Origin of the sequence: Klebsiella terrigena (assembly GCF_012029655.1) — a bacterium.
Lineage (GTDB): Bacteria > Pseudomonadota > Gammaproteobacteria > Enterobacterales > Enterobacteriaceae > Klebsiella > Klebsiella terrigena.
Window position 1 is genome coordinate 1,478,010 of sequence record NZ_CP050508.1, and the last position, 57,423, is coordinate 1,535,432.

General features: G+C 54.7%; 54 protein-coding genes, 1 tRNA gene and 1 pseudogene (1 of these 56 cut by a window edge). 48 read left to right on the plus strand and 8 right to left on the minus strand.

The window, feature by feature from the left end; all coding sequences use genetic code 11:
- From HCK03_RS07040 to yiaA, 23 genes and pseudogenes are all read left to right on the plus strand, one after another.
- Positions 1 to 73, plus strand: the 3' portion of a protein-coding gene (locus HCK03_RS07040) for a carbohydrate porin (RefSeq protein ID WP_115192160.1). The gene continues 1,316 nt to the left of window position 1, outside the view; the window shows 73 of its 1,389 coding nt (coding positions 1,317–1,389); its start codon lies off the left edge, out of view; it ends in the stop codon at positions 71 to 73.
- Positions 74 to 755: 682 nt separating this feature from the next.
- Complete coding sequence (locus HCK03_RS07045) at positions 756 to 1,127, plus strand: type VI secretion system contractile sheath small subunit (RefSeq protein WP_167691318.1); 372 nt, start codon at positions 756 to 758, stop codon at positions 1,125 to 1,127.
- A gap of 2 nt (positions 1,128 to 1,129) precedes the next feature.
- Positions 1,130 to 2,467, plus strand: coding sequence for a type VI secretion system baseplate subunit TssK (gene tssK, locus HCK03_RS07050; protein ID WP_167691319.1), 1,338 nt, complete (start codon positions 1,130 to 1,132; stop codon positions 2,465 to 2,467).
- A complete protein-coding gene (tssL, locus tag HCK03_RS07055; protein ID WP_167691320.1) occupies positions 2,464 to 3,117 on the plus strand; it encodes a type VI secretion system protein TssL, short form in 654 nt (217 codons plus the stop codon). Before tssK ends, tssL begins: the two co-directional genes overlap by 4 nt.
- 3 nt (positions 3,118 to 3,120) lie before the next feature.
- The gene (locus tag HCK03_RS07060) at positions 3,121 to 4,848 is read left to right on the plus strand and encodes an OmpA family protein (protein ID WP_206110936.1); all 1,728 of its coding nucleotides are present in this window, start codon (positions 3,121 to 3,123) and stop codon (positions 4,846 to 4,848) included.
- A 177-nt stretch (positions 4,849 to 5,025) separates the two neighbouring features.
- Positions 5,026 to 5,431 (plus strand): annotated as a pseudogene (locus HCK03_RS07065) (type VI secretion system ATPase TssH); the annotation flags it as partial.
- Positions 5,432 to 5,537: 106 nt separating this feature from the next.
- Complete coding sequence (locus HCK03_RS07070) at positions 5,538 to 6,179, plus strand: hypothetical protein (RefSeq protein WP_135184179.1); 642 nt, start codon at positions 5,538 to 5,540, stop codon at positions 6,177 to 6,179.
- Positions 6,176 to 6,388: a hypothetical protein gene (locus tag HCK03_RS07075; protein WP_148250269.1), complete on the plus strand. Its 213-nt coding sequence runs from the start codon at positions 6,176 to 6,178 to the stop codon at positions 6,386 to 6,388. Before HCK03_RS07070 ends, HCK03_RS07075 begins: the two co-directional genes overlap by 4 nt.
- A gap of 187 nt (positions 6,389 to 6,575) precedes the next feature.
- Positions 6,576 to 9,110, plus strand: coding sequence for a type VI secretion system Vgr family protein (locus tag HCK03_RS07080; protein WP_167691321.1), 2,535 nt, complete (start codon positions 6,576 to 6,578; stop codon positions 9,108 to 9,110).
- The gene (locus HCK03_RS07085) at positions 9,107 to 10,984 is read left to right on the plus strand and encodes a lipase family protein (RefSeq protein ID WP_167691322.1); all 1,878 of its coding nucleotides are present in this window, start codon (positions 9,107 to 9,109) and stop codon (positions 10,982 to 10,984) included. The genes HCK03_RS07080 and HCK03_RS07085 overlap by 4 nt, the downstream gene beginning before the upstream one ends.
- Positions 10,981 to 11,727: a hypothetical protein gene (locus HCK03_RS07090; RefSeq protein ID WP_167691323.1), complete on the plus strand. Its 747-nt coding sequence runs from the start codon at positions 10,981 to 10,983 to the stop codon at positions 11,725 to 11,727. Before HCK03_RS07085 ends, HCK03_RS07090 begins: the two co-directional genes overlap by 4 nt.
- Before the next feature lie 246 nt (positions 11,728 to 11,973).
- Entirely contained in the window at positions 11,974 to 12,720 is a 747-nt protein-coding gene (locus tag HCK03_RS07095; protein ID WP_167691324.1) for a hypothetical protein, read from the plus strand.
- Positions 12,721 to 12,867: 147 nt separating this feature from the next.
- Positions 12,868 to 13,362, plus strand: a complete 495-nt coding sequence (locus HCK03_RS07100; protein ID WP_167691325.1) for a hypothetical protein — start codon at positions 12,868 to 12,870, stop codon at positions 13,360 to 13,362.
- Positions 13,363 to 13,388: 26 nt separating this feature from the next.
- Positions 13,389 to 13,622, plus strand: a complete 234-nt coding sequence (locus HCK03_RS07105; protein ID WP_167691326.1) for a hypothetical protein — start codon at positions 13,389 to 13,391, stop codon at positions 13,620 to 13,622.
- Between the two features lie 35 nt (positions 13,623 to 13,657).
- Positions 13,658 to 13,924, plus strand: coding sequence for a PAAR domain-containing protein (locus HCK03_RS07110; RefSeq protein WP_135184181.1), 267 nt, complete (start codon positions 13,658 to 13,660; stop codon positions 13,922 to 13,924).
- 3 nt (positions 13,925 to 13,927) lie between these two features.
- Positions 13,928 to 15,082 carry a hypothetical protein gene (locus HCK03_RS07115; RefSeq protein ID WP_135184182.1) on the plus strand — a complete coding sequence of 385 codons (1,155 nt, stop codon included), beginning with the start codon at positions 13,928 to 13,930 and terminating at the stop codon, positions 15,080 to 15,082.
- Entirely contained in the window at positions 15,069 to 18,488 is a 3,420-nt protein-coding gene (locus tag HCK03_RS07120; RefSeq protein WP_167691327.1) for an ImcF-related family protein, read from the plus strand. Before HCK03_RS07115 ends, HCK03_RS07120 begins: the two co-directional genes overlap by 14 nt.
- Positions 18,489 to 18,610: 122 nt before the next feature.
- Complete coding sequence (locus tag HCK03_RS26585) at positions 18,611 to 18,763, plus strand: hypothetical protein (RefSeq protein ID WP_167691328.1); 153 nt, start codon at positions 18,611 to 18,613, stop codon at positions 18,761 to 18,763.
- A 215-nt stretch (positions 18,764 to 18,978) separates the two neighbouring features.
- On the plus strand, positions 18,979 to 20,742 hold the full coding sequence (gene tssF / locus HCK03_RS07130) for a type VI secretion system baseplate subunit TssF (RefSeq protein WP_148250261.1): 1,764 nt from the start codon (positions 18,979 to 18,981) through the stop codon (positions 20,740 to 20,742).
- A complete protein-coding gene (tssG, locus tag HCK03_RS07135) occupies positions 20,697 to 21,800 on the plus strand; it encodes a type VI secretion system baseplate subunit TssG (RefSeq protein ID WP_167691329.1) in 1,104 nt (367 codons plus the stop codon). Before tssF ends, tssG begins: the two co-directional genes overlap by 46 nt.
- Positions 21,781 to 22,317 carry a type VI secretion system lipoprotein TssJ gene (gene tssJ / locus HCK03_RS07140; protein WP_206110937.1) on the plus strand — a complete coding sequence of 179 codons (537 nt, stop codon included), beginning with the start codon at positions 21,781 to 21,783 and terminating at the stop codon, positions 22,315 to 22,317. Before tssG ends, tssJ begins: the two co-directional genes overlap by 20 nt.
- Before the next feature lie 338 nt (positions 22,318 to 22,655).
- Positions 22,656 to 22,922 carry a hypothetical protein gene (locus tag HCK03_RS07145; RefSeq protein WP_167691331.1) on the plus strand — a complete coding sequence of 89 codons (267 nt, stop codon included), beginning with the start codon at positions 22,656 to 22,658 and terminating at the stop codon, positions 22,920 to 22,922.
- 149 nt (positions 22,923 to 23,071) lie between these two features.
- The gene (gene yiaA, locus HCK03_RS07150; protein WP_135184186.1) at positions 23,072 to 23,521 is read left to right on the plus strand and encodes an inner membrane protein YiaA; all 450 of its coding nucleotides are present in this window, start codon (positions 23,072 to 23,074) and stop codon (positions 23,519 to 23,521) included.
- A 306-nt stretch (positions 23,522 to 23,827) separates the two neighbouring features.
- Here the strand turns inward: yiaA and HCK03_RS07155 are convergent.
- Together HCK03_RS07155 and HCK03_RS07160 are read right to left on the minus strand one after the other, a co-directional pair.
- Positions 23,828 to 23,902 (minus strand) — tRNA-Arg (locus HCK03_RS07155).
- A gap of 74 nt (positions 23,903 to 23,976) precedes the next feature.
- A complete protein-coding gene (locus HCK03_RS07160) occupies positions 23,977 to 24,885 on the minus strand; it encodes a formate/nitrite transporter family protein (protein WP_167691332.1) in 909 nt (302 codons plus the stop codon).
- 270 nt (positions 24,886 to 25,155) lie between these two features.
- Between HCK03_RS07160 and mlaA the strand changes: the two genes are divergently transcribed.
- Positions 25,156 to 25,917 carry a phospholipid-binding lipoprotein MlaA gene (mlaA, locus tag HCK03_RS07165; RefSeq protein WP_041146618.1) on the plus strand — a complete coding sequence of 254 codons (762 nt, stop codon included), beginning with the start codon at positions 25,156 to 25,158 and terminating at the stop codon, positions 25,915 to 25,917.
- A gap of 61 nt (positions 25,918 to 25,978) precedes the next feature.
- Here the strand turns inward: mlaA and fadL are convergent, their stop codons facing one another.
- On the minus strand, positions 25,979 to 27,319 hold the full coding sequence (gene fadL / locus HCK03_RS07170) for a long-chain fatty acid transporter FadL (protein ID WP_167691333.1): 1,341 nt from the start codon (positions 27,317 to 27,319) through the stop codon (positions 25,979 to 25,981).
- A 91-nt stretch (positions 27,320 to 27,410) separates the two neighbouring features.
- Positions 27,411 to 27,584, minus strand: a complete 174-nt coding sequence (locus HCK03_RS07175) for a hypothetical protein (RefSeq protein WP_167691334.1) — start codon at positions 27,582 to 27,584, stop codon at positions 27,411 to 27,413.
- Between the two features lie 107 nt (positions 27,585 to 27,691).
- Between HCK03_RS07175 and HCK03_RS07180 the strand changes: the two genes are divergently transcribed.
- From HCK03_RS07180 to sixA, 4 genes are all read left to right on the plus strand, one after another.
- Positions 27,692 to 27,976: a YfcZ/YiiS family protein gene (locus tag HCK03_RS07180; protein WP_041146616.1), complete on the plus strand. Its 285-nt coding sequence runs from the start codon at positions 27,692 to 27,694 to the stop codon at positions 27,974 to 27,976.
- Between the two features lie 157 nt (positions 27,977 to 28,133).
- Positions 28,134 to 29,444 carry an acetyl-CoA C-acyltransferase FadI gene (fadI, locus tag HCK03_RS07185; protein WP_115192166.1) on the plus strand — a complete coding sequence of 437 codons (1,311 nt, stop codon included), beginning with the start codon at positions 28,134 to 28,136 and terminating at the stop codon, positions 29,442 to 29,444.
- A complete protein-coding gene (fadJ, locus tag HCK03_RS07190; RefSeq protein ID WP_167691335.1) occupies positions 29,444 to 31,588 on the plus strand; it encodes a fatty acid oxidation complex subunit alpha FadJ in 2,145 nt (714 codons plus the stop codon). The genes fadI and fadJ overlap by 1 nt, the downstream gene beginning before the upstream one ends.
- 209 nt (positions 31,589 to 31,797) lie before the next feature.
- Positions 31,798 to 32,283: a phosphohistidine phosphatase SixA gene (sixA, locus tag HCK03_RS07195; protein ID WP_045856130.1), complete on the plus strand. Its 486-nt coding sequence runs from the start codon at positions 31,798 to 31,800 to the stop codon at positions 32,281 to 32,283.
- Between the two features lie 21 nt (positions 32,284 to 32,304).
- Here sixA and smrB read toward each other — a convergent pair whose 3' ends face one another.
- Positions 32,305 to 32,856, minus strand: a complete 552-nt coding sequence (gene smrB, locus HCK03_RS07200; RefSeq protein WP_045856128.1) for an endonuclease SmrB — start codon at positions 32,854 to 32,856, stop codon at positions 32,305 to 32,307.
- Positions 32,857 to 33,022: 166 nt separating this feature from the next.
- Between smrB and prmB the strand changes: the two genes are divergently transcribed.
- From prmB to HCK03_RS07230, 6 genes are read left to right on the plus strand one after another with little or no spacing between them, the layout of a single operon-like run.
- Complete coding sequence (gene prmB / locus HCK03_RS07205) at positions 33,023 to 33,955, plus strand: 50S ribosomal protein L3 N(5)-glutamine methyltransferase (protein WP_041146611.1); 933 nt, start codon at positions 33,023 to 33,025, stop codon at positions 33,953 to 33,955.
- Between the two features lie 36 nt (positions 33,956 to 33,991).
- Positions 33,992 to 35,077 carry a chorismate synthase gene (gene aroC / locus HCK03_RS07210; protein ID WP_115192168.1) on the plus strand — a complete coding sequence of 362 codons (1,086 nt, stop codon included), beginning with the start codon at positions 33,992 to 33,994 and terminating at the stop codon, positions 35,075 to 35,077.
- A gap of 3 nt (positions 35,078 to 35,080) precedes the next feature.
- Entirely contained in the window at positions 35,081 to 35,905 is an 825-nt protein-coding gene (gene mepA, locus HCK03_RS07215; protein WP_135184189.1) for a penicillin-insensitive murein endopeptidase, read from the plus strand.
- On the plus strand, positions 35,905 to 36,714 hold the full coding sequence (locus HCK03_RS07220) for a sulfite exporter TauE/SafE family protein (protein WP_115192170.1): 810 nt from the start codon (positions 35,905 to 35,907) through the stop codon (positions 36,712 to 36,714). Before mepA ends, HCK03_RS07220 begins: the two co-directional genes overlap by 1 nt.
- The gene (locus HCK03_RS07225; protein ID WP_041146607.1) at positions 36,714 to 37,262 is read left to right on the plus strand and encodes an elongation factor P hydroxylase; all 549 of its coding nucleotides are present in this window, start codon (positions 36,714 to 36,716) and stop codon (positions 37,260 to 37,262) included. The genes HCK03_RS07220 and HCK03_RS07225 overlap by 1 nt, the downstream gene beginning before the upstream one ends.
- Positions 37,263 to 37,293: 31 nt before the next feature.
- On the plus strand, positions 37,294 to 37,569 hold the full coding sequence (locus HCK03_RS07230) for a YfcL family protein (RefSeq protein ID WP_041146606.1): 276 nt from the start codon (positions 37,294 to 37,296) through the stop codon (positions 37,567 to 37,569).
- A gap of 81 nt (positions 37,570 to 37,650) precedes the next feature.
- On the opposite strand, the gene mnmC is transcribed toward HCK03_RS07230, so the two are convergent.
- Positions 37,651 to 39,639, minus strand: coding sequence for a bifunctional tRNA (5-methylaminomethyl-2-thiouridine)(34)-methyltransferase MnmC2/FAD-dependent 5-carboxymethylaminomethyl-2-thiouridine(34) oxidoreductase MnmC1 (gene mnmC, locus HCK03_RS07235; RefSeq protein ID WP_167691336.1), 1,989 nt, complete (start codon positions 39,637 to 39,639; stop codon positions 37,651 to 37,653).
- A gap of 158 nt (positions 39,640 to 39,797) precedes the next feature.
- Between mnmC and fabB the strand changes: the two genes are divergently transcribed.
- Both fabB and HCK03_RS07245 read left to right on the plus strand, forming a co-directional pair.
- A complete protein-coding gene (fabB, locus tag HCK03_RS07240) occupies positions 39,798 to 41,015 on the plus strand; it encodes a beta-ketoacyl-ACP synthase I (RefSeq protein ID WP_041146604.1) in 1,218 nt (405 codons plus the stop codon).
- Positions 41,016 to 41,126: 111 nt separating this feature from the next.
- The gene (locus HCK03_RS07245) at positions 41,127 to 42,302 is read left to right on the plus strand and encodes an MFS transporter (protein ID WP_135184191.1); all 1,176 of its coding nucleotides are present in this window, start codon (positions 41,127 to 41,129) and stop codon (positions 42,300 to 42,302) included.
- A gap of 2 nt (positions 42,303 to 42,304) precedes the next feature.
- Here the strand turns inward: HCK03_RS07245 and HCK03_RS07250 are convergent, their stop codons facing one another.
- Positions 42,305 to 43,039: a GntR family transcriptional regulator gene (locus tag HCK03_RS07250; protein ID WP_167691337.1), complete on the minus strand. Its 735-nt coding sequence runs from the start codon at positions 43,037 to 43,039 to the stop codon at positions 42,305 to 42,307.
- Positions 43,040 to 43,236: 197 nt separating this feature from the next.
- Here HCK03_RS07250 and HCK03_RS07255 point away from each other — a divergent pair, with 197 nt between their 5' ends.
- From HCK03_RS07255 to HCK03_RS07265, 3 genes are all read left to right on the plus strand, one after another.
- A complete protein-coding gene (locus HCK03_RS07255) occupies positions 43,237 to 43,551 on the plus strand; it encodes a PTS sugar transporter subunit IIB (protein ID WP_076945813.1) in 315 nt (104 codons plus the stop codon).
- A gap of 114 nt (positions 43,552 to 43,665) precedes the next feature.
- The gene (locus HCK03_RS07260; protein ID WP_123551777.1) at positions 43,666 to 44,988 is read left to right on the plus strand and encodes a PTS sugar transporter subunit IIC; all 1,323 of its coding nucleotides are present in this window, start codon (positions 43,666 to 43,668) and stop codon (positions 44,986 to 44,988) included.
- A 74-nt stretch (positions 44,989 to 45,062) separates the two neighbouring features.
- A complete protein-coding gene (locus tag HCK03_RS07265) occupies positions 45,063 to 46,736 on the plus strand; it encodes a carbohydrate porin (RefSeq protein WP_167691338.1) in 1,674 nt (557 codons plus the stop codon).
- 94 nt (positions 46,737 to 46,830) lie between these two features.
- Here the strand turns inward: HCK03_RS07265 and flk are convergent, their stop codons facing one another.
- The gene (gene flk, locus HCK03_RS07270) at positions 46,831 to 47,814 is read right to left on the minus strand and encodes a flagella biosynthesis regulator Flk (RefSeq protein ID WP_123551775.1); all 984 of its coding nucleotides are present in this window, start codon (positions 47,812 to 47,814) and stop codon (positions 46,831 to 46,833) included.
- A gap of 109 nt (positions 47,815 to 47,923) precedes the next feature.
- Between flk and pdxB the strand changes: the two genes are divergently transcribed.
- From pdxB to purF, 9 genes are all read left to right on the plus strand, one after another.
- A complete protein-coding gene (gene pdxB / locus HCK03_RS07275) occupies positions 47,924 to 49,060 on the plus strand; it encodes a 4-phosphoerythronate dehydrogenase PdxB (RefSeq protein WP_167691339.1) in 1,137 nt (378 codons plus the stop codon).
- A 62-nt stretch (positions 49,061 to 49,122) separates the two neighbouring features.
- A complete protein-coding gene (locus tag HCK03_RS07280) occupies positions 49,123 to 50,136 on the plus strand; it encodes an aspartate-semialdehyde dehydrogenase (RefSeq protein WP_143717326.1) in 1,014 nt (337 codons plus the stop codon).
- Entirely contained in the window at positions 50,136 to 50,948 is an 813-nt protein-coding gene (truA, locus tag HCK03_RS07285) for a tRNA pseudouridine(38-40) synthase TruA (RefSeq protein ID WP_041146599.1), read from the plus strand. The genes HCK03_RS07280 and truA overlap by 1 nt, the downstream gene beginning before the upstream one ends.
- 147 nt (positions 50,949 to 51,095) lie before the next feature.
- Entirely contained in the window at positions 51,096 to 51,755 is a 660-nt protein-coding gene (locus HCK03_RS07290; protein WP_041146598.1) for a DedA family protein, read from the plus strand.
- Between the two features lie 200 nt (positions 51,756 to 51,955).
- Positions 51,956 to 52,870, plus strand: coding sequence for an acetyl-CoA carboxylase, carboxyltransferase subunit beta (gene accD, locus HCK03_RS07295; protein WP_041146597.1), 915 nt, complete (start codon positions 51,956 to 51,958; stop codon positions 52,868 to 52,870).
- A 131-nt stretch (positions 52,871 to 53,001) separates the two neighbouring features.
- Positions 53,002 to 54,270 (plus strand): bifunctional tetrahydrofolate synthase/dihydrofolate synthase, encoded by a 1,269-nt coding sequence (folC, locus tag HCK03_RS07300; RefSeq protein ID WP_132512372.1) that lies wholly within the window; start codon positions 53,002 to 53,004, stop codon positions 54,268 to 54,270.
- A complete protein-coding gene (dedD, locus tag HCK03_RS07305) occupies positions 54,260 to 54,967 on the plus strand; it encodes a cell division protein DedD (RefSeq protein WP_143966659.1) in 708 nt (235 codons plus the stop codon). Before folC ends, dedD begins: the two co-directional genes overlap by 11 nt.
- 313 nt (positions 54,968 to 55,280) lie before the next feature.
- Positions 55,281 to 55,769 (plus strand): colicin V production protein, encoded by a 489-nt coding sequence (gene cvpA, locus HCK03_RS07310; RefSeq protein WP_041147709.1) that lies wholly within the window; start codon positions 55,281 to 55,283, stop codon positions 55,767 to 55,769.
- A 33-nt stretch (positions 55,770 to 55,802) separates the two neighbouring features.
- A complete protein-coding gene (purF, locus tag HCK03_RS07315) occupies positions 55,803 to 57,320 on the plus strand; it encodes an amidophosphoribosyltransferase (protein WP_041146594.1) in 1,518 nt (505 codons plus the stop codon).
- Positions 57,321 to 57,423: the final 103 nt, after the last annotated feature.

Consider the following 57,423-nt stretch of genomic DNA (forward strand, 5'->3'; position numbering starts at 1 on the left):
TAAGGTCAACGGCACCAGCAGCGATCAGCTGGACTCGCTGAACGTCGGCGGCATGTTCGAGGCGTGGTTCTAAGTTAGTTTGAGTGCCTTGTGTCAGGAGCGGAGTGGAGTAGTTGCTTACGGCTGAGTGGCCTGCAGGGATGAGAATTCCTGTCGGTCACTACCGCCTGCCGGAAGAGGAATGAGACTTCCTGAATAATGTGCGAGTTTGCATAAAACCTCGGGAAGTTCTGCCGCTGTAAGGGCTGTAAGGGCTGTAAGGGCTGTAAGGGCTGTAAGGGCTGTAAGGGCTGTAAGGAAGGGGTAACCACCAGAGCGATCGACTTTAATACGATGGTAGTTACACAAACTTACTGACAGGTTCTGCGATCATAGTTTTGAGGGGTCAAATCCATTTGTTGCAAGTTTTATATTCCCCTTTAATATTTCACTCCGTATATATTTATCCTTGTTATTAATTGGTGATTTTGTTTTTCAAACGTTGATTTACATCAACCCAGGAGCTTATTTTAAACAATGCTCTGACGGCATTGCCTTCTTCGATATAAATGATTGTTTATTTTGGATGGCGATAGTTTGTTTTCCTGTCGCCCCAGTGCAACTCATTATTAATAATTAGACGAAAAATCCTGGTTATTTTATTGTTTTGGCTTGAGTGTATTTATCTTTGATCTTTTAATCATCATTATTCTATTATCGCCTCTAAGGAATCGAAACGTGAAAACGTGCATCGTGATAAGCAGAGGGATGATTAGATGACTGAAAGTTTCCAAAATGGGTTGCCTAATTCGCGTGTTAATATAAGGTTTTATTTTTCAACGTGCAGGACGATCAAGAAAATAGAGTTGCCACTGAGGTTAATGGTTGCGGCTGATTTAAGTAACGGTCTGTTGACTGCGGCATTATCAGTGTATGAAAAAGGCAATGTTAATAACAATAACTTCAACGCTATTCTTTCCGAATATTCCCAAAAAGGGAATCTTACCGTTAAGAATAGCCTTGCTGATGACGGTAGCGAAAACAACATCGGTCTGACATTTTGCACTTCCCGGTGGAAGGCATGGGCGTCCACCCATTACAGGGTCGACGGATGCCGTAATCCAGGTCATAAGGCCAGGGGAAATTAGCGATGAAAATTTATCGTCCCCTTTGGGAGGACGGGGCCGCTCTGGCTCCCCAACAGTTTCAGCAGCAGGCCCGCTGGAGTGCGCACGTTACCGACATAGTGGCCCGGATGGGAATCTCTCATCCCTGGGGAGTGATTGCCGCAGAATTTGATGATACCGCGCTGGCACTCTCACGCCTGAACGCTACCTGCCTGGTGGTGCGCTTTCAGGACGGTACCCTGGTTGATACAGGCCTGGCTGACAATCTTCCTCCGGTCTGTGATTTATCCTCTGCGGCCGGCAGTGAGGCTGTTGAGGTAGTTGCCGCCTTGCCGCTGCTGAGCGCCAGCGGCGGTAACCTGGATAACGGACAGGACAGTGAGCGGCCTCGTCGCTGGAAAGCCGAGCGCGTGGTGGTCCAGGAGCTCGCGGGGTACGAGAATGGGGAGCTCGCCATTTTGCGTAATGCGATGACCCTGCGTCTGTCCAGCCAGGAAAACACAGCATACCTGACCTGTCCGGTGGCCCGCCTGGTGCGTAATGCTCAGGGACTGTGGAGCCGTGACCCATCCTTTATTCCACCGATGCTCTCCGTTTCAGCCAGCCCGCCGTTGACGACAGAAATAAGGAACTTACTGGTTCGACTGCAGGCCCGCCGTTGCCGCCTGATGGGCATGCGTCGTGAGAGCAATGAGCGGATGGCCGATTTTGCGGTGGCGGATGTTTCCCTGTTCTGGTTGCTCAATGCCCTGAACAGTGCAGAGCCAGTGCTGACTGAACTGCTGCAGACCCCAGCTCGTCATCCTGAGATGCTCTACCGTGAGCTGACCCGTCTTGCCGGAAGTCTGCTGACCTTCTCGCTTGAACACGATGCCGGAGATATTCCGGCTTATCAGCATGATGTACCTGAACGCGTGTTTCCACCGTTGCTGGCGCTGATAGATAAGCTTCTGGAAGCGAGCCTGCCTTCGCGGGTGGTGAGTATCCACCTGGATCATGACGACCAGATCTGGAAAGGTGCCCTGCACGATGCGCGCCTGCGCGAAGGGGCCGATTTCTACCTCTCCGTACGCTCCCCGATGCCGAACTATGAACTTCAGACAAAATTCCCGCAGCTGTGCAAAGCGGGCAGCTTTGATGACGTTTCGGATGTGGTGAATGTGGCCCTGAGTGGAGTGGTGATGAAGCCGCTGACGCACGTTCCCGCGGCGATCCCTCTGCGTCTGGAGAACCAGTACTTCTCCCTGGATCTAAGTTCTGACGCGGCGCGGAGCATGCTTGAGATAGGAAGCTGCACCTTCTACACCCCGCGCTCGCTGGGTGAAGTGAATCTTGAACTCTTTGCGGTGCTGCGCACATGAATAAACCCGAACTTAGCCAGATAGAACGCATTTTCTACCCGGGCTGGCTGATGGCCAGCCAACTGCGGGGTGGTCAGGAAGTTCATGATGGGGAAAGGCTCTATCGCCGGGCCTGCCGTCTGGTTCAGGAGGCTCGTAGCGCGCTGACGGACGCAGGTTATAGTTCCCTCAGCCGTGACCATATGGTGTATGCCCTGTGTGCATTGCTTGATGAGAGCGTGATGAACAGGGGAACCATTGATGATGGTTACGTGACCTGGCATCGTGACCCGCTTCAGGCTCATTTCTTTGGCACGCTGAATGCTGGCGAAGAGCTGTGGGAACAGATCCGCAACCTGCTGAAAGAAACCGCCCCGGACGTGGCAGTACTGACCTGTATGTATCGGACCCTGCAGCTGGGGTTTGTCGGTCAGTACCGCGCCCAGGATAATGAGCGTCGTGAGGACGTTGTTCGTGCGCTCGGTGAACGGGTACCGACATTCTTACTGGCCGAGGACGCACCCATTGTTGCCAGGGTGCCACGTCTGCGCAACGGTCGCCGCTGGTACTGGTTAACCTGGATTGTTGCCGCTGTTGCCCTGGTTGCACTCTGGTTCTTCCTCTCGTCTTCTCTTACCGACCTGGTTAGCCAGATCGTCAGGCCGGGGTAGACGATGCGGGATGCGTACCGAAGTTTGTTAATTGCACTGGGTGCCGTACTGGCACTGTGGCTCATTCTGGGATTCTGGCCGCTTTCCTCGGGCAGCCGGGTGGCGCTCAGCCTGTTGGTCGTTCTGGTATCCGGAGCGATGTTCTGGCATCAGCGTAGGGCCTCACAGGCGCGGGTAACCGCGATCGAAGGAGTTGTGGATGAAAACCTGCCGCCGGAAGATTTTCAGGGGGCGGTTATTCTCGTCTGCGGTGACAACGCGCCACTTTTTGTGGCCGGGTCCCGTCATCGGGAAACCCGTCAGGGCTGGTATCTGTGGGTGAAGGATGCGGAACAACTGCCTCTATTCGTCCGGCACCTTAGCCTGGTGCGCCCAGCCGTGGTATCCCAAGTCTCCGTAATGCTCGCGGTGGTGCCTGAGCATCACACATCCCGTGATGATTTTACCCAGTGCCTGCGGGGCTGGCAGCGTGCCGTCGTACAGTGCTGCGCGGCATTTGGCGCGATCCCGCCACTGTGGATCGTGACCTGGATATCACCACCTGCAGCCTGCCCGGACGCAGAGCCCGTCTGGTTTACCACAGTAAGCCAGCGGAGCGGTATTCAGGTGTATCAGCCCGATCAGGGCAATGTGTCACTGACGGAGTGGGCCCGGGAGACTGGGTCAGACGGGCGTCTTTCGCGTCTGAGTCAGGGCCTGTGGCTGGACAGCCTGCTTACCTGGCAGAACAGCGCGGTGAATGGCCTGCTGTCGGTTCGGCGGGGTGAGTTACCGATGATGAAGCCCTATGTTCAGGGGATGTGCATGGTGCCGCTGAAGGGGGTCGCGAACAATCTCTGGCAACAGCATATTACATCAGTGACTGCGCTGCCGCCGGAGGCGGCTGCTATCGCTGAGCCACTGCCTTTGCCTGAACTGCTGCTGTCGGCGTTGCCCCGCAGAATGGTCTTCTGGCGTTCTGCCGCATTATTGGGGGGGATTTTCCTTACTCTGGCGATGCTGGCGTCCTGGATGAACAACCAGCGTCTCATTCGTAACGTTGGCGATCATCTTGCGTTGTATCACCAGCTGAAGGGCCAGCCTGTAGCTCCCAAGCTGCGGGCGCAGCAGCGCCTTAGGGCCGATGGCGCATTGCTGGACGACTGGCAGCGTCGTGGAGAGCCCCTGCGTTATCGGCTTGGTCTGTATCAGGGGCTGCGCCTGGTCCCGCCTGTTGAGGCGGCCGTCAGCGACTGGGCCCCGCCACCATCGCCACCGCCCGTCATTAAGCAAATTATTCAGGGCCCTGAAACTCTTCGTCTCGACAGCATATCGCTGTTCGATTCCGGCAAATCGGTGCTGAAAGCCGGCTCCACCAAACTACTGGTTAACTCGCTGGTGGGCATTAAGGCCAAATCCGGCTGGCTGATTGTGGTGGCAGGGCATACCGATAACACCGGTAACCCTCAACTGAACCAGACGCTCTCTCAGAAGCGCGCCGAAGCGGTACGCGACTGGATGCGTGATACCGGCGACGTGCCGGAAAGCTGTTTTGCGGTGCAGGGCTATGGCGAAAACCGTCCTGTCGCCACCAACGACACCCCGGAAGGGCGCGCGCAGAACCGCCGTGTGGAAATCAGCCTGGTTCCGCAGGCGAACGCCTGTCAGATACCGGGCCACATCCAGGGGTCATCGCAGGATGATGGCAACATCATTCATTCCGATTCCTGGAATGAACGCGCCACCGCGTAAGTCACGAGCGGGCAGAGCTTCTCTGTCCACTTTTATGTCTTTGCTGAACGCCTGCCCGCGCGGGCGTTGAGCAAAGAAACCCACAATCTGCCTGCCTGACCGTGTGCGCTTTGGTCCCCTGAATGGGAAACAGCGATGGGCGGTAGCGTGTCCAGGAACCGACAAAGAGAGCAACTCATGGAAAATTCATCCATCCTGCTGCGACGTCTGAACCCTTATTGTGCCCGTGCGATGGAAGGGGGCAGCTTCGCTCTGCCAGACCCGTGCCCATGCGGAAATTTTACCGGAGCACTGGCGGCTGAAGCTGCTCGAACAGGGGGAAGGCGACCTGACGGTGCTGGCACGCTGCTACGAGTGGGACATGGATTCGTTGTGGCAGGATTTGCTGGGCTGGCTGGATAACCAACCGCGCTCGGTACGCCATCGTCCGCAACTGTCTGACGCCCTTCAGACCCTGATGCAGCAAGCCTGGTTGATTGCCTCGCTCAATGGCGAAGAGCAAATTCGCAGCGTCCATCTGCTGATGGGCCTGGTGGAAAAACAGAACCTGGTGCGCTGCGATGGCCCGTGGCCACTGCTGACTCATATGGCCGCGAAGCAGAAACCCGCTTCCCTGACTCTGGGATGGAGTGAGGAAGAGGGTATAGGGCTGGAGTTTGATTAACAGGCTTATCTAAAGGGTAACAATTATGGACAGCGCTAAAGAAATTGCTAAGGATATGCTCGAGGCCATTAATATCGATGGAGCCGGGTTTATAGGTGCGGTGGCGAAAGGTATTATTTCCTTACCCGTCAGTCTTGCCTATCTTAGCTATGATTTCATTGATGCTGAGCATCGCAGGGATAATCTGGATGATAAATTCAGGCTGGCGCGATTAGTTAAAAAGGGCGTTTTTAATCATCAGGTTATTGAGCAAATCATTAAGGCCTCTCTCGAAGATTTTATTTCACGCATTCACGCCGAAAAAATATCTTCTATCGTGAAAAATGTTTCCGGTTCGTTCATGGGGAAAATGGCGTTTACTGAACTAACGGGTGTGAAGTTGGGCGAAGCAATAGCATCCAGAGGTGTATCAGCCTTTTTTGCCGGAAGTTTGGCTGGTTTATTGTTATCTGTTGGTGCTGAAACATCCAGAGCAATTTATACATCAAGATACCTCGAAGACAGAAATCCTGTTTTACACAATAAACTCCGACGTCTTGGTGACCTGGATCTTCTTTATTTTATTGTTGAAGATATCGTTAAGCCTTTTGAAACAGCTTGTGAGGTAGGAGACAGAAATCCTGCCGAGTTTGATAAAGTATGCGAATACTTTTTGGGAGGCTTATGAAAATCAAGATTATTTTTTTGGTGATCCTTTCCCGATTAATTCGCGGGGCGGGGATGGGGCTGGGTGTTTCTGGTATTGCATTTACTATATGGTTTTTTTTCTTATCTTCAAGCGAGTCCAGATATATCTGGGGTATGTTTTCGATAGCAGAATTTTTTGCAGGCTATCTTATATATCGCTTTGCTTATACATACGTTTATGATGAATAACCTTACGGCTTCGTCATCCCCCCTGGAAATCAATCAGAAAGGTATTTATAACGTTCCACCAACAGGCATAGAGATAACGTGGCTATACGGTGGAGTAGCTAAATAAAATAACTTAAACCTTATATCGTTGTCTTTCTTTCCATCACTGGTCATTCAGGATGCTGACATATTACACGGAGTAAAGATCGTGAGCCTGACAGATACACTGAGCAGTTTAATCCAAACTCCACTAAACCGTTACCAACTGGATATTCCGTCGTGTGCGGCAAATATTGACGTGGAAGGTTTCAGCGGCTCTGAAGCGATGAGTGCACTGTACAGGTACACCATCAACTTCACCAGCGCCGACAAGAACATTGATGCTCGCCAGATGCTGAGTAAGCCGGCGACACTAACCATGGGCGCGGGCAACCTGCTCTCCCTGACGGCGCGAAAAGTGGTTCATGGGGTGGTTACCCATTTCGAGCGTACCGGTGGTTCCGCAGATGAAGCGCAGTACTGCATTGTGCTGGAGCCGTTTCTGGCGCTGCTGGGCAATCAGTTCCGCACTCACCGCTTTTTCGTCAACAAGTCGGTGCCGGAAGTGGTTGCAGAGGTGCTCACGGAACATGGCCTGAAAGGCTGGGAGTATGAGTTCACCCTCAAAGCCGACTATCCAAAGCGTGAGCAGATTAACCAGTATCAGGAAAACGACCTCGCTTTTATCGAACGTCTGCTGGCTGAGGTGGGGATTTTTTACTTCTTCACCCTGCAGCCTGATACCCAGACTGAAGTGGTGCAATTCGCGGACAAGCAGAGCTCATGGACGTTTGGTAAAAAGCTCCCGCTGAACAGCCCATCAGGGGCGAATGATAATATGGCCGACTCGGTGTGGGATGTGAACGTCTGGCATAACGTGGTGGAGCGTTCGGTTACGTCCAGTGACTACAACCACCGCGAAGCACAGAACGTCCTAATGTCCGTACCGGCTGACATGACCCGCGGCGACGGGGAGGGGAACACCTACGGTGATGTGTATCACTACCGTCCACGTCACCTTGAACGTGGTGATAAAATCACGCCGACGGCAGAAACCGGTAATTTCTGGGCGCGTCTGGAGCATGAACGCTTCCTGTCTACCCAAACCACGGTGACCGGCAGCAGCACCGACCACACCCTCGGTCCGGCACAGGTACTGACTATTACCGAATTGGTCATCCCGCCAACACTGCCCCGTGAAACTGAGAACGGTGTTGTTATTATCCGCACTGGCTACTACGCCAGCCGTAAGAATGCCTTGAAAGTGGCATGGGTAGCGATGCCGTACTACGAGAACCGCTGCTGGCGTCCTGCCGCTAAAAAGCGCCCGGTGGTCAGCGGCACGTTGATGGCGCGCGTGACCAGCGCCAAAGATAACGATATTTACGCCTGGCAGGATGCATCGGGCATGTACCGGGTGAAATTTGATGCTGACCGTGACGATAAACGCCAGGGTATGGAAAGCATGCCAGTGCGCTTTGCCAAACCTTACGGTGGAGACAAATACGGCTTCCACTTCCCGCTGATACAGGGCACTGAAGTCGCTATTGCGTTTCATGAGGGCGACCCGGACCGCCCGTATATCGCCCATGCTATGCACGACTCCCGCCATGTCGACCACGTCACTGAGGCCAACAACACGCGCAATGTTATCCGCACTGCTGGCCTGAACAAGCTGCGGATGGAGGACAAGCGCGGCGAAGAACATGTCAAGCTCAGTACGGAGTATGGCGGCAAAACCCAACTCAATTTAGGCCACAATGTTGACGATGACAGACTGTTGCGGGGCGAGGGCGCTGAACTGCGAACGGATGACTGGGTGGCTGTTCGGGGGGGAAAGGGGGTGTTCATCTCGGCTGATGCACAACAAGGTGCACAAGGTCGAATGATGGACATGGAGGATGCAATTCAGCAGCTTAAAAACGCACTATCACTGGCAAAAAGCTTAAGCGAAATTGTTCAAAAAGCTGGAGCTACACGAAGTGATTCAGGCTCCCAGGAAGAGCTTAATAATGCGCTGGAAGATTTGAAGCAGGCAGGTATTTTGGCCCATGCGCCTGATGGGATAGGAATTGTTAGCCCTAAATCGGTACGCATAGCTTCGGGGAGCGCAAGTGTTGGACTGATGTCATGTAAAAATACGGACATTAGCGCCGGGGAGTCAATTACGCTTGCTGCAACCAAAACAGTCAGCGTATTTGCGCAGGGAGAAGGGATGAAATTGGTTGCTGGCGCAGAAAAAATGGATATCCAGGCCCAGAAAGGAGAGCTTAACGTAGAGGCACTACAGGACATCACGATAAACAGTGCCGAAGGGAAAGTGTCCATAAACGCCAGTCAGGAATTGTCGATCACCTGTGGTGGAGCCTATATCAAACTCAGTGGTGGTAATATCGAGTTGGGGGCACCGGGAAATATTTTATTGAAATGTACCAATGCGCAGAAAATGGGACCAGCCTCGCTGAACACTCCGCCGCGTACATTCCCGAAAGGATACGGCGAGGGTTTCACATTAAAAGATCCTGATAGTGGGGAGATTCAACCTTTTACGTTTTTCAGAATCACAACTGGAGAAGGTGAGGTATATGAGGGCGTCTCTGATGAGCATGGAAAAACAATGCGAGTGTTCACCGCGATGCCATCAGCGCTAAAAATTGAATTCCCGGATGAAGAAATGTCTGATATCAAGGAAGAAAAGCAATGAGTACAGCTACTACATCCCTGGAATGTAAATACCCGGATGCCTGGACCGGTAAACAAAAAAAATACTGGGTTGAGATCCAGCTCCTGGATGAACGCGAAGACCATATCCCCAATATGCCATATGTGGCTGAGAATGCAGCGACTCGTAGTCAGTGTGTTTCTTATACCGGAAAAAGCGACGCCAATGGTATAATTCGAATCGAGGGGTTGCACCCCCTTGAACTTATTTTGCATATTGAAGCAAAACCGCTTGCGGATGAGATGGAAAAAAGAGCATTGAGGCCCTTTGGGCGCAGTGAGGATGATTCCACTGTAAAACCTAAAGCAGCTGTTGAAGGATACGAATATCGTTACCTGAAAATAGGCCAGTTGTGTGATACCCTTCCTGAGATGATGCCGGAATGGAAAGATAAAGCGAATCCACCGGAATACCATTTCCCTGACGGAAGATTCGCCGGACAGACGATAAAAAAACTTAACTGCCGGTATGTTTTTGAAGTCTGCCCATTTCGCGCATGGTCATTAATGTTGCATCATCAAACGGATTATTCGATAGTTAACGCCTACAATCTGGGAATAATGGCCGATCTTTCTTACTCTGCGGAAGAGCAAATTATTCGATATTTCGAGCAGGAATGTGTCGATCTCTCCGCTGCACCGAAATTAAGTGATGAGCACGACTATTACGCCGTAGTTAAAGATGTCCCTTTTAGCAGGCGCTATATCAACCCACGCTTTGTCACTACCGCCGGGAGTTTTATTCAGTATAATACTCAGTTATTTTATGTTTCCAACGGTGAACATGTCATTGTGGCCTGGCGTGGTACGCAGGAGGTGAGGGACTGGGTAACGGATATTACCTTTAGCCCACAGGAGTGCCCATCCTATCTTGCGCCAACGGGTAAAATTCATAAGGGTTTTTTAGATGCTTTTGAGTATGCTAAGGAGATGTCACCTTCGAGTTTTGATGATATAAAATCGTTTATAAATGAAAAGAAACAACTATTCTTATGTGGGCACAGCTTAGGAGGAGCACTGGCATTAATCTATGCCGCAGAGTTAAAACCAATAAAACCGCTTCTTTATACCTACGGTATGCCGAGGGTGTTTACCGCCGACGCTATTCTGCAGCTTGCGGACATTACGCATTACCGGCACGTTAATGACTCGGATACCATCACCAGCGTACCGATGGATGTAAATCTCTATAACTGGTTTTATGAGATTTATGGTCCGGTTGGTAGCGTACTGGGTACAACATGGTCTGTAGCGGAACTGCTCTCACAAAAAATCACCGGTATTACCGTGGGGGATTGCTTCTGGCATCATGGAGATATTGTGCTGTTCTATTATACCACCCAGGTGGTGGAAAGCCTGCAATGCGAAGGCTCAATGAGCGCCCCTAAATGCCGCAGGATAAAGTACCGTCTGCCTAAAAAAACAAAATATTATTTAATTCCCTCCCTGGCGGAGGAGAAAAGCATTTCTGCGAAAAATCAGGAAGTACAATTTATTCGATCTTTAACTCCCGACAGCCTGAAGCAATTTTTCCCCAAAAACACTAATCCGGATTTAGACTCCATACTTACCGACCCACGCAACCATTTTATGCCTGCCGCCTATCTGCCGTATATTAATGACCAACTGGTGGAGCTGGTTTGCCCCGATGCCCCTCTGAAACGTAAAGAGAGCAGGGCTGCATTCGAAAAACAGTTATCAGATGCCGGTATCCCGGATAACGAAAAGGAAAGAAATCGACTGTTTGCCGCGTTGCAGCGCCTGGTAGTGGAAACCCTGAGAGTGACAGAGCTGATGCCTGAAGGGAAGCCCGCCCTGGAGCGTTTCCGTAAGACAAAAAAGGAATATGTTGAATGAAAATAGCTACTGTATTATACCTGCTGCCCTTATTAACACTTAGCGGCTGTGCGCTAAGCGAAAATCTCTCTCCTCCCTCAAATGGTAAAACCGTAAAAGTTGCCGTTGTTAAACCTGCTGATGTCGATATTCTGCCAATGAATGTGATTTATCGCTCAGAGAAATGCAGGGAGAAAATATTTACCTCAACGGGAGTAATAACTTCCCGGGCGGGATATCACCTGCTTACCGTTCCTTTTAATCCGGGAAAGGGGAGCGATATAGTGAGCAACAATATTTCCCTTGATGGTGGCGGTCAGTGTGAGTGGAAGCTCAGTAATATCCGTTTCCAGTTTAAGTTCAGTAATATGGAAAAATTTGGGGCTGATATTAAAAAGAATATTCCTAATGATATTGTTTTTGTTTTTGATAAAAACGCCCCCCCACGTGGGGATGGGCATTATGAAGATATATCTGGCGATTTTGTAATTAAGCAAGATTATTATCCCCTTGTTAGAAATGATCGCATGATAGATCATGCTAAAATTCTCAGGTTAATAAATAAAGATATGTTGACTTATAGAGTTAGTAATTCAGAGAGTCTTCTTTTTGAGCCTAACGTTCACTCTGATAAGGTTGTTAATGTATTAGGGCCAGAGAAATTTGGTGAGGATTCTATAACCACATATCCTGATGGCACTCAAACAACTAATGCAAAAGGGCCCGACCCTATTAATTTTGAAAAATTAAAGTCGATGAAATAAACCCGGTAACTTTTGCTGGTTACCACCGCCTCTATAGTATTACATTCTTATTAAAAGGAAGGAGAGCAGGGCCGCATTCGAAAAACAGTTATCAGATGCCGGTATCCCGGATAACGAAAAGGAAAGAAATCGACTGTTTGCCGCGTTGCAGCGCCTGGTAGTGGAAACCCTGAGAGTGACAGAGCTGATGCCTGAAGGGAAGCCCGCCCTGGAGCGTTTCCGTAAGACAAAAAAGGAATATGTTGAATGAAAATAGCTACTGTATTATACCTGCTGCCCTTATTAACACTTAGCGGCTGTGCGCTAAGCGAAAATCTCTCTCCTCCCTCAAATGGTAAAACCGTAAAAGTTGCCGTTGTTAAACCTACTGATGACGATATTCTGCCAATGAATGTGATTTATCGCTCAGAGAAATGCAGGGAGAAAATATTCACCTCAACGGGAGCGATAAGTTCACGGGCGGGATATCATCTGCTGACTGTTCCTTTTAAGGCAGAACCGGATAGTGATACTGTGAGCAACAGTGTTGCGCTGGACGGCGGTGGTCAGTGTGAGTGGAAGCTCAGCAATATCCGTTTCCAGTTTAAGTTCAGTAATATGGCAAAATTTGGTGCTGATATTAAAAAGAATGTTCCTAATGATATCGTTTTTGTCTTTGATAAAAACTCCCCCCCACGTGGGGATGGGCATTATAAGAATGTTTCTGGAGCTATAGAAATAGAGAGTGATTATTACCCTTTGGTAGTACATGATCGTATTATTGATCATGCTAAAACTCTTAGCATTGAAGGTGAGGAAATGTTGACTTTTCGAGCTAGCAATGTGGAAAGTATATTTTTCAAACCTAATGTACATTCCGATAGGCTTATCAGAATATTAGGTCCGGAAAAAATTGGTGATAACACATTATCAATTTATCCGGATGGAACTCAAACTATCAAGAAAAAAGGTTCTTACCCACTCGACTTTAAAAGACTCAAAGAAATGAAATGAGTATGTTAACTTACTGTTTTGTAAGTGAGTTGTAGTCCTGCTTTTAATATTTGACCATGCCTAGTGATTGAAGTATGAGATTGTTGAACTGGATTCCTAAGGGAATATACGGGAGCTTTTCTGCAAGACAAAACAGGAATGCGATGAATGAAAACGACTAATGTATTATACCTGCTGCCATTATTAGCACTGAATGGTTGTGCGCTAAGTGAAGATCTTTCTCCGCCACCAAATGGTAAAACCGTAAAAGTTGCAGTTAAGAAACCAGTCGATATCGATATTCTTCCAATGGATGTGATTTATCGTTCTGAAAAATGCAGAGATAAAATATTTACTTCAACGGGCGAGATAACTTCTCGGGCTGGCTATCATCTGCTGACTGTTCCTTTTAATCCGGAAAAAGGGAGCGATAGAGTGAGTAACAATATTGCTCTTGATGGTGGTGGCCAGTGTGAGTGGAAATTAAGCAATATAAAATTTGATTTTCAATATCATAACATGAAGAAATTCGGGGGAGGGGTTAAGAGAAGTATACCCAGTGATATTGTTTTTGTTTTTGATAGAAATGCACCCCCTAGGGGAGATGGGCATTATGATGATGTCTATGGTGTTATAGAAATAAAAAAAGTTACTATCCTTTAATTAGAAAAAAGAATACAGATGAGGAAATGTTAGTTCTTAGCGTACAAGGCCAGCCAATGTTGACTTATCGTGTCCATGACGCAAATAGCATTGTATTTGAACCCATATTTCACTCTGATATGGTTGTTAATGCTGTTCCTCCAAAGAAGAACGGTGGTGGATATACGCTCATTTATCCTAATGGAGATGAAATAATAGATCGTTACTTCCCTAATTCAGAAAAAACGAAGTATGAATTTGTAAAGCAGAAATCTCGCTAAAACATTATTAATGGCTGTTATGGGAGGGAGGGCATGTGTCTAAAGGATTTGTATTGATTGGTGATAAAACCACGCACGGCGGCCAGGTTATTTCTGCTTCATCAACAATAGTTGTAAATGGCAAAAAGGTTGCCCTCGTTGGCGATAAAATCAGTTGCCCAAAAAATGGGCATGGCATTAATGCCATTATTGAAGGATCATCTGAATGGACCTCTGACGGCAAAGCCGTAGTTGTGGATGGTTGCCATTGTGAGTGTGGTTGTCAGGTGATCTCCAGTGCACCGGATTGTGTAATAGGATAATTAATGAGCTGGGAGCGTCAGAAATCAACGATATCGGCTAAGCCCGAAGAACCTTCATTCATCCTGTGGATGATGCTGGGGGTTCTCGCGTTGGTCGGGTGTGTACTGTTGTTTGTCTTGCATGCCAATCAACTGGCAGGGCCACTTCAAACATTTAATCTTTGGGCTGTCACCGCATTCCCTGCAGTTATCTGGTTTTTCTTTCTCTGTCTGCGTGGCTGGCTCTATAACAATGCGGTGGACAAACACGAATTTGAATCCGGTGAAGCAGAATTTGCGCAACAACAGTGGATGGACTGGGCTGGTCGCAATATCACAGTACTGCACAGCGGTGTAATGTTGCCTGTAAATCTGACATCTCAAAATTTTTTGGCTGCCCCGCCTTCGCTGGAGCAAAGCACATCTCTGACCCGACGAATTTGTCTGCACGATCATGAGGCTCATTTTTTTGTTTTGCTTGCAGGGTTAAATCCAGCTTTGGCAAAGTTGCCTTCAGATATAGAACCCGCCGTCACGTTGCTGACCGACTCTCAAGATGATTTGCCAGCATTGCAGGATGAATTTGTACATGCCTGGCAGACAGCCATTCCTGATCGTCTGGTGCCACTGTTGACCATTCTTAAGTCAAAGTCCTTCCTCTCACTTGATGAGCGAATTAAATCACCGACGTTGGATGTGGATTTAATCCTGGTTCATCAGACTAAGGGGCGAGATGCGTACAGTGATGTGCTGGCTGTCCTGCTGTTGACCTCCGATGATGTGGCTACAAAATATAAGCTCTCTTTTAACGCCCGTCTTTTGCGTCCAATGGCTCTTGATATGGCGATTTCAGAAAAATCGCTGGATACGTTTTTCTCGACACAAACTCAGGCCTGTGCCACCGCCAGTATTGTCGGCGACAGAGTGGAATGGGGTAATGCATTTTCTGATTTGCTCGCAGCGGCACAAGATTATGACGGTCACTGGAAACCTGAACAACTCCACTGGCTGGAAAAATATGCGGGGCTCAGCGGCCCCTTTTCTCCATGGGTAATGGCAGCAGTCGCCAGCGATATCGTGAACATACAAAAAACAGATTGTCTGATGCTTTCTACAGATGGTGAGCAGAAATTTATTAATACAGTGCAAACAGGGAACCGAAACGATGACCACGGGTGATTCAGCATGGCGCGGAGGCTGGGGAAGACTGGGCTTCTCCGCACTTTTAGCAGGCGGAATTGCCTGGGGTATCTGGCATTTTGGCGATCAAATGGGGCTGCATACTCCGTTACTTAAAGGGTTGGTTATTGCCGGTGCCCTTATTTTATTGATGCTGTTGCGCCATGGCAAAACCATTACGCTTGCCATTAAACAGGGCTGGCATCGCTTTCAGGCAAAACGCAAAAATGTTCTGCCCGTCGATGAGGGGCGTGTTGAGCAGACTGCCCCCCGTAACGTTGTCGTCGACACCATCCGTGAAGCCATGCGTAACCTCTACGGTCGGCGCTGGGGACGTAAAACACGCATCCTGTTGATAACCGGTACTGCCGTTGAAGTAGAGCAACTGACTCCGGGTCTCACAGCTCAGCTCTGGCAGGAAGACCGCGGCACGCTGTTGCTGTGGGGCGGTGACCTCAATACGCCAGCCGACAGTGCCTGGCTGACCGCGCTGCGTAAACTGCGCCGCCGCCCGGTGGATGGGCTGGTGTGGGTCACCTCGGCCTTTGACCAGCTCTTAGCACCAGGGCTCGAGCAGCCGCTGCCGGTACCGTCTGAAAGCACCATGGATTCCCTGTCTCACACCATCAGCGCACGTATGGAAGCGCTTGGCTGGAAGCTCCCGCTGTATGTCTGGTCCCTGCATCCACGCGCCGGTCAGCCGGAAGGGCGTATTACTCAGGCGACCGGCTGTCTGCTGCCTGCCGGATGCAGTCCCGAAGGACTGGCCGGGCAGCTCGCTGCCCTGACACCGAAACTGACTTCACAGGGCCTGCAGCAGACCTGCGGTGAGGTGAAACATAACTTCCTGTTGACGCTTACCGACCAGCTCATTCGTGAGCCACAAAGCGTGACCGCACCGCTGTCGGTGATGCTCAATCCGTACCGCCCGCTGCAGTTGGCTGGGGTGGTATTCAGCCAGCCTTCTGCCGGTGCTGAGCGTGCCGTGCCGCATCACTGGGGTATGGATAAGCGCTGGGAAGTTCTGCCTGAGTCAGTCAGGACACTCCCTGCCGGATTGCGTCCACACAAACCGGGCATTCCATGGCGTAAAGTATTTGCGTCCGTTGTCGCCCTGTCGATGGTGGGTTGGGCTGCGTGGATGGGCATCGCGTATGTCACCAACCGCAGCCAAATTGACGGCGCTAATGCTCAGGCCGTAATGGCATCTCGTTCAAACCAGCCGCTGGAGCAGCGCCTGCATGCGCTGTCCGAACTGCAGAAAACACTGGCCCGTCTGCAGTACCGTTCTGAGCATGGCGTGCCGTGGTATGAGCGGGCCGGGCTGAGTCAGAACAATGCGCTGCTGGCCGCACTCTGGCCACGCTATCAGGACAGCGCGCTACCGCTGTTGCGGGATGCGGCCGCAGGCCACCTGCAAAAGCAGGTCAGCGCCTTTAACGCGCTACCTCCGGGCAGCCCGCTGCGCGAGCAGATGGCAAAAACCACCTATGACCAGCTCAAGCTCTGGCTGATGCTGGCCCGTCCGGAGCATATGGACGCCGCCTGGTTCAGTTCTGCGCTGCTGCGCGACTGGCCGAAGCGTGACGGTGTGAAGGACGGTATCTGGCAGGGCGTGGCTCCGTCACTGCTGTCGTTCTATGGTGCGCAGCTGGTTGCGCACCCGGAGTGGAAACTCCGTACCGATGAGAGCATGGTCAGCCAGGCGCGTTCCCTGCTGGTTCGTCTGATGGGCGTACGTAACAGCGAATCGACCCTGTACCAGAAGATGCTCTCGCAGGCGGCGCGTCTGTATGTTGATATGCGTCTCGAAGAGATGGCCGGTGATACCGATGCATCTCGTCTGTTCAGCACCACCGAAATTGTACCGGGGATGTTTACCCGCCAGGCCTGGGAGCAGGCCGTGCAGCCTGCCATCGAGAAGGTGGTGAAGGCGCGCCGGGATGAGCTCGACTGGGTGCTGACTGACAGCAAGCGTCAGGTGAGTAAACAGGACGAGACCTCGCCGGAAGCGCTGAAAAAGCGTCTGACGGAGCGTTACTTTGCCGACTTTGGCGGGGCCTGGCTGGCGTTCCTCAACAGCCTGCGGCTTCGCCATGCGGCCACGCTGTCGGATTCTATTGACCAGCTGACCCTGATGGCGGACGTGCGCCAGTCGCCTCTGGTGGCGCTGATGAACACCCTGAACGTGCAGGGGCGCACCGGCCAGACTGGCGAAGCCATTTCCGATTCCCTGGTGAAATCGGCCAAACACCTGCTCGGCGGTGATAACAAAGATGCCATTGACCAGAGCGCCGGCGTTCACGGACCGCTGGATGCAACCTTTGGTCCGGTACTGGCGCTGATGGATAAAAGCAACACCGGTGCGCAGGCGCTGAGTCTGCAGTCCTATCTGACCCGTGTAACGCAGGTTCGTTTGCGTCTGCAGCAGGTGACCAATGCCGCCGACCCGCAGGCCATGACCCTGGCCATTGCCCAGACCGTATTCCAGGGCAAGGCCGTGGACCTCACCGAAACCCGTGACTACGGAAGCCTGATTGCCGCCGGTCTGGGGCAGGAGTGGAGCGGCTTTGGTCGCACGATATTTGTGAACCCGATGGAGCAGGCCTGGCAGCAGGTGCTGACCCCGGCGGTCGACAGCCTCAATACCCAGTGGCAACAGGCGGTGGTGGTTGAGTGGAACAGTGCCTTCGGGGGACGCTATCCGTTTAACAATTCCAGCAGCGATGTCTCCCTGCCGTTACTGGCTAAATACCTCAATACTGATTCCGGGCGTATTGCCCAGTTCCTGCAGACCCGCCTCAAAGGCGTGCTGCACAAAGAGGGCAACCACTGGGTACCGGACAGCGTCAACTCACATGGGCTGTCCTTTAACCCAGCATTCCTCAATGCCATCAACACCCTGAGTCATATCTCGGATGTGGCCTTCACCGAAGGCAATGCCGGCATGAACTTCGAACTGCGTCCGGGCACTGCCGCTGGCGTCATGCAGACTGACATGATTATCGATAGCCAGAAGCTGACCTACCTGAACCAGCTGCCGCCGTGGAAACGATTCAAGTGGCCTGCGGATACAGAAGCCCCGGGTGCGAACCTGAGCTGGATAAGTACCCAGGCGGGCACCCGCCAGTATGCGGATATTCCGGGAGCCTGGGGCTGGATACGCTTGCTGGATAAAGCGGCGGTCAGCGCTTATCCGGGTGTGGGCAGTAGTTACAGCCTGAGCTGGAAGGCGCAGGACGGTCGCACACTGAATTACACCCTGCGTACCGAAGCGGGAGAGGGGCCGCTGGCACTGCTGAAACTGCGCAGCTTCCGTCTGCCGGAGACCATCTTCAGCACAACCGACGTGGCGGTGTCAGACCAGATCGCCAGTGCAGACAATGATGCCGAGGAGGTCTACTGATGAGCACCCTGAATATTTTGCTGAACGCCTGTTAGGCCGAACAGACGCCACCTCTTGCCGCTATCCGTGAACGCGTGACTTAGTGGGACAGCTGGCTGCAGGCGCTGCCCGGGTCGTCATCCATGAGTGATGAACCGGGCTATGACGATAACGTCCAGCAGATGCACAGTGCTGCAGAATGCCCGCACAGTGAAACACCTTCCACCGCCAGTTGCGGTGATGCCCCGGCCATCGGGCGTACCGTCTCCGGACAGGATTTGCAGGCTCAGGCCTGAAGGTTCCGCGAATACCTGCGCGAATAGCCCGACGGCTGGCTGTCAGCGTACCGCCTGATGAAAAGTCTGCATCACGATACGCTGCGGGCCATTTCAGCCCCGGATGTACAGAGAATTTCAAATGGGGAAATTAAAACCATCCCCCTCATCGATCGAGAAGTGGTGAGATAGTTTCCACTTTTTTGGATAAGAATTTAATTTGAGTCATTATTTTTATGAAAGATTTAACCCTGCACTATTTCGATGCGGAAATGCGCTACCTGCGTGAAGCCGCAAAAGAATTTGCCCAGACTCACCCCGATCGGGCGTCGATGCTGGATCTGGATAAGGCCGGTACGCCCGACCCGTATGTCGAACGTCTGTTTGAAGGTTTTGCTTTCTCAATGGGGCGGCTACGGGAAAAAATTGACGACGACCTACCGGAACTGACCGAAGGGTTGGTCAGCATGCTCTGGCCGCACTATCTGCGCACCATTCCGTCACTTTCGGTAGTAGCGTTCACGCCCGTGCTTCAGGCTGTGAAGATGGCGGAAGCCATTCCTGCGGGCCTTGAGATATATTCCCGCCCGGTGGGGCCAAAGAACACCGTTTGTCGTTACCGCACCACTCAGGATGTGATGCTCAATCCGCTGAGCGTTTCGGACATTACTATGACCACTGAACCTGACGGTCGCTCACTTCTGCGGATGCGATTTTCCTGCAGTACGCAGGCGGATTGGTCACACGCCGACTTCAGTCACCTGAGTCTCTATCTGGGGACTGATACACAGGTCAGCAGTCAGCTGCATCTGATGCTGACCAAACGTCAGGCGGCGCTGTACATGCGACTGCCCGGGCAGACTGACCGTATCCGGCTTGACGGCTGGTTCTCGCCGGGTGGATTTGCGGAGGAAGATTGCCTGTGGCCGAAAGGAGACACCGCTTTCAGCGGTTACCAGCTGCTGCTGGAGTATTTCACCTTCCGCGACAAGTTTATGTTTGTCCACCTCAACGGTCTGGACGGCATTACACCCCCTGCCGGGGCGGAGTATTTCGACATCGAAGTGGTGTTCAGTACGCCGTGGCCATCAGACCTGCCGGTCACCGATGACGCGGTTCGTCTGCACTGTGTGCCGGTGATTAACCTGTTCACGCTGGAAGCCGATCCTCTCACTATCACCGGGCTTGAGAGTGAGTACCTGCTGCGTCCTAAACGCCTGCAGGACGGACACACCGAGATTTATGCCGTGGATGCGGTCACCGGCTCAAACCGCACCAGTGATGCCGAGTATGTGCCATTCAGCAGCTTCCGCCACAAGGGCGGGATGATGCGCCGTCATGCGCCACCACGTTATTACCACACCCGTGTAAAGCGTGGCGTCACCGGGCTGTATGACACCTGGCTTATCCTCGGCGGTCACCAGTGGGAAGATGATCGGTTATTTGAACGCGAAGCCGTCTCGCTGCAAATCACCGGTACCAACGGTCAACTGCCGCGCCGGGCATTGCAGAGCGCGCTGCTGGACCGCTGCGAGCAGGTGGTACAGACATCGCTGTCGGTGAAAAATCTTTGTAAGCCCACGCTGCCTGTCTATCCACCTGCGGAAGACCGATTCCACTGGCGGGTACTGAGCCACCTCGGTTCCGGGTTCCTGAACATGATGAGCACCGCCGAAGTGCTGCGCGGCACGCTGGCGCTCTATAACTGGCAGGAAGATGAATTGAACACCCGGCGTCTGGAGGCGATTCAGAACGTGACGCATCACCGTCTTCAGCGGTTTGAGCAGGGCTTCCTGCTGCGAGGTCTGGATATCGAAGTTACCCTCGACAGCAACGGATTTACCGGCGAGGGGGATATTCACCTCTTTGGTGAAATGCTCAACCGGTTCTTTGCGTTGTATGCCGACATGAACCAGTTTAACCAGCTCACTCTCATCGTACAGCCAGAAGGAAAATGCATCCGGTGGAAAGAGAATCACAGCCCACGCCTGCCCGGCTGATGGAACAGATACGGCAGCATCTGCCGTACATGAACTTTTATCGCTTCTGTCAATTACTCGAGCAGAGTCAGCCGGGTAAACCGCTAACCGGCAGCACCTGGCAGGTGCGTCATGAGCCGGTGCGCTTCAGGCCGCACCCCGGGATGGGATTCCCGGCTTCCGAAATCAAAGCGTTCGAACCTGCTGAGCAGTCACACCTGCCGCCTACGGTGCGCATCACCTTTATGGGGCTCTATGGCTTGCAGTCCCCGCTGCCGACGCATTATATCGATGACATCGCCCAACGTCGGGAAGGGTATGAAGCCACCGCAGATTTCCTCGATATTTTTAACCACCGGCTGATTGCCCAGTACTACCGCATCTGGCGGAAATATTCGTACCCGGCGAGCTTTAAAGAAGGGGGCAAGGACGATATATCGCAGTACCTGTTGGGGCTGGCAGGATTTGGGATTGACGGCTGCACGGACAGCATCGCTGCCCCCGCGTCACGTTTCCTCGCGCTGTTACCTGTGATGTTGCTGCCGGGGCGCACCGCAGAAGGACTGGCGTCCCTGGTGCGACTACTGGCACCCAACACGCAGGCTAAAATCTGGCACCACGACAAACGACGTGTGCCGCTGAAGATGCCCCTGACCATGAGTGTCAGTCATCCTGTTACCCTGATAAATCGGCCGGTGATGGGCAACTATGCCACCGATGTGAACAGCCGGGTGCTGCTGCGCCTGACGACCACTGACTCAACTGAAGTACAGGGCTGGTTACCGGGTGGAGAGCTTCATGCGGACCTGATGGCGCTGCTGCATGTGTATCCTGGAGCACGCCTGGATGTCCGCCTGCAGCTGTGTGTCGACCGCAGCCTGCTGCCGGATGCGACGATGAACACTAACCCCAAAACGGGCGCCGTGCAGCTGGGTCGCACCGCCGTGATGCGGCCGCTGAATGTAGCGAATACCGTAATATCCGCCAAAACAATAACCATCAATCTGGGCCGCTATGCGCGAGTTCAGGAAAATATTCACCGTAGGGAGACCGATGAAGATGGCGATTACCGCTGGTAAATTTCCCCTGGTTACACTGGTCGCGGGCATCTCGCTGATGCTGGCTGGCTGTGGCTTGACCCAGAAAGTCACGGAGGGCACCGTTGCTGTAACCAAATCGATATTTTATAAACAGGTAAAAACTCTTCGCCTCGACATTCGGGCTCGTGAGGCGGTGAACCACAATGATGGCGGGGTGGCGCTGTCCACCGTCGTACGCATTTACCAGCTCAAGGCGCGCAAAACCTTCGATACGACGGACTACCCGTCACTGTTTAAGGCTGACGGTCAGGCCATCAAAGCAGACCTGGTGGCGGAGAAAGATATCCGCCTGCAGCCGGGTGGGGCGGTAATGGTCGATATGCCAATGGAGGAAGAGGCTGAGTACGTGGCGGTGGCCGGGATGTTTATGTCACCGGACCAGGCGAACGACACCTGGCGTGTGGTGCTCAGTCGTGACGATCTCGATCCGGATAAAGCCCGCGTCATCGAGGCGTGGAACAACCTGCTGATCCTGAAGGCGCTGAAAGATGAATGAGGCCCGCCGTCCGTCGTTGTATGAGGCCCCCCGGTCTGGCCAGATACTTGATGAAAACATATTTTTTAGCGTGATTTTAGCGCTTCTGTCGTAGCAGGATCTGAGATTTTAATAATTAATTCTTTGTTTTTTTATTTGGATATATTTATTGGGTTATTGCTGTGCTGGTAATGCCTAAGTGATTATGATTTTCATTAATGTATGAGATGGGGTTTCTATTTTATTAGAGGTTATCAATTGAATTACGAACCACTTTTTTCTGAATATCTTCTGGTAAATCCTGGGAAAAGATTGGATACACCAGCTTGACCTGTCACTATTTTTTAAAAGGAGAACCAATGACGCGTTACAAATATCTTTTAGCTGTATTGGTTGCATTTATGATTCAGGGATGTACTGATAAAAACCAGGATCTTTACCGGGCTGATTTTGTTGTAAAGCATCCACTTTCTAACTCTCCTCTTGTTGGTGTGCCTTACAAAATTACAGCGCCTGACGGGACCGTGCTTAAAGGGAAAACGGATAAGAGCGGACTTACTGCTGAAGCCACTTCGAAGACGCCGGGAAATTTTATTCTGACGTTAATTCCCTCTCGCGAACTGTAATTTTTCTGGTTAAACCTCGCGTTGGTGGTTTGGAGGTTATTCCCGCATTTACTCCTCTGGAAGGAGTTGTTGGTGCACAGGAATCAACGACCAATGTAAATGCCGAAGGTTATCCCGGCGCTAATAATTAACAAAAATTGAGGTCATTAATGAAAACAAGTTCGATGAATACTTCCCCGGCATTTAATGCCATGTCATGGCTAGCTCTGATCGGCGGTGTTATGGTCTATCTGGTTGGTCTCTGGCGTTCTGATATGGCTCTGAACGAGAGGGGATATTACTTCGCAGTGATGCTGCTTGGGCTATTTGCTTCGGTATCCCTGCAGAAAACAGTACGCGATCGCATCGAGGGTATTCCTACCAGCCAAATCTATTACGTCTCCTGCGTCACCTCTTTTACCATCTCTATTGTTCTGCTGGCGGTTGGTCTGTGGAATGCTACGTTGTTGTCGAGTGAGAAGGGGTTCTATGCCATTGCCTTTTTCTTGTGCCTGTTTGGCGCCATATCGGTGCAGAAAAACGTGAGGGATAGTCACTCTTTACGCGGTGACAGGGGGCAGACAAAAGTCTCTGAACAGCCCCTTGCGGAAGACGAGTAAATTTAATGGTGTGCAGGCTCGCCTGCGCACTGGCTGCTTTCGTGGTTTCTCCGAAGCTGTAGTGCTAAACCGTAGCGATCGGCTCTGAAATCTCCTCAGTAACTACCAGCCAGCAGATCCTCTTTCAGGGCTACCTGACGCACATTCCTGGGTATCCTTGAGACTAGCGGAGATTGAACAGGATCGGCCTGCCAAATGTTTGTTGATTCGCGCTGAATCGGCTAGACGTCACGGCCAGGATTAAGCGTTTTTTGCCGGCCATCAGAGGATTTTGTTGAGTTGGGTAGGTATCAGGAGCGGTCGAAATGGTGTCCCCTGCAGGAATCGAACCTGCAACTAGCCCTTAGGAGGGGCTCGTTATATCCATTTAACTAAGGGGACGAAGCGGCGGGATTATAGCGTTTTTTTCCTTACAGGTTAAGCAGCTATCGGCTGACTGCTTAATCTATCGCCACTTAGCGCGTTTTTTTAGCTTTAGCCCGCGCTTTTTTCTCATTACTTATGTCGTTACGGATCTGGGCATGGCTGAGCAGGGCGAAAATAAACGTCCCGCCGCAAATATTGCCGGCCAGCGTCGGCAGGGCGAACGGCCAGATAAACTCCTGCCACGGCAGCGAGCCGTTGAAGACCAGATAAAATATCTCGACGCTGCCGACCACAATATGGGTGGTATCGGCGAGTGCAATAAGCCACGTCATCATAATTATGACCACGATCTTTGCCGCACCGGCGGCGGGGAACATCCACACCATCGTTGCAACCAGCCAGCCGGAAATAATCGCGTTGGCAAACATTTCGCCCGGCGTGTTCTGCATGACCTTCAGGCTGATTTTCTCAAAGGCGTCGCGGGTGGCAGGGTCAAAGATTGGCATAACATCAAAGGCCCAGGCGGCGATGGCCGTGCCGATGAGGTTGCCCGCCAGCACAATGCTCCACAGACGTAACAACAGTCCGACGTTACCGAGGGTGGGTTTATGCATGATTGGCAGCACGGCGGTTACGGTATTCTCGGTAAACAGCTGCTGGCGGGCCATGATAACGATGATAAAACCGAAGGTGTAGCCAAGGTTTTCCAGCAAATACCCGCCTGCGACGTCGGTAAGATGCACGTGAAAAATGCCTTTTGCTACCAGCGAGGCGCCCATCGACAGGCCCGCAGCGACCGCTGACCAAAGCAGAGCCATGCCGTCGCGCTCAAGCTCCTTCTGACCCTCCTGGCGGATCTCTTCATGCGTGGCCATGGCGCGAGAGGGCAGACGATCCTCATCCACCTCTATCTCCTCGCCCTGCTGGTTCTCGTCGCTCTCAACTTCTATCTCTTCTTTACCGCTGTGGCGATCGGGCGATTCTGGACGTGGAGTCATGCCGTTTCCCTCAATGATTTTTCATTATCATAAGCGTAGAGATATTTTTCGTGGACGGCGCTGGTGAACATCCTATTTTTTGTGCAATGGCAAGAATAGCAATACGAATATTGCAAAATATGTATAGAATCAGGACGCAACAATTATACCAAAGAGGGCTATGCTGAAAGCAGGCACCAGAGTGCACCTTGCTTCGGGCGATATCTTCATCGAGGCTGCAGTCCCCGGATGACCCACAGCGATAGCCAAAATTAACAGGGAGACACACCTATGAATTATCGCCTGTCGGCGCTTGCGCTCGGCGCCACAATGCTGGTGGGATGTGCCAGTTCCAGCTCTGGCGATCGGCCGCAAGGGCGTTCAGACCCGCTTGAAGGGTTTAACCGTACGATGTTCAACTTCAACTTTAACGTGGTGGATCCGTACGTTCTGCGTCCGGTAGCCGTGGCATGGCGTGACTATGTCCCGCAGCCGGCGCGTAATGGGCTGAGTAACTTTACCAGCAACCTTGAAGAACCGGCGGTGATGGCCAACTATTTCCTGCAGGGCGATCCCTATAAAGGTATGGTGCACTTTACCCGCTTCTTCCTTAACACTATTCTCGGGATGGGCGGCCTGATTGACGTCGCCGGGATGGCTAATCCGCAGCTGCAGCGCGTCGAGCCGCATCGCTTTGGTAGCACTCTGGGTCACTACGGCGTTGGCTATGGCCCGTACGTGCAGCTGCCGTTCTACGGAAGCTTTACGCTGCGTGATGAAGGCGGTGATATGGCCGATGGGCTCTATCCGGTACTCTCCTGGCTGACCTGGCCGATGTCTATCGGTAAGTGGGCGGTTGAAGGGGTAGAGACCCGAGCCCAGCTGCTGGATTCCGATGGCCTGCTGCGCCAGTCCTCAGATCCGTATATCCTGGTGCGTGAAGCCTACTTCCAGCGTCATGACTTTATCGCTAACGGCGGCAAGCTCACGCCGGCAGATAACCCGAACGCCCAGGCAATTGAGGGCGATCTGAAAGATATCGACTCGCAGTAATCTGTTGATATAAATAAAAAGGGTGAACATCGCGTTCACCCTTTTTTATGCCGTCAGCTTATCAGAAACGGTAGTTGAAGTTTGCGCCGTACAGCCAGGCCTTGCCTTCAGAACGGAAGGTGTAAGGACCTTCTTTGATCTCTACGTGCTGGCCGTGCATGTAGGAGACGCCAACGTCTACGGATGCATCTTTATTGAAGGCGTAGGTGGTACCCGCGCTCAGCCACAGACGGTCCTGATCCGGAATGGAGATGGAGCGGTTAGAGGCTGGAACCGGGCTATCATCAAAGGCGATACCGCTACGGAAGGTCCAGTTATCGTCGTAGTAATAGGTGGTACCCAGCGCGATGCGGTAGGCATCCTTAAAGCTCTCATCTTTATAGAACAGCGTCTCGCCGTTGCTGCCGGTCGCTTTCAGCTCCTGGAACTGGCTCCAGCTGGTATAAGCAAGGCTATAGTGCACGGCCCATTTTGGCGCGACACGGTTGTAACCTGACAACTCCCACATTTCTGGCAGATTCAGCGTCAAAGAGCCCGGGATTGTCGAACCGCCGGTTGGGTAAGGGAAACCTGGGACCGCCGTACTCATATTGCTACGATAATCACCGTCGAAATCGATCTTAACTTCAGATCTGTAGGTTAGGCCGTAGCGGTTGTTTTTGTCCACTTCATAGAGGATACCCGCGTTCCAGCCAAATCCCCACTCATCACCTTTCAGACGCGCTATCTGTTGATCCGCTGGAATCGCTGCGAGCTGCTGTGCTTTGGCAATCGCGGCTGGCCGTGCAGCCGCGGGTAAATTAGGTACCTGCTGCATGATTTGGCCCGCAGCCAGCATACCGGCATCGCCAGCATAACGTTCAATTTTCGCCTTGGCGTAGACTGCATCAAAGCCAAGACCAAAACTCCAGTGATCGTTAAGGCGATAAGCTCCGCTCAGGTTCATGTTGACAGTTGTCAAATCTGTCTTACCGCCCATGGTCCCGGCAGCATAATCGTTGGCATACTCGGTAGCCAGACCGTAGTTAGAGGTAATCGATGCCCCCCAGCCAAACTGATCGTTAATCGGGGCGACGTAATGTAAATTCGGCACCCAGGCGGTTGGGGCAATATTATCAGCATCCAGACTTTTGCCAGATGGCGACTTGCCAGAAATATTCACATCGGGATCAATAAATACCGCACCGGCGGACATGGTTGGACGATCGAACATCATAATCAATGCTGGGTTACGGCTGGCATTGCCCGCATCGTCAGCAATTGCACCTTCACCGGAGTAGGCGCGACCAAGGCCTGATGAAGAGAATTCGTTTAACTGAAAGCCTGCTGACCAGGCCTGTGTGGAAACAAGTGCTACAGCCACTGCGAGGGCAGATTGGGTAAAGCGGGTTTTCTGGCTCATGCCCATAACCTCATTGAGTTATTTTTATTTAAACTATGTTACATGCCGTAACAGAAGCGCGAAGTGTAGGGTCTGCTTTACGACAGAGAAATCAGACCAGTGCGCTGAGTATAGGTCTGACCAGATGAGATGTTGCAAGTTTGTTTATGAGATTTTTCAATTGTGATACGAAAAAAGCGATCCAGCCGGCAAATTTGCCTTCACCCAGGGGGGCTGATTCGGGTAATTCTTGTTTTGGATCATTTTTAAGTGTGATTTCGGTCACTTAGCGCCGTTGTCGTCATTAACGACTGGAGGCACTCCTCGCCCGGGCGTAAAATAAGCCTATTAATTGTCTGGCACCCTTGTGTGCATATACAGAGGAAATCTACGATGAGTAAAGTTAGTGCAGATGAAACCCCGGTTTGCTGCTGTATGGATGTTGGCACCATTATGGACAACACCGATTGCACCGCTTCCTACAGCCGCGTGTTTGCCAACCGCGCTGAAGCAGACGAAACCCTGGCGGCGTTGAGCGAAAGAGCTCGCGGCGTGGAATCCGATCCGTGCAAAATTATCCCGACCTTTACCGAGGTTGAAGGCGGCGTGCAGCTGGATATCGATTTTGTATTCTGCTGCGAAGCGGAAACCCTGATTTTCCAGCTCGGCCTGCGTTAATTCCGTTCTGACGCCCCTTTCTGCGGGGCGTCATCTTCTCCTTTCAATGTGTTTTGGCTCCCACTTTTTTGCTTCTCCGATTGGCTTAATGTAAAAAATTAGTTAAAACTGTTATCAGGTCAGACCACTTGGTTTTATCGGTTAACAGGGGAGAGTTATGAGTCAGGCACTACCGCTTGTCACCCGTCAGGGCGATCGCATTGCCATCGTCAGCGGTTTACGTACGCCGTTTGCCCGTCAGGCAACGGTATTTCACGGCGTTCCCGCGATTGATTTGGGAAAAATGGTCATCAGTGAAATGCTGGCTCGCAGCGATATTCCCCCGCAGATTATTGAACAGCTGGTCTTTGGCCAGGTGGTACAGATGCCGGAAGCGCCGAATATTGCGCGCGAGATCGTGCTTGGCACCGGCATGAGCGTGCACACCGATGCCTATAGCGTCAGCCGCGCCTGTGCGACCAGCTTCCAGGCCGTCGCTAACGTAGCCGAAAGCCTGATGGCCGGAACGATCCGCGCGGGCATTGCCGGCGGCGCCGACTCCTCATCGGTACTGCCTATCGGCGTAAGTAAAAAGCTGGCCCGCACGCTGGTGGATGCCAATAAGGCGCGCACCCTTGGCCAACGGCTGAAGCTTTTTTCTCGCCTGCGCCTGCGCGATCTTTTACCGGTACCACCCGCCGTCGCCGAATACTCGACCGGGCTGCGGATGGGCGATACCGCAGAGCAGATGGCAAAAAGCTGGGGCATCACCCGTGAACAACAGGATGCGCTGGCGCTTCGTTCCCATCAGCTGGCGGCCAAAGCCTGGGAAGAGGGAAAGCTTTCAGCAGAAGTGATGACCGCCTACGCGCCACCGTTCCGCGAGCCTGTAGAAAGCGATAACAATATTCGTAAGAATTCTACCCTCGCGGATTACCAAAAGTTACGACCGGCTTTCGATCGCAAGCACGGCACGGTCACCGCGGCCAACAGTACGCCGCTAACCGACGGCGCGGCGGCGGTGATGATGATGACGGAATCCCGGGCGAAAGAGCTGGGATTAACCCCGCTGGGCTATCTGCGCAGCTACGCCTTCACCGCCATCGGCGTTCAGCAGGACATGCTGCTGGGGCCGGCGTGGTCAACGCCTCTGGCGCTGGAAAGGGCGGGTCTGACCCTCGCTGATTTAACCCTTATCGATATGCATGAGGCGTTTGCCGCGCAAACGCTGGCCAACCTGAAGTGTCTGGCAAGCGATCGTTTTGCCCGCGAAGTGCTGGGCCGCTCGCAGGCCACTGGCGAAGTGGATGACAGCAAATTTAACGTCCTCGGCGGCTCTATTGCCTACGGCCATCCTTTTGCCGCGACCGGCGCGAGGATGATCACGCAAACGCTGCACGAGCTGCGGCGCAGAGGGGGCGGGTTTGGTCTGGTCACCGCCTGTGCGGCGGGCGGTTTAGGCGCAGCCATGATTCTGGAGGTGGAGTAATGACTCCTGCATCAGCGTTTACTCTCGATATTCGTCCGGACAACGTGGCGGTTATCACCATCGATACGCCCGGCGAAAAAATGAATACCCTGAAGGCCGAGTTTGGCAGCCAGGTGCGGGCTATTATCCGCCAGATCCGTGATAACAAATCCCTGCGCGGCGTGGTGATCATTTCTGCTAAACCGGACAACTTCATAGCCGGGGCGGATATCAATATGATTGCCCGCTGTACCAGCGCGGAAGAGGCGGAGGCGCTGGCTCGTCAGGGGCAGCAGATCATGGCAGAGCTCCACGGGCTGACTATTCCGGCGATCGCCGCTATCCATGGTGCCTGCCTTGGCGGAGGCCTTGAGCTGGCGCTAGCCTGCCATGGGCGAGTCTGTAGCGATGATGATAAAACCCGCCTTGGTCTGCCTGAGGTGCAGCTGGGTTTACTGCCGGGTTCCGGCGGCACGCAGCGGCTGCCGCGGTTGATTGGCGTCAGCAGCGCGCTGGAGATGATTCTCACCGGCAAACAGCTGCGCGCCAGACAGGCGCTTAAGGCCGGGCTGGTGGACGATGTGGTACCGCAGGCTATTTTACTGCAAACGGCGGTGGAGCTGGCGCTGAAAGGGCGTCCGGCAAGCCGCAATATGCCAATGCGCGAGCGCGTTCTTGCCGGCCCGCTAGGGCGTAATCTGCTGTTTAGCCTGGTGGCGAAGAAGACGCAGCAGAAGACCCAGGGCAACTATCCCGCCGCGAAAAAAATTCTGCAGGTTATTGAGAACGGGCTGGCTCATGGGTGCAGCAGCGGCTACGCCGAGGAGGCGAGAGCCTTCGGCGAGCTGGCGATGACGCAGCAATCGCAGGCGCTGCGCTCTATTTTCTTTGCCAGCACCGAGCTGAAAAAAGATCGCGGTGCCGAGGCTGAAGCCGGGCCTTTAAACAGCGTCGCCGTTCTCGGCGGCGGCCTGATGGGCGGGGGGATAGCTTACGTTACCGCCAGCAAAGGCGGATTGCCGGTGCGAATCAAGGATATTCAGGCCAGCGGGATTAACCATGCGTTGAAGTACAGCTGGGCGCTGCTGGACAAGCAGGTACGCCGCCGCTACATGCGCGCCAGCGAGCGCGACCGCCAGCTGGCCCTTATTTCCGGGACCACGGATTATCAAGGGTTTGCCCACCGCGATGTGGTGATCGAAGCCGTATTCGAGGATTTAGCGCTTAAGCAGCGCATGGTTGCCGAAATAGAACAGCATTGCGGCCCGGAGACGATCTTTGCCTCCAATACGTCGTCGCTGCCGATCGCCGGGATCGCGGCGCAGGCCAGCAGGCCACAGCGGGTGATTGGCCTGCACTATTTCAGCCCGGTTGAAAAAATGCCGCTGGTGGAGGTTATCCCGCACCAGCATACGGACCCGCAGGCCGTCGCCACGGTGGTCCGGCTGGCAAAAATGCAGGGCAAAACGCCGATCGTGGTGGCGGATAAAGCCGGCTTCTACGTTAACCGCATTCTCGCCCCTTACATTAACGAGGCGATGCGTTTACTGATGGAAGGTGAACCCGTTGAGCATATCGATAACGCACTGGTTAAATTCGGTTTTCCGGTAGGGCCTATCCAGCTGCTCGATGAAGTGGGTATCGACACCGGCACCAAAATTATTCCCGTTCTGGAATCGGCGTGGGGAGAACGTTTTAGTCCGCCTGCAAATATCATTAATGCGATCTTGAATGACGATCGCAAAGGCAGAAAAAATAGCCGCGGTTTCTATCTTTATGAGAAAAAAGGGCGTACAAGCAAAAAACGACCCGATGCGGCAATTTATTCGCTACTGGGGATTTCTGCTCCGCAGGCGCGATTGTCAGCGCAGCAGGTAGCGGAACGCTGTGTGATGATGATGCTCAATGAAGCGGCGCGCTGCTTCGATGAGCAGGTTATTCGCAGCGCCCGCGATGGCGATATCGGCGCCGTGTTTGGTATTGGCTTCCCGCCGTTTCTTGGCGGCCCGTTCCGCTATATGGATACATCCGGGGCGGGTGAAGTGGTTGCAATTTTGCAGCGTCTGGCCGCTCAGTACGGCCCGCGTTTTACGCCATGTGAAAATTTATTGCGCATGGCCGAGCAGGGGGCGACATTTTGGCCCGCTGGCGAACGGACGACCTAAGTTCTGGTCAAAGAAGATAAATCCGACGATGAATGACGCTGTCGATTGGCTGTTTTGTCAACAATCATTGACTATACTTACGCCACTGAGGTAAAAAACAGCGTTTCATTCGTTGGATGGATCAGGCACAATGCCCGGCCACTGAGTCGACTGCGTATTACCTTCGCGGGCAAGACTACGGTGCTTCTGGTTAACAAAAGCGGTGCAATATGCAAGTTTTTATCATGCGTCACGGCGACGCTGCCCTCGATGCAGCCAGTGACTCGGTTCGTCCATTAACCGCATGCGGTTGTGATGAGTCTCGTCAGATGGCAACCTGGCTGAAAGGTCAGAAAGTGGATATTGAGCGGGTTCTTGTGAGTCCTTATCTGCGTGCAGAACAGACGCTGGATATCGTAAGAGAGTGCATGAACCTGCCGAAGAACGTCGACGTCATGCCGGAGCTGACGCCGTGCGGCGACGTTGGCCTGGTCAACGCCTATCTTCAGGCGCTGGCGAATGAAGGTGTGGCAACGGCGCTGGTCGTTTCTCACCTGCCGTTAGTGGGGTACCTCGTCTCAGAGCTCTGCCCGGGAGAGACTCCCCCGATGTTCACGACCTCGGCCATTGCCTGCGTGACGCTCGATGCCAACGGCAAGGGCGAATTCAACTGGCAGATGAGCCCCTGCAACCTGAAGATGGCGAAAGCTATCTAATCTCCCCCCGGAGCCGACGTGTTACGGAAGCTCCGGCGGTTGCCACTCTTCAATCTCAATCAGCACCAGCAGTGCGGCGTCTCCGCCGTACTCTTTTGGCGCCTGATGGAAGGCCATAATATGCGGATGCTGCGCCAGCCATAATGGCGTTTGCTGCTTCAGAATATGCTTTCCGTGGCCGTGCATCACGCAGGCGCAGAATACGTGTTCCCGGCGGCATGCGGCAATCAGCGCGCCCAGCTCCTGCTTTGCCTGCTGCTGGGTTAAACCGTGCAGGTCAAGAAACAGCTCGGGCGAATAGTCTCCGCGGCGCAGCTTTTTCAACTCAAAGTGGCTCACGTCCGAACGGACATATTTTACCGACCCCTCGGTATTCAGCAGCGGCTGAAACTCATCCGAAAAGTAGTGGCTGTTGTCGGCCTGCTCCTGAAGCAGCCGCTTCGGCGGCACTTCGGTTATTTTCTTGCGCAGCGGGCGGTGAACGATAGTGTCCTGCTTAATCTTACGCGTGCCGGTCATGAGCTGACGGAACAGCGTCTGATCCTCCACGCTAAGCGATGTTTTCTTTTTCATTGCCCACTCTCATCTTTTCTTTGCGCTAGTTTACCCGACCCGGAGTAGATCCAGGCAAGCAAAACGTACTTTTCCCCCTCTGCCTGACGTAAGAATGCTGATTTATCGCCGTCTTCGTGGCAAACTAGCCGCCGAATTTACAGTAGAGCGTGTCCTGGAGGATGGCGTGGATAAAATTTTTGTTGATGAAGCAGTCAATGAGCTGCAGACCATTCAGGACATGCTGCGCTGGGCGGTAAGCCGCTTCAGCGCGGCGAATATCTGGTACGGTCACGGCACCGACAACCCGTGGGACGAAGCGGTGCAGCTGGTGCTGCCTTCGCTGTACCTGCCGCTGGACATCCCGGAAGACATGCGCATTGCGCGCCTGACCTCCAGTGAAAAGCACCGCATCGTTGAGCGCGTGATTCGCCGCGTCAACGAGCGCATTCCGGTCGCCTATCTGACCAACAAAGCCTGGTTCTGCGGCCATGAGTTTTACGTCGATGAGCGCGTGCTGGTGCCGCGCTCGCCGATTGGCGAGCTTATCGAAAACCAGTTTGCCGGACTGATCGACCATCAGCCGCAGCACATCCTCGATATGTGCACCGGCAGCGGCTGTATCGCCATCGCCTGCGCCTATGCCTTCCCACAAGCGGAAGTCGACGCGGTGGATATCTCCCCTGACGCGCTGGCCGTCGCCGAACAAAACGTGGAAGAGCACGGGCTTATCCATCAGGTTACGCCGATTCGCTCCGATCTGTTCCGCGACCTGCCGAAGGTGCAGTATGACCTGATCGTCACCAACCCGCCGTACGTCGACGAAGAAGATATGTCCGATCTGCCGGGTGAATATCGCCATGAGCCGGTGCTTGGGCTGGCCTCAGGCAGCGACGGTCTGAAGTTAACCCGCCGCATTCTCGCCTGCGCCCCGGATTACCTCAACGATGACGGTATTCTGATTTGTGAAGTCGGTAACAGCATGGTACATCTGATTGAACAGTACCCGGATGTCCCGTTCACCTGGCTTGAGTTCGATAACGGCGGAGACGGCGTGTTTATGCTGACCAAACCGCAGCTGATCGCCGCCCGGGTGCATTTCGGTATTTATAAAGACTAAAAAGCAAAAACAACACGCAAACATGACGGAGCCGTGATGGCAGGAAATACAATTGGACAACTCTTTCGCGTAACCACCTTCGGCGAGTCGCACGGCCTGGCGCTGGGCTGCATCGTCGACGGCGTGCCGCCAGGCATCCCACTGACCGAAGCCGATCTGCAGCACGACCTGGATCGCCGTCGTCCCGGTACCTCGCGCTATACCACCCAGCGCCGCGAACCGGACCAGGTTAAGATCCTGTCCGGCGTATTCGAAGGCGTCACCACCGGCACCAGTATTGGTCTGCTGATTGAGAATACCGACCAGCGTTCGCAGGATTACGGTGCGATTAAAGACGTTTTTCGTCCCGGCCACGCGGATTACACCTACGAGCAGAAGTACGGCCTGCGCGATTATCGCGGCGGCGGACGCTCGTCGGCGCGCGAAACCGCGATGCGCGTTGCGGCAGGGGCGATCGCCAAGAAGTTCCTCGCGGAGAAGTTTGGCATCGTCATCCGCGGCTGCCTGACCCAGATGGGCGATATCCCGCTGGCCATTAAAGACTGGGAGCAGGTTGAACAGAACCCGTTCTTCTGTCCCGATCCGGATAAAATCGACGCCCTTGATGAGCTGATGCGTGGCCTGAAAAAAGAAGGTGACTCGATTGGCGCAAAAATCACCGTCGTAGCCGATGGCGTGCCTCCGGGACTCGGTGAGCCGGTATTCGACCGCCTGGATGCCGACATTGCCCACGCGCTGATGAGCATCAATGCGGTGAAAGGCGTTGAGATTGGCGACGGCTTTGAGGTGGTTAAGCTGCGCGGCAGCGAAAACCGCGATGAGATAACCAAAACTGGTTTCCAGAGCAACCATGCGGGCGGCGTGCTCGGCGGGATCAGCAGCGGTCAGCAGATTGTCGCGCATATTGCGCTGAAGCCGACCTCCAGCATCACCGTTCCGGGACATACCATTAACCGCTTTGGCGAAGAAGTCGAGATGATCACCAAAGGGCGGCACGATCCGTGCGTGGGGATCCGCGCGGTGCCGATCGCGGAAGCGATGCTGGCGATTGTGTTAATGGATCACTTTATGCGTCAACGCGCGCAAAACGGCGACGTGACGACATCAATTCCACGCTGGTAATCGATGAAAAAAACCGTTATCGCTCTGCTGGCGCTTGTGGCCAGCTCTGCCTGCTCTGCGGCAACGCCGTGGCAAAAAATCACTCAGCCGATAGGCGGCAGCGCGCAGTCTATCGGCGCTTTTGCTAACGGCTGTATTGTGGGAGCCCAGGCGCTGCCGCTGAACTCGGTAAACTACCAGGTGATGCGTACCGACCAGCGCCGCTATTTCGGCCACCCCGATCTTGTCCGGTTTATCCAGCGCCTGAGCAATCAGGTGTATAGCCGGGGAATGGGCACGATGCTGATTGGTGATATGGGCATGCCCGCCGGCGGGCGTTTTAACGGCGGCCACGCCAGTCATCAGAGCGGCCTTGACGTGGATATTTTCCTCCAGCTGCCGCAGACGCGCTGGAGCCCGGCGCAGCTGCTGAAGCCGCAGGCACTGGATCTGGTCTCCGGGGACGGCAAGCGCGTTGTCCCGGCGCGCTGGAGCCCGCAAATTAGCCAGCTGATCAAGCTGGCGGCGGAAGATAGCGAGGTCACGCGCATCTTCGTTAACCCGGCCATCAAACAGCAGCTCTGCCTTGATGCCGGAAGCGATCGCGACTGGCTGCATAAGGTTCGCCCGTGGTTCCAGCACCGCGCGCATATGCACGTTCGCCTGCGCTGCCCTGCCGGAAGCCTGGAGTGCGAAGAGCAGGCGCCGCCGCCTGCCGGCGATGGCTGCGGTGCTGAGCTGCAAAGCTGGTTCGAACCCCCGAAACCCGGATCAACCCCTCCTGTGAAGAAGACGCCGCCTCCGCTGCCGCCTTCCTGCCAGGCGCTACTGGATGAGCACGTTCTTTAATGGATAGTTTTATCGACCTGTTTATGGTTTCGCCTACGGTAATGGTAGTGCTTTTCTTCGTCGCTATCCTCGCCGGGTTTATCGATTCTCTGGCCGGCGGCGGCGGGCTGTTGACCGTTCCGGCGCTGATGGCGGCGGGGCTTCCTCCGGCGCAGGCGCTGGCGACCAACAAGCTGCAGGCCTGCGGCGGCTCGCTCTCCGCGTCGCTCTACTTTATCCGCCGCAAGGTGGTGAACCTCGCCGATCAGAAGCTGAATATTGTGATGACCTTTATCGGCTCCACCGGCGGTGCGCTGCTGGTTCAGCACGTGCAGTCCGATATCCTCAAGCAGATTTTGCCGATCCTGATTATCGGGATTGGCCTCTATTTCCTGCTGATGCCGAAACTAGGCGAGGAGGATCGCCAGCGTCGTTTGTACGGCCTGCCGTTCGCGCTTATTGCCGGCGGCTGCGTGGGGTTCTATGACGGCTTCTTCGGCCCGGGCGCCGGCTCGTTCTACGCCCTGGCCTTTGTGACCCTGGCGGGGTTCAACCTTGCAAAATCAACCGCTCACGCGAAGGTGCTCAACGCGACTTCTAACGTTGGCGGCCTGCTGCTGTTTATTATTGGCGGCAAAGTGATTTGGGCCACCGGATTCGTGATGATGGCGGGGCAGTTTATCGGCGCCCGCGCGGGCTCACGGCTGGTATTGAGCAAAGGGCAATCGCTGATTCGACCGATGATCGTGGTCGTGTCCGCAGTGATGAGTGCGAAACTTCTTTATGACAGCCACGGGGCGGAAATCCTGCAGTGGTTGGGAATGAATTAATGCAACAGCAACACCATTATGAGCAGCTGATCGCTATTTTTGACGGCTGCTTCGCCGACGATTTTAATACCCGTCTGATTAAAGGCGATGACGAACCGATCTATCTTCCGGCTGATGACGACGTACCTTTTAACCGTATCGTCTTTGCCCACGGCTTTTATGCCAGCGGCCTGCACGAAATTTCGCACTGGTGTATTGCCGGGAAAGCGCGTCGTGAACTGGTTGATTTCGGCTACTGGTACTGCCCGGACGGCCGCGATGCGATGACTCAGTGTCAGTTTGAAGATGTCGAAGTGAAGCCCCAGGCGTTTGACTGGCTGTTTTGCGTGGCGGCGGGCTTCCCGTTTAACGTCAGCTGCGACAACCTGGAAGGGGACGTCGAGCCCGATCGCATTGCCTTCCAGCGGCGGGTCCATGCCCAGGTCATGAGCTATCTGGAGCAGGGGATCCCGGAACGTCCGGCACGATTTATTCAGGCATTACAAAAATATTATCAAACGCCGCCACTGACGGCAGAACAATTTCCGTGGCCGGAAGACCTGCACTAAGGCCACGCTTTACACTAGAAGAGGAAAGACAATGCTCGCGGAGTTTGAATCACGCATTCTGGCGCTAATCGACGAAATGGTAGACCACGCCAGCGATGATGAACTGTTTGCCGGCGGCTATCTGCGTGGCCACCTGACGCTGGCGGTAGCCGAGCTGGAAGGCGGAGACGATCACTCGCCGCAGGCGATCAGTGACCGGGTGACTCATAGCCTGGAAAAAGCGATCGGTGCGGGAGAGCTTTCGCCGCCGGACCAAATCCTCGTTCAGGATATGTGGAATAAATTGTATCAGCAGGCAAAACGCTAAACAGCCTGCTCGATAGCCCTGGCCGCGCATTGCGAGGTCGGGGAATAGCCCGGAGAGTGCCGTCCGGGCTACCTCAACGGATTATTTCACCGCTTTTCCCTTCAGCAGTTTCCTCACCCATAGCCGATTGGGATTGAGCGCCGCCAGCGTTTCGCGATCCATTGGCAGCGGTTCACCGCTCATCTGCGCCGCCAAAATTTCCGCCGTTAACGGCGCGGAGCACAGCCCGCGCGATCCCAATGCCCCAAGAAGATAGAGATTGCTATGCACCGGCGCAGAGGGCGCATCCTCCTTCTGCCCAGCAAGCTGAGCGTACCGGGCAAGCGTAGCATCATAGTCGGGCACGTTGCCGACCATCGGTAAGTGGTCGCGGGTGGCGCAGCGCACGCCGCAGCGAGCCTCGTTGGCGCTGGTATCGACCTCCTGGGCCCACTGCGCATCGGGGAAGCAGTCTACCAGGCGCTGACGGTTCTGCCGCTGGTCCTCGGCGCTGAACGCCGTTTCCGTCTGCCCGCGATGATAGCTGGCTCCGATACAGTGCTGCTGGTTACGCGGGTTTTGCGGCGTCAGGTAGCCGTCATAGCACAGCACCTGGCGCAGCTGAGAAAGCCCCGGCGTCGTCGGGATATGGCTAACCTGGCCGCCCACCGGATAGGCCGGCAGCTGCGCGGTTTGGCTGAAGGTTGTCAGCTGATGGCCGTTCGCCAGTACCACCACGGCATGCTGCTGGCGCTGGTTCAGCTGCCAGCCGTCGCCCTCGGCGGTGAGCGTCTCCACCTTAAAGCCATAGCGTGCCTGCAGCCCTCGGGCCGCCGCCAGCGCGAGGAGTTCGGCCGTCAGCTGCTGCGGGCAGAGCCAGCCTCCTGCGGGATAGGCGATCCCGCCGCAGCCGGTCTCGACGCCGGTCGCCTGCGCCACCGCCTCGGCGCTGACGGCGGCGGCAATTTCCGCCGGCAGATTGAGCTCAAGCATCTGGGCGATTTTTTGCCCGCTTTTCTCATCCCAGGCGAGCTGCGTCACGCCGCACCACTGGTGGTCGAAGGTGACCGGCAGCGCGTCGTAAATCCTGCGCGCGAAGGTAAATGCGGCGGGGAAGAAGCGGGTCAGGGCCGGGTCGTGCTGGCTGAGCAAAGGATACAGCGCTCCCTGACGGTTGCCGGATGCGCCTTTGGCAGGGGCATCGTCGGCGCAATAGAGCGTCACCTGCCAGCCGCGGCGCAGCAGCGCGAGTGACAGCAGGGCGCTGGCAATTCCACCGCCGATAATCGCCACCTCGCGTTTTTCGCTGGCGGTACGGGCAAACCACGGCGCGCGCGCGGGCAGGTTCAGCTCGCGGCTCATCTCGCCGATCAGCATCTCTCGTTTGCGGCCGAAGCCTTTATGCTTATGCATGGTGAAGCCGGCTTCCTGCAGGCCGCGACGGACGAAGCCTGCGGAGGTGAAGGTTGCCAGGGTTCCGCCCGGTTTTGCCAGCCGGGCCATGGCCGCGAAGAGCTCTGGCGTCCACATATCCGGGTTTTTTGCCGGCGCAAACCCGTCGAGAAACCAGGCATCGACCTGCTGATTAAGGGAATCATCAAGCTCAAGGGTCAGCTCGTTGATATCGCCGAACCACAAATCGAGGGTCACGCGTCCGTCATCAAGCAGCAGCCGGTGGCAGCCGGCAACGGGCAGTGGCCACTGGGCCTGCAGCTGCTCCGCCCACGGCGCCAGCTCCGGCCAGTGCTGGTGGGAGAGGGCCAGATCGGCGGCGGTGAGTGGAAATTTTTCAAAACTGATGAAATGTAATCTTTGCAGGGTAGCTTCGGGGTAGTCACGGTGAAAAACGTCGAACGCCTGCCACAGCGTAAGGAAGTTGAGGCCGGTGCCGAATCCGCTCTCCGCCACCACAAACAGCGGCTGGGAATGAACAGGAAAACGTTCACCGAGGCGGTTGCCGCCGAGAAAAACGTAGCGGGTCTCTTCCAGACCGTTGTCATTGGAAAAGTACACGTCGCCGAAATCTCGGGAAACAGGTGTACCCTCAGCGTTGAATTCCAGGTTGGCAGGTTGTATGGCGTTTTGTTTCACGTAAGTTACTCGAATCTCAAGGCGTAGAACGATCTTAACGATGTGTGCCGGGAGGCGCAAATTTATACACAAAATGGCTGATCGGACTTGTTCGGCGTACAAGTGTACGCTATTGTGCGACTCGAAACTTAAAATAGTGCGACTTACAGAGGTATTGAATGAAACGTGCAGTTATTACTGGCTTGGGCATCGTTTCCAGCATCGGTAACAACCAGCAGGAAGTCCTGGCATCTCTGCGTGAAGGACGTTCAGGGATCACTTTCTCTCAGGAATTTCAAGATTCAGGTATGCGCAGCCACGTATGGGGCAACGTTAAGCTGGATACCACCGGTCTGATCGACCGTAAAGTGGTTCGCTTTATGAACGATGCCTCTATCTACGCCTATCTCTCAATGCAGCAGGCCGTAGAAGACGCAGGATTGAAAGAAGAAGTTTATCAAAATAACCCGCGCGTCGGTCTGATCGCCGGTTCCGGCGGCTCTTCAAAATATCAGGTGTTTGGCGCAGATGCGATGCGTAGCCCGCGCGGCCTGAAGGCCGTTGGCCCGTACGTGGTGACCAAAGCGATGGCCTCTGCCGTTTCTGCCTGCCTGGCCACGCCGTTCAAAATCCACGGCGTTAACTACTCTATCAGCTCCGCCTGTGCGACTTCCGCACACTGTATCGGCAATGCCGTAGAGCAGATTCAGCTGGGCAAACAGGATATCGTTTTTGCCGGCGGCGGCGAAGAGCTGTGCTGGGAAATGGCCTGCGAATTCGACGCAATGGGCGCGCTGTCCACCAAATACAACGAAACCCCGGACAAAGCGTCCCGTACCTATGATGCGAACCGCGACGGTTTCGTTATCGCTGGCGGCGGCGGTATGGTTGTGGTTGAAGAGCTGGAACACGCTCTGGCACGTGGCGCACATATCTATGCGGAAATCGTCGGCTACGGCGCAACTTCCGATGGCGCTGACATGGTTGCTCCGTCTGGCGAAGGCGCAGTCCGCTGCATGCACATGGCGATGCAGGGCGTTGATACCCCGATTGATTATCTGAACTCCCACGGCACCTCAACGCCGGTTGGCGACGTGAAAGAGCTGGGTGCAATCCGTGAAGTCTTCGGCGATAACAGCCCGGCAATCTCCGCAACGAAAGCGATGACCGGCCACTCGCTGGGCGCCGCTGGCGTACAGGAAGCTATCTACTCTCTGCTGATGCTGGAACACGGCTTTATCGCTCCAAGCATCAACATCGACGAGATGGACGAGCAGGCCGCTGGCCTGAACATCGTGACTAAGCCGACTGAACGTGCGCTGACCACCGTGATGTCCAACAGCTTCGGTTTTGGTGGCACCAACGCCACCCTGGTAATGCGTAAACACGACGCATAGTCAGTCAGTAATTGAAAAGGGAGCCAACAGGCTCCCTTTTTTGCATTATTGATAGAGCCTGGCGCAGGGAGGCACACTCACCTCGTCTTACTCTGCGAACTGGAGTAAAGCATGTCCGCAGCGACAAAAACAACGAATCCCTCTTCGGCGAATATTTCGCTATTTCGCATTACGTTCTCCGTCTTTCTAACCTACATGACCGTTGGCCTTCCGCTGCCGGTGATCCCCCTTTTCGTGCACCACGAGCTCGGTTTTGGCAACACGATGGTTGGCATCGCCGTCGGAATTCAGTTTCTGGCGACGGTGCTGACGCGGGGCTACGCCGGTCGTCTGGCCGACCAGTACGGGGCGAAACGCTCGGTGCTGCAGGGCATGCTCGCCTGCGCACTGGCCGGCGCCGCGTGGCTGCTGGCGGCGCTGCTGCCGGTATCGATTGTGGCAAAATTTGCGCTGCTGGTGTTGGGCCGCCTGATCCTTGGCTTTGGCGAAAGCCAGCTGCTAACCGGTAACCTGAGCTGGGGGCTGGGCCTCGTCGGGCCGACGCGCTCGGGGAAAGTCATGTCATGGAACGGAATGGCCATATACGGATCGCTGGCGGCCGGCGCCCCGCTGGGGCTGCTGATCTACACGCAGTACGGCGTTGCGGTGCTGGCCTGCGTCACCATGGCGCTGCCGCTGCTGGCGCTCGCGATTAACGGCACGGTCCGCAGGGTTCCGGCGCACGGCGGCGAACGTCCGTCGCTGTGGAGCGTTGTCGGTATGATCTGGCGTCCGGGGATCGGCCTTGGTCTGCAGGGCGTCGGATTTGCGGTGATTGGCACCTTCGTCTCGCTCTACTTCGCCAGCAACGGCTGGGCGATGGCCGGCTTTACGTTGACCGCTTTTGGCGGCGCCTTCGTGCTGATGCGCATCCTCTTTGGCTGGATGCCCGATCGCTTCGGCGGGGTGAAGGTGGCGATGGTCTCGCTGCTGATTGAGGCCGCTGGCCTGACGCTGCTGTGGCTGGCGCCGGATGCCTGGACCGCCTTAGCCGGCGCCGCGCTGACCGGCTGCGGCTGCTCGCTTATCTTCCCGTCACTGGGCGTGGAGGTGGTGAAGCGCGTTCCGCCACAGGTACGGGGCACCGCGCTCGGCGGCTATGCGGCGTTTCAGGATATCTCATACGGTATCAGCGGTCCGCTTGCCGGACTGCTGGCGACGTCTCTGGGCTACTCCTCCGTCTTCCTGGCGGCGGCGGTCTGTGCCGTACTGGGAATCGTCGTCACCCTGGCATCACTACGAAAATAGTATTATGGCTCGGCCCTCGGAGAGTGAGGGCCGGCCGCCTTGCGCGGAAGATAGTACTTCACCTGAAACTCAAACATGTTGGTATAGAGGATCGAGTAGTCGATAGGCTGGTGCTGTTCGTCTATCGCCTGGGTCTGCATGCGGATGATGGGATCTTTGGCGCTGATATGTAACAGTTTAGCCAGCTCGGGGGAGGGGAGAATAGGGACAATCGATTCGTAGCATCCGTCTATTCTCACCCCGCAGTCATTTTCAATATAGGCAAACTTCGATTTTTTCATATGGGCAATCGTCAGGTCCGGAAAGCGCGTTGCCGAAAGCCAGGTCTCTTCTAATTGCATCGCAATATTGTCGATAAAGCGCAGTCTTTTAGCATAATAGACAGGTTCTCCGTGCTGCAGCTGCAGGCCTTTAGCTATTTCCTCTGATGCCGACTGTAATTCAAATTTGAGAATTTGGCTGGAGGGAGTTTTGCCTTCATTACGGGCGATTTCAGTAAAACTGTCTAAATGGGTGACCGAGGCCTGAAAATGTTTATTTCGGATCCACGTCCCGGATCCGTGACGGCGCTCAATTAAGCCGTCCTCCTCCAGCGTTTTTAGCGCCTTACGCAGCGTATTGCGTGAAACATTATAAAATTCTGCTAATTCCTTTTCTGATGGTAGAAGATCTCCGACGCTATAGGCTGGACTATTAATTTTGTTCTTTAGTAAATTAACTACATTTTTATAGACCACTTTTGCACCTCTTAAATCCCTTTATAAACATCATGTTGTCATCACTGTACGATGAAGTTACGTCAACACGTTCATTTATTTCTTTGTTTTTGAACAACTTTTGCATTGCTAACTGTGATCAAAACTGCGGATAAGAAAATTAACAATTATTACAGTGCTGGTCAATTGAGCTTCTTGAACAGGAAAAGGTAAGGGATATGAAAAATATATTGTTAGTGTGCGCCGCCGGGATGTCCACCAGTATGCTGGTAAAACGAATGCAGGATCGCGCCGATGCGGTTGGTATTGCCGCTAATATCAATGCACTGGCTATTTCTGAAGCCAAGGAAAAAATCAAAAAAAATGAGGTTGACGTTGTGCTGTTAGGGCCTCAGGTGCGCTTTCAGAAAAATGAAATAGAAGAAATCGCGCAAGGAAGAATACCGGTAGCAGTCATCGATATGAAAAGCTACGGGCAAATGGATGGCCAGGCCGTTTTAGATAATGCGCTACAGCTACTGGCAGACAAGTAATTACGCTAAAATTGCTCCGCCCCGCAGGTCTGGTATTGATATCCAGCTCGCCGGATGTGAATGCCTTCATCAATGATTCGCTATTGAACGTTAATTATTAGAAAAGGGTTAATCATGAGTTTTATGGATAGCTTTGAACGTGGTATGGAGAAAATTTTGGTGCCGGTGGCCATCAAATTAAACTCTCAGATCCACGTCTCAGCAATTCGGGATGCGTTTATTTTATCTTTCCCGATCGTTATGGCCAGCTCGCTAATTATTCTTATTAATTTCGCGATACTTTCACCCGATGGCTTTATCGCCAGTATTTTGCATCTGGGAACGCTCTTTCCGAATTTGGCCGACGCACAGCAAATTTTCACCCCGGTAATGAACGGGTCGGTCAACATTATGGCGATACTGATTACCTTTCTTGTCGCGCGTAATATCGCAATAAGCTACCAGCAGGACGATCTGCTGTGCGGGCTGACGGCGATCGGCGCCTTTTTTGTGGTCTATACGCCGTACGTTATCATCGATGGGCAGGCCTATCTGACGACAAAATATCTCGGGCCGCAGGGGCTGTTTGTGGCGATTATCGTCGCCATTATCTCCAGCGAAGTATTTTGTCGCCTGGCGCGCAACCCGAAAGTGACGATTAGTATGCCAGCCGCGGTGCCGCCGGCGGTGGCGCGTTCATTCAAGGTTCTGCTGCCTATCTTCTTCGTGATGATCTCTTTTTCGATTATCAACTACCTGCTAACCCGTATTTCGCCAAACGGTCTTAACGATCTGATCTATACCCTGATCCAGGCGCCGCTAAAGGACATGGGCACTAATATCATCACCGTTCTGGTGCTCGGGCTGGTGGCGAACTTCCTGTGGGTGCTAGGGATCCACGGTCCGAATACGGTAGCGGCAATTCGAGAAACTATCTTCTCGGAAGCGAACCTGGAAAACCTCTCCTGGGCCGCCTCACATGGCAGTACGTGGGGAGCGCCGTATCCGATTACGTGGACCGGCATCAATGATGCGTTCGCTAACTGTGGCGGTTCCGGTATGACGCTGGGCCTGCTGATCGCGATTTTTATTGCCTCCCGGCGTAAGGATTATCGCGATCTGGCGAAGATGGCTTTTGTTCCCGGGCTGTTTAATATTAACGAACCGGTCATGTTTGGCTTACCGATTGTGCTGAACCCGATTTTGGTTATTCCGTTTATCTTCGTGCCTTTTATTAATTCGCTCATTGGCTACTTCTTTATCAGCATGGAGTTTATTCCGCCAATCGCCTACGCGGTTCCGTGGACCACGCCGGGCCCGCTGATCGCCTTCTTTGGCACCGGCGGAAACTGGCTGGCGCTGTTTGTTGGTATCCTGTGCCTGGCTGTATCAACGTTGATTTATTTACCGTTTGTCATTGCGTCAAATAAAGTGAATACCGCCGCTGCGGCACAGTAGCGCGCACCCCTCTGGCTTTACCTGCCTTCGGCCTCATGGCTGAAGGCAAATTATAAAAATATAAAAGGTACCCTATGTATTCAAGTAAATTGAAGGTTAGCTTATTGTCTTTATCCGTTCTGCTGGCTATTTCGTCAAACAATACGGTGGCGGCTAAATTAACGATTGAACAGCGTCTTGAATTGCTGGAGTCAGAGCTGTCGGCGAATAAAAAAGAATTACAGAAAACGCAATCACAGCTCTCGACGTATAAAGATAAAGTGGCTGTGCTGCAGAAAAGTATTAAAGAGAATGAACAGCGCAAGGTTACGACCGGCTACCCAACGGCGGCCTCGCCGGTAGCTGAAAATATCGTCAATGAAAATAACGAGGTCGGTGAAAAATCGGCACCAGCGCAGGTGAAGGCGACGCAGCAGGTGGCGGTTATCAATACCGACGGCAAGAAGGCCAGAGTGGAGAGTATTACCATGAAGGATCTCAGCAAATTCGTTAAGGACGATATTGGCTTCAGCTATCAGGGATATCTGCGCTCGGGGTGGGGAACGTCTAACCACGGCTCGTCCCAAACCTATGCCGCTGGGTCTCTGGGCCGATTTGGTAATGAGATGAGCGGCTGGTTTGACCTGACCCTTAATCAGCGGGTCTATAGCCAGGACGGCAAAACGGCTAACGCCGTGGTGACCTTCGATGGCAACGTGGGCGAGCAGTATAACGACGCATGGTTTGGCGATACCAATAACGAGAATATCCTCCAGTTCAGCGATATCTTCCTGACGACGAAAGGCTTCCTGCCGTTTGCGCTGGAGGCTGATTTCTGGGTAGGTAAGCATAAATTGCCCGAATATGAAATTCAGATGCTTGACTGGAAATCACTGACTACCGATGTTGCTGCGGGTCTCGGGATCCAGAACTGGACGCTGGGCGTTGGCCAGCTGGACGCCTCGCTCAGCCGCAATGACGTGGATGTCTATTCGCGCGACTTCTCCCGGACCACGCAAATGAATACTAACTCTGTCGATTTGCGCTATCGCAACATCCCGCTGTGGCAGAGGGGCTCGCTGTCGTTAATGGGGAAATATGCCTTTGCCAATAAGAGTGACCAGCAGAAGGAAAATGAGGATAACAGCGGCTACTTCAAGCTGAAGGATACCTGGATGGTGACCGGTATTGTACGCCAGGAGCTGGAGCGTAAAGGCTTCAATGAGTTTACGCTGCAGGTGGCAAATAACTCTTACGCCAGCAGTTTCTCGAACTTCTCCGGCGCCAGCAACTCGATGGCGCATGGCCGCTACTATTATGGCGACCACAGCAATGGGGTAGCCTTACGCCTGATTTCGCAGGGGGAAACGTACCTCGCCGATCGGATTATTATGGCGAATGCGCTGGTGTGGTCGCACGGCAACGATATCTATAGCTACGAAAGCGGCGCGCACAGCGACTTTGACAGCCTCCGGGCGGTCATCCGTCCGGCCTGGATTTGGGATACCTGGAACCAGAGCGGGGTGGAGCTGGGCTGGTTTGCGCAGAAAAACAAAACTCAGCAGGGCAAGGACTTGAAAGAGTCGGCGTATAAAACAACGCTCTACCATGCGCTAAAAGTGGGGCCAAGCTTGTTGGGATCGCGTCCGGAAATTCGCTTCTACGGCACCTATATTAACATTCTCGATAATGAGCTGTCGCAATATCGCTTTAACGACAACAGCAAGGATGAGTTTATGCTGGGTGTGCAGGCTGAGGTCTGGTGGTAATCGTCATCTGACCAGAGTAACGCCCGCCTTGCGCGGGCGTTACCGTAAGGGTGACTTTAGCCGTCCGGCGACGGCGTTTCTCTGGCGGCAGGCGCTACGCAACCATCAGCCATATCAGTGCCAGCGCGGCCAGCGCCAGCAGGATAAGCCACGGCTTTTTGAGCCGCGCGGAGAGCGGGGTGGCCTCCGTTTGCAGCGAGGGGATCGCCAGGGTTTCCTGGGCGCGCGCCACCCGCAGCACGAAAACTTTGTTTAACAGCGTCAGTATCTGGCTGGAGCTCAGCGTCGACTGCGGCGTCACGTGCCAGCTGTTGCGGGCAAAATCGGCGATCTTCTGCCACTCCTGCGCTTCAAGCGGCTGCTTCAGCGCGGCCTGCAGCGAGTTGAGCGTCGGGCTGGCCTGGGTGCTTAGCGTTTGCCGCGCCTGAAGCCAGTAGGAGAGCGGGGTAAAATGCGTTGCCGGGATCAGCTCGCCGGTTTTCACGCCGCACAGCTCCAGCATCGATTGCCAGATAAGCTTACCGGGCTCGCCGGTTGCGGCGGCAAGACGGGTCACCAGCTGATTCAGCGTGTTGTGCTCCGCCGGCAGCAGCGGGCGCAGCGTAGGCTGACGCTGCTGGGGCGACGGAATCGACAGCCGGCTGTTTTGCAGCAGCTGCAGCACGTTCTCAAGCTGCTGCTGGGTCAGCGCGTGTAGCGTAGTTTGGCCATAATTCTGGCGAATATAATCGCTCACCGCCTGACGATTGTTGCCCTGACTCAGCAGCTCGCCGAGCTGCGCCAGAGTCTGACGGTGGTGATGGTTTTGCTGCGCAACGGTCAGGCGCTGGTTCAGGTGACTTTCGGCGGCGGCAAAATGGCATGCCAGCAGCGGCGCATCGCCTTTCAGTCCCAGATCGTGCTTGATTCCGGCCCACACTTCCGCGTTCTGCTGCGATGTTAGCGCCACCAGGCGGGTGATCAGTCGCTCGAGAACGGTGCGTTGTTGGGTGGTCAGCGAAAGCTCCCCGGCGACGGGCGCACCGGAGGGAGCCGTCCCCGGAGGGCGATCGGACATACCTGAAACGGGTTGTGTCATGATTAATCCTTTCCGTATTACTGTACTGAGGCCCGGTGATGATGTTCCTGGCGGCGAGATTATGGCACACTTCCCCGGTTTACTCTCGTTCTCAGACAGGTACTGAACCGTGAAAATCCTCGTTGATGAAAATATGCCCTATGCCCGTGAGCTTTTTAGCCGTTTGGGCGAGGTGAGGGCGGTCCCCGGCCGCCCAATTCCGGCTGAAGCGCTGACCGATGCCGACGCGCTGATGGTCCGCTCCGTCACTAAAGTCAATGAAGCACTGCTTGCCGGTAAGGCTATTCAGTTCGTCGGTACCGCGACCGCGGGCACCGATCATGTCGATCAGACGTGGCTCCAGCAGGCGGGGATCGGATTTTCCGCCGCACCGGGCTGCAACGCTATTGCGGTAGTTGAGTATGTTTTCTCGGCGCTGCTGATGCTGGCCGAGCGCGACGGCTTTGCGCTGACCGATCGTACCGTCGGGATCGTAGGGGTGGGCAACGTCGGCGGGCGGCTGCAAAAACGTCTTGAAGCGCTGGGGATTAAAACGCTGCTTTGCGATCCGCCGCGCGCGGATCGCGGTGATGAGGGCGATTTCCGTAGCCTCGACGAGCTGGTTCAGCAGGCCGATGTGCTGACGTTCCACACGCCTTTATATAAAGAAGGGCAGTACAAGACGCTGCACCTCGCGGATGAGGCGCTGATTAGCCGCCTGAAGCCGGGAACGGTGTTAATTAACGCCTGCCGTGGTCCGGTGGTGGATAACGGCGCGCTGCTGAAGTGCCTGCAGGCCGGGCAGCCGCTGAGCGTGGTGCTGGACGTCTGGGAGCCGGAGCCGGATCTTAACCTTGAGCTGCTGGATCGCGTGGATATCGGTACCGCGCATATCGCGGGCTATACCCTTGAAGGGAAAGCGCGCGGGACGACCCAGGTGTTTGAAGCCTACAGCGCGTTTATCGGCCATCCGCAGCAGGTTGCGCTGGACACCTTGCTGCCAGCGCCGGAGTTTGGCCGTATCACTCTCCACGGCGCGCTCGATCAGGCAACCCTGAAAAGGCTGGTCCATTTGGTGTATGATGTGCGCCGCGACGATGCGCCGCTGCGAAAAGTGGCCGGTGCTGCGGGTGAATTTGACAAGCTGCGCAAAAACTACCAGGAACGCCGTGAATGGTCTTCGCTGTACGTACAGTGCAGCGATGAGCAGGCGGCGACGCTGTTGCGGCAGCTCGGCTTTAATGCCCTACATCACCCTGTTCGTTAATATCTTCTTAATAACCCTGTTGGATACTCCTGCAGGGTCGCTTTTTTCTGGAGTAAACCACCATGTCTGAAGGCTGGAATATTGCCATACTGGGCGCAACGGGCGCCGTCGGCGAAGCCCTGCTCGAAACCCTTGCTGAACGTCAGTTCCCGGTGGGTGATATTTACGCCCTGGCGCGTAACGAAAGCGCGGGCGAACATCTGCGCTTCAACGGTAAGTCGGTCATCGTACAGGACGCCGCGGAGTTTGACTGGACCCAGGCCCAGCTGGCCTTTTTCGCCGCCGGCGTCGAAGCTACGGCGGCCTACGTTGATGAGGCGACTAACTCAGGCTGTCTGGTTATCGACCTCAGCGGCCTGTTTGCGCTGGAGCCGGACGTCCCGCTGGTCGTGCCGGACGTCAACCCATTCGTGCTGGCTGATTACCGCAATCGTAATGTTATTGCCGTGGCCAACAGCCTGACCAGCCAGCTGCTGGCCGCGCTGAAACCGCTGATTGACGAAGGCGGCCTGTCGCGTATTCAGGTCACCAGCCTGCTCTCTGTTTCCGCCCGCGGTAAAAAAGCCGTCAGCGCGCTGGCAGGCCAGAGCGCTAAGCTGCTCAACGGCATGCCGATTGATGAAGATGATTACTTTGGCCGTCAGCTGGCGTTCAATATGCTGCCGCTTCTGCCCGATCGCGAAGGCAGCGTGCTGGAAGAGCGACGCATCGTCGACGAAGTGCGAAAGATCCTGCAGGACGAAGGGCTGATGATCTCCGCAAGCGTAGTCCAGTCGCCGGTATTCTACGGCCATGCGCAGATGGTTAATTTCGAAGCCATGCGTCCGCTGGCCGCAGAAGAGGCGCGCGATGCCTTTGCGCGCGGGGAAGATATCGAGCTGTCCGAAGCGCGTGAGTTCCCGACCCAGGTTGGCGACGCCTCCGGCACCACCCATCTCTCCGTCGGCTGCGTGCGCAACGATTACGGGATGCCGGAGCAGGTGCAGTTCTGGTCCGTTGCCGACAACGTCCGTTTCGGCGGCGCGCTGATGGCGGTCAAAACCGCCGAGAGGCTGGTGCAGGAGTATTTTTACTGATGTCTGAGATGGAGCAGCTGCCGGTCTATAAAATCGCGCTGGGCATCGAGTACGACGGCAGTAAATATTACGGCTGGCAGCGGCAGAACGAAGTACGCAGCGTGCAGGAGAAGCTGGAAAAGGCGCTCTCGCAGGTGGCGAATGAACCGATTAACGTCTTCTGCGCGGGCCGCACCGACGCCGGCGTTCACGGCACCGGCCAGGTGGTGCATTTTGAAACGCGCGCGCTGCGTAAAGACGCGGCCTGGACGCTGGGCGTGAATGCGAATCTGCCTGGTGACATTGCCGTGCGTTGGGTGAAACATGTGCCGGACGCGTTCCACGCGCGCTTCAGCGCAACGGCGCGCCGCTACCGTTACGTTATCTATAACCACCGGCTGCGCCCGGGGGTATTAAGCCAGGGGGTGACCCATTATCACCAGCCCCTGGACGCCGAGCGGATGCAGCGCGCGGCGCAGTGCCTGCTGGGCGAGAATGATTTTACCTCGTTCCGTGCGCTGCAGTGCCAGTCGCGTACGCCCTGGCGCAACATGAAGCACATTAGCGTCACGCGTTACGGCGCATATGTGGTGGTCGATATCAAAGCAAACGCCTTTGTACATCATATGGTAAGGAATATTGTCGGCAGCCTGATGGAAGTAGGGGCCGGTAACCAGCCAGAGAGCTGGATTGCAGAACTTCTGGCGGCAAAAGACAGGAAGCTAGCCGCTGCGACGGCCAAAGCCGAGGGATTGTATCTGGTGTCGGTTGATTATCCGGCCCATTTCGATCTGCCGGTGATGCCGATGGGCCCGCTATTTCTGGCGGACTGACGTATACGCCTCATCCTTCAGGCCGCCGCTTTGCCGGCCGCGCTGGTTTTCCCGGGCCCGCTTTTTTGCGCGGTCCGGGAGCCGTCGCTCGGCCGCCTGGCTGCGCCGCGAAGGATTTTACGTATTGCTATTAAGGACTAAAACGGTATGGACCTGATCCGCTTTTTAATTGATTTCATCCTGCATATAGATGTACACCTGGCCGAACTGGTTGCCGAGTACGGTATCTGGGTTTATGCCATTCTGTTTTTGATTTTGTTTTGCGAAACAGGTCTGGTGGTGACACCGTTCCTGCCGGGAGATTCGCTGCTGTTTGTTGCCGGGGCGCTGTCAGCGCTGCCGACTAACGATCTGAACGTGCATCTGATGGTGGTGCTGATGGTTATCGCGGCGATTATCGGCGATGCCCTGAACTACACGATCGGCCGGCTGTTCGGTGAAAAGCTCTTCAGTAATCCTGATTCTAAAATCTTCCGCCGCAGCTATCTGGACAAGACCCACGCGTTCTACGAGCGTCACGGTGGCAAAACCATTATCCTCGCTCGCTTCGTGCCGATTGTCAGAACCTTTGCGCCATTTGTGGCGGGAATGGGCCACATGTCCTATCGTCATTTTGCGGCCTATAACGTTGTTGGCGCGCTGCTGTGGGTGCTGCTGTTCACCTATGCAGGCTACCTGTTTGGCGATTTACCGATCGTCCAGGAAAACCTGAAGCTGCTGATTGTGGCTATTATTCTCCTGTCCGTGCTGCCGGGGGTGATTGAAATCATTCGCCACAAGCGCGCGGCGGCGAAGCAGTCAAAATAATCACCGTAGCCTAATCATCTTCGGGCGGAGCGCCGCCGCCCGAAGAGTGAAGTGTGAGCGGTACGACCACTTTTTTATCCCATGTGACGGGATGTTATGATTTAATGTGCAACATTCATGGTCTGTAAGGGTCAAAAATGGCATTATGCGCCCCTTACGACAAAACTGGCATCGACCAGGTTCAGGCAGAAAGGTTATCAATGAGCTGGATTGAACGAATTAAAAGCAATATAACTCCCACCCGCAAGGCAAGCATTCCTGAGGGTGTATGGACCAAGTGCGACAGTTGCGGTCAGGTATTGTACCGCGCAGAGCTGGAGCGCAACCTGGAGGTTTGCCCTAAGTGCGATCACCATATGCGTATGTCGGCGCGTAATCGCCTGCATAGCCTGTTGGACGAAGGTTCCCTCGTGGAGCTGGGAAGCGAGCTCGAGCCGAAAGATGTGCTGAAGTTCCGCGATTCGAAAAAATACAAAGACCGCCTGGCGTCGGCTCAAAAAGAGACCGGCGAGAAAGATGCGCTGGTGGTCATGAAGGGCACCCTGTACGACATGCCGGTTGTCGCCGTTGCTTTTGAATTCGCCTTTATGGGCGGTTCGATGGGCTCGGTGGTGGGCGCGCGCTTCGTACGTGCCGTTGAGCAGGCGTTGGAAGACAACTGCCCGCTGGTTTGCTTCTCAGCGTCCGGCGGCGCGCGTATGCAGGAAGCGCTGATGTCGCTGATGCAGATGGCGAAAACGTCAGCCGCGCTGGCGAAAATGCAGGAGCGCGGTTTACCGTATATCTCCGTGCTGACCGACCCGACGATGGGCGGCGTATCGGCGAGCTTTGCGATGCTCGGCGATCTTAACATCGCGGAACCGAAAGCGCTGATCGGCTTTGCCGGTCCTCGCGTTATCGAGCAAACCGTGCGCGAAAAGCTGCCGCCAGGATTCCAGCGCAGCGAGTTCCTGATTGAAAAAGGGGCGATCGACATGATCGTACGTCGCCCTGAAATGCGCCTGAAGCTGGCCAGTATTCTGGCGAAGCTGATGAATCTCCCGGCACCGTGCCCGGAGGTTCCTCATGAAGGCGACGCGGTACCGCCGGTACCGGATCAGGAACCAGAGGCCTGATAATGCAGAGGGCAGGCCTGACGGTGCTGCCCTTTTTTTATATTCAAATAGCTACGCGACATCATCCTGACCTGACCGCTTCGCGGCACGCTGAAGGATGAGCGTATTTACCGTTAACTCTTGCGGACATCATGGAAAAAGAACCTATTCCTCAGGCCACGTCGCCCCTGGCTACGTGGCTTTCTTATCTGGAGCATCTGCACAGCAAAACTATCGATCTCGGGCTGACGCGGGTGAACGAAGTTGCCGGGCGGATGGCGGTAGTGAAACCCGCACCTTTCGTCTTTACGGTGGCGGGAACCAACGGTAAGGGGACCACCTGCCGTACGCTGGAATCGGTGCTGATGGCGGCGGGCTATAGGGTCGGCGTCTACAGTTCCCCGCATCTGGTGCGCTATACCGAACGCGTTCGCGTGCAGGGAGAGGAGCTGCCGGAAGCGGCGCATACCGCCTCTTTCGCCGAAATCGAAGCCGCGCGCGGTGAAATCTCCCTGAGCTATTTTGAGTTCGGTACGCTCTCCGCGCTGTGGCTGTTTAAGCAGGCGCAGCTGGATGTCGTTATCCTTGAGGTCGGGCTCGGCGGTCGCCTTGATGCGACAAATATCGTTGATGCCGACGTGGCGGTGGTGACCAGCATTGCGCTCGATCATACCGACTGGCTGGGGCCGGATCGCGAAAGCATCGGCCGCGAAAAGGCCGGTATTTTCCGCTCAGGCCGGCCGGCTATCGTCGGTGAACCGGATATGCCCCATACCATCGCCGACGTTGCGGCCGAGAAAGGCGCGGTGCTGCGGCGTCGCGGCGTTGACTGGCGCTACGCGAGCGGCGAGCAGGGGTGGGATTTCAGCGATGAGCAGGGGATGCTGGCGGGACTGCCGCTGCCTCAGGTGCCCATGCCGAATGCGGCGACGGCGCTTGCCGCGCTGCGCGCCAGCGGGCTGACGGTGAGCGAGCAGGCGATTCGCGACGGCATTAGGCAGGCGATGCTGCCCGGGCGTTTCCAGATAATTGGCGAGGCGCCGCGCGTGATCCTCGACGTTGCCCATAATCCGCACGCGGCGGCCTATCTGGCCGGGCGTCTCAAAAGCCTGCCGAAAACGGGGCGCGTGCTGGCGGTTATTGGTATGCTGCATGATAAGGATATTGCCGGTACGCTGGCAAACCTGATGGCTGAAGTTGATTGCTGGTACTGCGCGCCGCTGGAAGGGCCGCGTGGGGCAACGGCGGAGCAGCTACTGGAGCATTTGCGTACAGGGAGAGCCTGCGCAGACGTCGCTCAAGCATGGCATGCGGCCATGGCCGATGCCGGACCTGAAGATACGGTGCTGGTGTGTGGCTCATTCCACACGGTAGCGCACGTAATGGAAGAAATAGACGCGGGGAGAATCGGTGGCGAGTAAGTTTCAGAACCGTTTAGTCGGGACGATTGTGCTGGTGGCGCTGGGGGTCATTATCCTTCCAGGGCTGCTTGACGGTCAGAAAAAACACTATCAGGATGAGTTTGCGGCGATCCCGCTGGTGCCAAAGCCGGGCGATCGCGATGAGCCTGATATGCTACCGGCGGCAACGCAGGCCTTGCCTGCCCAGCCTCCGGAAGGGGCGGCAGAAGAGGTGAGGGCCGGAAATGCGGCGGCGCCGTCGCTGGATCCGTCGCGCATCCCGGTAAACAATAACAGCTTCGATGATGTACAGGAGCCGGTTGTCGCGCCGAAGCCGCAGCCGAAACCTCAGGCCCAGCCGAAGCCGCAACCTCAGCCGCAGCCTAAGCCGGTCGAGAAGCCTCAGCAGCCGCAGCAGCAGCAAACTGCCGCCCAAACGCCGGCGCCGAAGCCAGCTGAAATTCCTGCGCCGACCGGCAGAGCCTACGTGGTGCAGCTGGGCGCGCTGAAGAACGCGGACAAGGTCAACGAAATCGTCGGTAAGCTGCGCTCCTCCGGGTTCAAGGTTTACACGTCGCCTTCAACGCCGGTGCAGGGGAAAATCACCCGCATTCTGGTTGGCCCTGATGCCTCGAAAGATAAGCTGAAAGGCCAGCTTGGCGATCTGAAGCAGCTGTCGGGTCTGAGCGGCGTGGTGATGGGATACACGCCAAACTAGCCTTGCTATTCAGTCTGATAGCGTTGAAGAACGCCGAGGCTTGTGCCGGGAAAGGAGGTATTCTTCCTTGCGCGGTCAGGGTCGGGCAGAACGGTGGGCCGTCGGGCCCGCCACCCCGCTTGCTGTCGGCGAGCGAAGGTGCTGAATCCCTTACCTGACGCGCCCTGCAGAGGCGAAAGGCAGCATGGCGTTGAATGTTTTTTCAGCGCCATTTTTATTTCTGTAGGGCACGGAAATCCCTACGCAAACGTTTTCTTTTTCTGTTAGAATGCGCCCCGAACCGGACGACAGGGCGTAAAATCGTAGGATGTATATGGTCTGGATTGATTACGCCATTATTGCGGTGATTGGTTTTTCCTGTCTGGTAAGCCTGATCCGCGGCTTTGTTCGTGAAGCGTTATCGCTGGTAACCTGGGGATGTGCTTTCTTTGTTGCCAGTCATTACTACACTTACCTGGCTGTCTGGTTCACGGGCTTTGAAGACGAAATGGTCCGCAATGGGATTGCTATCGCGATACTGTTTATCGCAACGCTTATCGTCGGCGCTATCGTTAACTACGTGATTAGCGCACTGGTAGAGAAAACCGGCCTGTCGGGTACCGACAGGGTGTTAGGGATCTGTTTTGGCGCCCTCCGTGGCGTGCTGATTGTCTCGGCGATCCTGTTCTTTCTCGATAGTTTTACCGGTATGGCGAAGAGCGAAGACTGGCAAAAGTCGGAGCTTATCCCGCAGTTCAGTTTCGTTATCAGATGGTTTTTTGACTATCTGCAGAGCTCGTCAAGTTTCTTGCCCAAAGCATAAGCGTTGGGATGTAGCTGAACGAGGAAAAGACGTATGTGCGGTATTGTCGGTATCGCCGGTGTTATGCCGGTCAACCAGTCGATTTATGACGCGTTAACGGTGCTTCAGCATCGTGGCCAGGATGCCGCAGGCATCATCACCATTGATGCAAATAATTGCTTCCGCTTGCGTAAAGCAAACGGGCTGGTGAGCGATATTTTTGAGGCTCGCCACATGCAGCGTATGCAGGGCAACATGGGGATCGGCCACGTCCGTTACCCTACGGCTGGCAGCTCCAGCGCCTCCGAGGCTCAGCCTTTCTACGTTAACTCGCCGTATGGCATTACGTTGGCGCATAACGGTAACCTGACCAACGCGCACGAGCTGCGTAAAAAGCTGTTTGAAGAAAAACGCCGCCACATCAACACCACCTCCGATTCTGAGATTCTGCTCAATATTTTCGCCAGCGAGCTGGATAACTTCCGCCATTATCCGCTGGAAGCCGACAATATCTTTGCGGCAATTGCTGCGACCAATCGGCAGATTCGCGGCGCCTATGCCTGCGTGGCGATGATTATCGGCCACGGTATGGTGGCGTTTCGCGATCCGAACGGTATTCGCCCGCTGGTGCTGGGCAAGCGTGATATTGGCGACGGCCGTACCGAGTACATGGTGGCCTCCGAAAGCGTGGCGCTGGATACGCTGGGCTTTGAGTTCCTGCGCGACGTTGCGCCGGGTGAAGCGGTGTACATCACCGAAAAAGGCCAGCTGTTTACCCGCCAGTGTGCGGAGAACCCGGTCAGCAACCCGTGCCTCTTTGAGTACGTCTATTTTGCCCGTCCGGACTCCTTCATCGATAAGATCTCCGTCTACAGCGCTCGCGTGAATATGGGGACGAAGCTGGGCGAGAAGATTGCCCGCGAGTGGGAAGATCTGGACATTGACGTGGTCATTCCGATTCCGGAAACCTCCTGCGACATCGCGCTGGAAATTGCCCGTATTCTCGACAAGCCTTATCGTCAGGGCTTCGTTAAAAACCGCTACGTCGGCCGTACTTTTATCATGCCGGGCCAGCAGCTGCGTCGTAAATCAGTACGTCGTAAGCTCAACGCTAACCGCGCCGAGTTCCGTGATAAAAACGTCCTGCTGGTCGATGACTCCATCGTTCGCGGCACCACCTCGGAACAGATTATCGAGATGGCGCGCGAAGCGGGTGCGAAGAAGGTCTATCTGGCTTCCGCTGCGCCGGAAATTCGCTTCCCGAACGTCTACGGCATCGATATGCCGACGGCCACCGAGCTGATCGCTCACGGTCGTGAAGTTGACGAAATTCGGCAGATCATCGGCGCTGACGGCCTAATCTTCCAGGATCTGGACGATCTGATCGACGCCGTGCGGGCCGAGAATCCGGATATTCAGCAGTTTGAGTGTTCGGTATTTAATGGCGTGTACGTCACTAAGGACGTCGATCAGCAGTATCTGGATTATCTCGACTCCCTGCGTAACGACGATGCCAAAGCGGTGCAGCGTCAGAACGAAGTGGAAAACTTAGAGATGCATAACGAAGGCTAAACCGCGCCTTTGTTGTCAAAGCCCGCCGTCGGCAGACTGCGGGCTTTTTGTTTTTCGGGCCGCGGTTAGCGGGCCACCGGACTTGCGTCCGGTGCTATAATCC

Excerpts from the sequence above, each read along its gene's own strand:
- HCK03_RS07045 (WP_167691318.1), top strand. The coding sequence starts at position 756 with ATGACTGAAAGTTTCCAAAATGGGTTGCCTAATTCGCGTGTTAATATA.
- tssK (WP_167691319.1), top strand. The coding sequence starts at position 1,130 with ATGAAAATTTATCGTCCCCTTTGGGAGGACGGGGCCGCTCTGGCTCCC.
- tssL (WP_167691320.1), top strand. The coding sequence starts at position 2,464 with ATGAATAAACCCGAACTTAGCCAGATAGAACGCATTTTCTACCCGGGC.
- HCK03_RS07060 (WP_206110936.1), top strand. The coding sequence starts at position 3,121 with ATGCGGGATGCGTACCGAAGTTTGTTAATTGCACTGGGTGCCGTACTG.
- HCK03_RS07070 (WP_135184179.1), top strand. The coding sequence starts at position 5,538 with ATGGACAGCGCTAAAGAAATTGCTAAGGATATGCTCGAGGCCATTAAT.
- HCK03_RS07075 (WP_148250269.1), top strand. The coding sequence starts at position 6,176 with ATGAAAATCAAGATTATTTTTTTGGTGATCCTTTCCCGATTAATTCGC.
- HCK03_RS07085 (WP_167691322.1), top strand. The coding sequence starts at position 9,107 with ATGAGTACAGCTACTACATCCCTGGAATGTAAATACCCGGATGCCTGG.
- HCK03_RS07090 (WP_167691323.1), top strand. The coding sequence starts at position 10,981 with ATGAAAATAGCTACTGTATTATACCTGCTGCCCTTATTAACACTTAGC.
- HCK03_RS07095 (WP_167691324.1), top strand. The coding sequence starts at position 11,974 with ATGAAAATAGCTACTGTATTATACCTGCTGCCCTTATTAACACTTAGC.
- HCK03_RS07100 (WP_167691325.1), top strand. The coding sequence starts at position 12,868 with ATGAAAACGACTAATGTATTATACCTGCTGCCATTATTAGCACTGAAT.
- HCK03_RS07105 (WP_167691326.1), top strand. The coding sequence starts at position 13,389 with ATGTTAGTTCTTAGCGTACAAGGCCAGCCAATGTTGACTTATCGTGTC.
- HCK03_RS07115 (WP_135184182.1), top strand. The coding sequence starts at position 13,928 with ATGAGCTGGGAGCGTCAGAAATCAACGATATCGGCTAAGCCCGAAGAA.
- HCK03_RS07120 (WP_167691327.1), top strand. The coding sequence starts at position 15,069 with ATGACCACGGGTGATTCAGCATGGCGCGGAGGCTGGGGAAGACTGGGC.
- HCK03_RS26585 (WP_167691328.1), top strand. The coding sequence starts at position 18,611 with ATGAGTGATGAACCGGGCTATGACGATAACGTCCAGCAGATGCACAGT.
- tssF (WP_148250261.1), top strand. The coding sequence starts at position 18,979 with ATGAAAGATTTAACCCTGCACTATTTCGATGCGGAAATGCGCTACCTG.
- tssG (WP_167691329.1), top strand. The coding sequence starts at position 20,697 with ATGCATCCGGTGGAAAGAGAATCACAGCCCACGCCTGCCCGGCTGATG.
- tssJ (WP_206110937.1), top strand. The coding sequence starts at position 21,781 with ATGGCGATTACCGCTGGTAAATTTCCCCTGGTTACACTGGTCGCGGGC.
- HCK03_RS07145 (WP_167691331.1), top strand. The coding sequence starts at position 22,656 with ATGACGCGTTACAAATATCTTTTAGCTGTATTGGTTGCATTTATGATT.
- yiaA (WP_135184186.1), top strand. The coding sequence starts at position 23,072 with ATGAAAACAAGTTCGATGAATACTTCCCCGGCATTTAATGCCATGTCA.
- HCK03_RS07160 (WP_167691332.1), bottom strand. The coding sequence starts at position 24,885 with ATGACTCCACGTCCAGAATCGCCCGATCGCCACAGCGGTAAAGAAGAG.
- mlaA (WP_041146618.1), top strand. The coding sequence starts at position 25,156 with ATGAATTATCGCCTGTCGGCGCTTGCGCTCGGCGCCACAATGCTGGTG.
- fadL (WP_167691333.1), bottom strand. The coding sequence starts at position 27,319 with ATGAGCCAGAAAACCCGCTTTACCCAATCTGCCCTCGCAGTGGCTGTA.
- HCK03_RS07180 (WP_041146616.1), top strand. The coding sequence starts at position 27,692 with ATGAGTAAAGTTAGTGCAGATGAAACCCCGGTTTGCTGCTGTATGGAT.
- fadI (WP_115192166.1), top strand. The coding sequence starts at position 28,134 with ATGAGTCAGGCACTACCGCTTGTCACCCGTCAGGGCGATCGCATTGCC.
- fadJ (WP_167691335.1), top strand. The coding sequence starts at position 29,444 with ATGACTCCTGCATCAGCGTTTACTCTCGATATTCGTCCGGACAACGTG.
- sixA (WP_045856130.1), top strand. The coding sequence starts at position 31,798 with ATGCAAGTTTTTATCATGCGTCACGGCGACGCTGCCCTCGATGCAGCC.
- smrB (WP_045856128.1), bottom strand. The coding sequence starts at position 32,856 with ATGAAAAAGAAAACATCGCTTAGCGTGGAGGATCAGACGCTGTTCCGT.
- aroC (WP_115192168.1), top strand. The coding sequence starts at position 33,992 with ATGGCAGGAAATACAATTGGACAACTCTTTCGCGTAACCACCTTCGGC.
- mepA (WP_135184189.1), top strand. The coding sequence starts at position 35,081 with ATGAAAAAAACCGTTATCGCTCTGCTGGCGCTTGTGGCCAGCTCTGCC.
- HCK03_RS07220 (WP_115192170.1), top strand. The coding sequence starts at position 35,905 with ATGGATAGTTTTATCGACCTGTTTATGGTTTCGCCTACGGTAATGGTA.
- HCK03_RS07225 (WP_041146607.1), top strand. The coding sequence starts at position 36,714 with ATGCAACAGCAACACCATTATGAGCAGCTGATCGCTATTTTTGACGGC.
- HCK03_RS07230 (WP_041146606.1), top strand. The coding sequence starts at position 37,294 with ATGCTCGCGGAGTTTGAATCACGCATTCTGGCGCTAATCGACGAAATG.
- fabB (WP_041146604.1), top strand. The coding sequence starts at position 39,798 with ATGAAACGTGCAGTTATTACTGGCTTGGGCATCGTTTCCAGCATCGGT.
- HCK03_RS07245 (WP_135184191.1), top strand. The coding sequence starts at position 41,127 with ATGTCCGCAGCGACAAAAACAACGAATCCCTCTTCGGCGAATATTTCG.
- HCK03_RS07255 (WP_076945813.1), top strand. The coding sequence starts at position 43,237 with ATGAAAAATATATTGTTAGTGTGCGCCGCCGGGATGTCCACCAGTATG.
- HCK03_RS07260 (WP_123551777.1), top strand. The coding sequence starts at position 43,666 with ATGAGTTTTATGGATAGCTTTGAACGTGGTATGGAGAAAATTTTGGTG.
- HCK03_RS07265 (WP_167691338.1), top strand. The coding sequence starts at position 45,063 with ATGTATTCAAGTAAATTGAAGGTTAGCTTATTGTCTTTATCCGTTCTG.
- flk (WP_123551775.1), bottom strand. The coding sequence starts at position 47,814 with ATGACACAACCCGTTTCAGGTATGTCCGATCGCCCTCCGGGGACGGCT.
- HCK03_RS07280 (WP_143717326.1), top strand. The coding sequence starts at position 49,123 with ATGTCTGAAGGCTGGAATATTGCCATACTGGGCGCAACGGGCGCCGTC.
- truA (WP_041146599.1), top strand. The coding sequence starts at position 50,136 with ATGTCTGAGATGGAGCAGCTGCCGGTCTATAAAATCGCGCTGGGCATC.
- HCK03_RS07290 (WP_041146598.1), top strand. The coding sequence starts at position 51,096 with ATGGACCTGATCCGCTTTTTAATTGATTTCATCCTGCATATAGATGTA.
- accD (WP_041146597.1), top strand. The coding sequence starts at position 51,956 with ATGAGCTGGATTGAACGAATTAAAAGCAATATAACTCCCACCCGCAAG.
- folC (WP_132512372.1), top strand. The coding sequence starts at position 53,002 with ATGGAAAAAGAACCTATTCCTCAGGCCACGTCGCCCCTGGCTACGTGG.
- cvpA (WP_041147709.1), top strand. The coding sequence starts at position 55,281 with ATGGTCTGGATTGATTACGCCATTATTGCGGTGATTGGTTTTTCCTGT.
- purF (WP_041146594.1), top strand. The coding sequence starts at position 55,803 with ATGTGCGGTATTGTCGGTATCGCCGGTGTTATGCCGGTCAACCAGTCG.